We start from the raw sequence: 56,601 nt of genomic DNA, 5'->3' as shown, positions 1-56,601 counted from the left end.
GCCCGTAGAACGCGCCGCCCTGGGCGTGCGGCGCGGCCGCGGCGTAGAGCGCCGGCAGGATGCCCTCGTCGATCTCCTGCCAGAAGAACGGCGTGAAGCGCCAGGACGCCTTGTACAGGCGCTCCATCAGCGAGGGCTTGTCGCGGCCGTGCGAGGGTCCCGCGATCTGCAGGTTGGTCTTGGTCAGGCCCGGATGCGCGGCGTTGGACACGATGCCCCAGCCCGCCGCGCGGCTGCGCCGGTCCAACTCCAGGGCGAACATCAGCACCGCCAGTTTCGACTGGCCGTAGGCCGACATGGCCGCGTAGGACTTCTCGAACTGCGGGTCGTCGAAGTGGATCTTGCCGCTTTGCCGGGCCGCCAGGCTGCTCAGCGAGACGACGCGCGCGGTGCCGGCCGCGCGCAGCAGCGGCAGCAGGTGGCCGGTCAGGGCGAAATGCCCGAGATGGTTGCTGCCGAACTGCAATTCGAACCCGTCGGCGGTGGTGTCGCGCTCCGGCGGGGTCATGACGCCGGCATTGTTGATCAGGATGTCGACGGGGCGGCCTTCGGCGTTGAGTTGCTCACCCAGCGCGGCGACCGCGGCCAGCGACGAGAGGTCCAGCGATTTGATGGTGAGCTTGGCGTCGGGCACCGTCTTGCGGATGTCGGCGATCGCCCGTTCCCCCTTGGCGCGATTGCGGATCGCCATCACGACGTCGGCCCCGGCGGCCGCGAGTCGCCGGGCCAGGCCGAAACCCAGGCCGCTGTTGGCGCCGGTGACGATTGCGAGCTTGCCCGACAGGTCGGGCACCGTGGCGACGAGGTCGTTGGCCATGCGTATCACTCCTTACCGGTGGAACCCGGTCCAGTGTGCGCCTTGGCCCGGCGGCGCGAAGCGCCTCCCCAGTACCGGCGGCGGCGCGGCCTCAGTGCCCGCGGGCCACCCACTCCTCGTAGTGCACGATCTCGTCGCCGATCACGGTGCTGTCGCCGTGGCCGGTGTGCACCACCGTCTCGCCGGGCAGCTTGCCCAGCCGCTCGGAGATGGACCGCAGGATGGTCGGGAAGTCCGAGTACGAGCGGCCGGTTGCGCCCGGGCCGCCGGAGAACAGCGTGTCGCCGCTGAACACGACGCCCAGGTCGTGCGAATACCAGCACACCGAGCCGGGGGAATGGCCCGGGGTGTGCAGCGCCCGCAACTCCGTCCCGCCCACGCTCAGCGTCTCTCCATCGGAGATGGAACGAAAGTCGCTGTCGGGGTGCGTCATCCGCCAGAGCACCTCGTCAGCCGGGTGCAGCAGCACCGGCGCGTCGAGCGTCTTGCCCAGCTCCGGCGCGACCGTCACGTGATCGTTGTGGCCGTGCGTGCACACCACCGCGACCACGTGGCGCCCTGCCACGGCCTCGACGATCGGTGCCGCGTCGTGGGCGGCGTCGAACACCACGACGTTGGAGTTGTCGCCGATCAGCCAGATGTTGTTGTCGACTTCCCAACTGCCGCCGTCGAGTTCGAACGTCCCGTGGGTGACCACCTGCTGAATCTCGACCATCAGAGCATCACCACCGAGCGGAGCACCTTGCCGCCGTGCATCTTGTGGAACGCCTCCTCGACGTCGCCGAGGCCGATGCGTTCGGAGACGAACTGCTCCAGCGGGAGCCGGCCCTGCAGGTACAGGTCGATCAGGGTGGGGAAGTCGCGCTCGGGCAGGCAGTCGCCGTACCACGACGACTTCAGCGACCCGCCGTGGCTGAAGAAGTCGATCAGCGGCATGTCGAGCTTCATGTCGGGCGTCGGAACCCCCACCAGCACAACGGTTCCCGCGAGGTCGCGGGCGTAGAAGGCCTGCTTCCAGGTTTCGGGGCGGCCGACCGCGTCGATCGCGACGTTGACCCCGAAGCCGTCGGTGAGGTCCTGGATCGCCTCGACGACGTCGGCCTGACGGGCGTTGACGGTGTGGGTGGCGCCGAACTTGCGGGCCCAGTCCAACTTGGTGTCGTCGGTGTCGACGGCGATGATGCGCCGGGCGCCGACGAGTGCGGCGCCGGCGATCGCGGCATCGCCGACGCCACCGCAGCCGATCACCGCGACGGTGTCGTCGCGGGTGACGCCGCCGGTGTTGATCGCCGCGCCGATGCCGGCCATCACCCCGCAGCCGAGCAGCCCCGCGACGGCCGGGTCGGCGGCGGGATCGACCTTGGTGCACTGGCCGGCGTGCACCAGCGTCTTGTCGGCGAACGCGCCGATGCCCAGCGCGGGCGTCAGCTCCGTGCCGTCGGTCAGCGTCATCTTCTGGGCGGCGTTGAAGGTGTCGAAACACAGGTGCGGGCGGCCCCGCTTGCAGGCCCGGCATTCGCCGCAGACGGCCCGCCAGTTCAGGATCACGAAGTCGCCCGGCTCGACCGCGGTCACCCCGGGGCCGACCGCCTCGACGCGGCCGGCGGCCTCGTGGCCGAGCAGGAAGGGGTACTCGTCGTTGATGCCGCCCTCGCGGTAGGTCAGGTCCGTGTGGCACACCCCGCAGGCGACGATGTCGACCAGCGCCTCGCCGGGGCCCGGGTCCGGCACGACGATGTCCACCAACTCGACGGGTTCGCCCTTCTTGCGTGAAATCACGCCGCGCACTGTCTGACTCATGGCCCCCAACCTACGGTGTACCGTCGCTGACCATGACGGCACCCGAGACCGCGTCGGAAACCTCGAAGGAATTCGCCGGACGCATCGCCGCGGCCATCGACGGCGCCAGCCTGACGCTGTTGTTGAGCATCGGCCACCAGACCGGCCTGCTCGACACGATGGCCGGACTGGCGCGGGCCACCAGCGCGCAGATCGCCGAAGCGGCCGGCCTCAACGAGCGCTACGTGCGCGAGTGGCTGGCCGGCATGACGACCGGCCGCGTCGTGGACTACGACGCCGAGTCCGGGACCTACTCGCTGCCCGCGCACCGCGCCGGCGTGCTGACCCGGGCGGCCGGGCCGGACAACCTGGCCCTGGTGGCGCTGTTCGTGCCGCAGCTCGCCGAGGTCGAACAAAAGATCATCGGCTGCTTCCGCGACGGCGGCGGGCTGCATTACGGCGAGTTCCCCCGGTTCCACGCGCTGATGGCCGAGCAGAGCGGCGTCGTCTACGACAAGGCTCTGGTCGACACGGTGCTGCCGCTGGTGGACGGGCTCGTCGAACGCCTGCGCTCCGGGGTCGACGTGGCGGATTTCGGGTGCGGCAGCGGCCACGCGATCAACGTGATGGCCCGCGCGTTCCCGGCCAGCCGGTTCACCGGCGTCGACTTCTCCGACGAGGCGATCGCCGTCGGCGCCCGCGAGGCGGCCGAACTGGGCCTGGCGAACGCCACGTTCGAGGCCCGCAACCTGGCGGAGCTGGACCGGCCGGACGCCTACGACGTCATCACCGTGTTCGACGCCATCCACGACCAGGCCCAGCCGGCCCGCGTCCTGGAGAACATTTACCGCGCCCTGCGGCCCGGGGGCGTGCTGCTGATGGCCGACATCAAGGCGTCGAGCCGGCTCGAGGAGAACGTCGGCGTTCCGATGAGCACCTACCTGTACACCACCTCGCTGATGCACTGCATGACGGTGTCGCTGGCGCTGGACGGCGCCGGGCTGGGGGCGGCCTGGGGGGAGCAGCTGGCCACCGCGATGCTGGCCGACGCCGGATTCGACGACGTGCAGGTCGCCGAGATCGAGTCCGACCCGATCAACAACTACTACATCGCCCGGAAGTGATGGCGGCCCTCGACGCCCTGGATGACTGGCCGGTCGGGGCCGCCGCCGCGGCGGCGATCGGACCCGGCGGCGTGCTGGCCGGCCGGGGGGACACCGAGCGGGTGTTCGCGCTGGCTTCGGTGACCAAGCCGCTGGTGGCCCGGGCCGTGCACGTCGCGGTCGAAGAGGGCGTCGTCGACCTGGACACCCCCGCCGGACCGCCGGGCGCCACGGTCCGGCACCTGCTGGCGCACGCGTCGGGGCTGGCGATGCACAACGACCACGTGCTGGCCGCGCCGGGGGCGCGGCGCATCTACTCCAACCACGGCTTCACCGTGCTGGCCCAGACCGTCGAGCGCGAGTCCGGCATCGAATTCGGCCGCTACCTGGCCGAGGCGGTGTTCCAGCCGCTCGGGATGGCTTCCACCAAGCTGGATGGCGGCGCGGCGGCCGCGGGGTTCGGGGCGGTGTCCACGGTCGCCGACCTGGCGAAATTCGCCTCGGAGCTGTTGCGGCCCGCGACGGTGTCGGCTCAGCTGCACGCCGAGGCGACGACCGTGCAATTTCCCGGCCTGGACGGCGTGCTGCCCGGTTACGGCGTCCAGCGGCCCAACGACTGGGGGCTGGGTTTCGAGATCCGGGACGCCAAATCGCCGCACTGGACCGGCGCGTCCAACTCGCCGCGGACGTACGGCCATTTCGGCCAGGCGGGCGGTTTCATCTGGGCCGATCCCGACCGGGACCTGGCGCTGGTGGCCCTCACCGACCGCGATTTCGGGGAGTGGGCGCTGCGGCCGTGGCCGGCCATTTCCGACGCCGTGATAGCCGAATGCGGCTAAGAGAAAATGCACACTAGCGCAACATGGGTATCACAGGGCACAATAGACACGCACGACACACAAAATAGTTAGGCATCCTGCTTGCCAGGTCCCGCCAGGTCGTTGGGGAAGACGTCCCTCGTGGAACCGAAGGAGCAGGAAATGCGTGCGTCGAATCAATTCGCCGACGTGACGACTGGCGTGGTGTACGTGCACGCCTCGCCAGCGGCGGTATGCCCGCATGTCGAGTGGGCGTTGTCGTCGACCCTGGGGTCGAAGGCGAACCTCACGTGGACGCCGCAGCCGGCCATGCCCGGACAGTTGCGCGCGGTCACCAACTGGGTGGGTCCGGTGGGTACCGGGGCCAGGCTGGCCAACGCCCTGCGGTCCTGGTCGGTGCTGCGGTTCGAGGTCACCGAGGACCCCAGCCCCGGAGTGGACGGCCAGCGGTTCAGCCACACCCCGCAGCTCGGCTTGTGGAGCGGGGCGATGAGCGCCAATGGCGACGTGATGGTCGGGGAGATGCGGCTGCGCGCGCTGATGGCGCATGGCGCCGACACCCTGGCCGCCGAGCTGGACACGGTGCTGGGCACGGCGTGGGACGACGCGCTGGAGGCGTACCGCGACGGCGGCGAGGTCGGCGAGGTGAGCTGGCTCAGCCGGGGGGTCGGGTAGCCGCTATTTGTCGCCGGCCCGGCGCAGGATCCGCAGCGCGCCCGGAACCGCCGCGATGTCGGCGGGCAGCGGACAGGCGAAGTCGCCGTCGGCGTAGACGTTGATCCCCGGGCACTCGACGTGGATGGTTCGGGCCCGCGTGGTGCTCACCTCGTCGAGGTCGACGTGGGTGCCCGTCATCACCGTCGGGAACAGGCGGACCAGCTTCGCCCGCGACGCCGAGTGCACCATCGTGATGTCGAGCAGGCCGTCGGTGTGATCGGCGTGCGGGCAGATCAGCAGGCCTCCGCCGTAGCTGCGGGTGTTGCCGAAGGCGGCCAGCGTGATGTCGGCATCGATCTCGCGCGTCCCGTCGAGCACCAGACGGAACGGCAAGAGCCGCAGCTGCGATAGCTCGGCGAGCATCGCGAGGTAGTACCGCAGCCGGCCGTGCGGCCAGCTCATCCGGTTGGCCCGGTCGGTCACCAAGGAGTCGAATCCGGTGGCGGCCACCGTGCCGAACCACTTCTCGGCCCCGCCGGCGTCCCGAATCCGGCCCAAATCGATGGTCTCGACGAAGCCGTCGACGATGATGTCGGCCGCGGCTTCCGGATCCTTTGTGGGCAGCCCGAATTCGCGGGCATGGTCATTGCCCGTGCCCGCCGCGACGATGCCCAGCGGGACGTCGGTGCCGGCGAGCACTTGTAGCGCGTTGGAGACGACGCCGTCGCCGCCGGTGACCATGACCGCGTCGGCGCCCTTCTCGAGCGCCGCGCTCACCAGGTAGCGCGCGTCCTGCGCGTCGTCGCCGATGATCTCGACCACCTCGACCCCGCGATGGTGCAGTCGCGCGATCGCGACCTGCGCCGCCCGGATCGCGGCGCCGTGCCCCGACACCGGATTGGTCAGTGCGATGACCTTCCGAATCTCGCGACGATTCATGGAATCAGCTTGCCGGGGTTGAGGATTCCCGCCGGATCCAGCGTCGCCTTCACCGCGTGCAAGACCCGCACGCCCAGCTCGCCCACCTCGTCGCGCATCCAGGGCCGGTGGTCGGCGCCGACCGCATGGTGGTGGGTGATCGTCCCGCCGGCGCCCATGATCGCGTCGCACGCGGCCTTCTTCGCGGCCCGCCATTGTTCGATGGGATTGCCGCGCTGCCCGGCGACCACGGTGAAGTACAGCGACGCGCCCGTGGGGTAGACGTGCGAGATGTGGCACATCACCAGCGCCGGCGTGCCGCTCGCCGCCAAGGCGTCGGTAAGCGCCTGTGTGACAGCGGATTTCAGCGTGGGGATGTTGGACCAATCGGTGGCGGTCTCGAGCGTCTCGCAGAGCGCGCCGGCCGACAGCAGCGAGTCGCGCAGGTACGGCGCGCCGAACCGGCCGTGCTCCCAGGCCCGCGCCGGCCCTTCGCCCAGCGACGTCCCGCCACGCGCCGCGAGCAGGGCGCTGGTTTCGGCGTGCCGGCTTTCCACGTGTTCCGCGCTGCCCTCGAACACGGTGATGGCCAGGCAGCCGCCGGTGATCTGGCTTTCGCCGATCGCGTCGGTGGTGGCCAGGTTGACGCCCGTCTCGACCTCGTCGGAGAGCCGCAGGACGGTGGCGCCGGTGGCCGTTTGCGTGACGGCGCGCAGGGCTGCGGCGCCGCTCGCGAAGTCGGGGAAGGACCATGCCTCGTAGCGGACGGCTTCCGGAACGCGGTGCACCCGCAGGCGCACGCGGGTGATGACTCCGAAGGTGCCCTCCGAGCCGATGAGCAGCTGGCGCAGGTCGGGGCCCGCGGCGGATTCGGGCGCGCGGCCCAGGTCCAGGGTGCCGACCGGGGTGACCACCCGCAGGCCGCGCACCATGTCGTTGAACCGTCCGTAGCCCGCCGAGTCCTGCCCGGACGAGCGCGTGGCGGCGAACCCCCCGATGGTCGCGTATTCGAAGCTCTGCGGGAAATGACCGAGCGAAAAGCCCTGGGCGCCAAGCAAACGCTCCGCGTCCGGTCCGGTGACGCCGGCTTCGAAGACGGCCTGCCCGGACACCTCGTCGAGGGAGATCAGCCGGTCGAGGCGGCGCAGGTCCAGTGACACCACGGCCGGGAAGTCGCCGCGGAGGGGATCCAGACCGCCGACCACGCTGGTGCCGCCCCCGAAGGGGACGACGCCGATGCGGTGATGGGAGCAATAGCGCAGGATCGTGGCGACGGCGTCCTCGTCGCCGGGCAGCAGGATGGCATCGGGCGCGTCCTGCACCCCGGTGTCCTTGCGGCGCAACAGGTCGAGCGTGGACTTGCCGCCGGCGTGCAGCAACCGATCCCGGTCCGCGGTGCGGCAGTAGGGGGCGCCGACGAGTTCGGCCAGCGCCTCGCGGTGCGCCTGCGACAATGCCGAGGGGCGCAGCCGCACCTGGGCGCGTTCGAGCTCGCCCGCGGTCGAATCCTCCACGCCCACGGCCTGTTTCAGCAACGCCCGGATGCCCTCGGAAAGCGGCTTGGCCGCGGCGGGATCCCCCCAGGCGTTCCATTTCATCGGGGGGAGGAGGCCCTCGGGTTGCGTCATGCGTTACAGTATTACACATGCTGTCAATCAGTAACGATCGTTCGCGGGTAGACACCGCGGAGCGCATCCTCGCGGCAGCAGCCAGCTGTGTGGTCGATTTCGGTGTCGACCGGGTGACCCTCGCCGAGATCGCGCGCCGCGCCGGCGTCAGCAGGCCGACGGTGTACCGGCGCTGGCCGGACACGCAGTCGATCGTGGCGGCGCTGCTGACCCGTCACGTCACCGAGGTGATGCGCGAGGCCCCGCTGCTCGGCGACGACAGGGAATCGCTGGTGCGGCAGATCGTTACGGTGGCCGACCTGCTCCGCCGGGACCGGCTGGTGATGTCGGTGCTGCACTCCGAGCTGGCGCCGATCTACATCACCGAGCGGCTCGGAACCAGCCAGCACATGCTCATCGACGCCCTCGCCGCGCGGCTGCGGGTGGCCCAGCGCAACGGCAGCGTCCGCGCCGGCGACCCCGTCCAGATGGCCACCATGGTGTTGCTGATCGCGCAGTCGACCATCCAGTCGGCGCAGATCGTCGAACCGATCCTGGACGCCGACACGCTGGCCGGCGAACTCGCCCACTCGCTGAACGGATACCTGTCGTGATCGCCGACCCCACCGCGCTGAACGCCGCCCGCCGGGCGGCCGACCTGACGGCGCTCGCCGACGGCGAGCCGCTCGATGTCATGGTGATCGGCGGCGGCATCACCGGCGCGGGGATCGCGCTGGACGCCGCGTCGCGGGGGCTGCGGGTGGCGCTGGTGGACAAGCACGACCTGGCCTTCGGCACCAGCCGGTGGAGCTCGAAGCTGGTCCACGGCGGCCTGCGGTACCTGGCGACCGGCAACGTGGGGATCGCCCGCCGCAGCGCCCTCGAACGCGGAATCCTGATGAGCCGCAACGCCCCTCATCTGGTCCATGCGATGCCGCAGGTGGTTCCGCTGCTGCCGTCCATGGGCCGGGGCAAGCGCGCGCTGGTGCGCGCGGGGTTCCTGGCCGGCGACGCGTTGCGGACGCTGGCGGGGACGCCGTCGTCGATCCTGCCGCGGTCGCGCCGAATCGGGCCGGAGCGCGTGGTGCGGATGGCGCCCACCGTTCGGCGCGACGGCCTGGACGGCGGCCTGCTGGCCTACGACGGGCAGCTCATCGACGACGCCCGGCTGGTCACCGCGGTCGCGCGTACCGCCGCGCAGCACGGCGCCCGGATCCTGACCTACGTGGCGGCGTCGCCCGCCACCGGCACCTCGGTGCGGTTGACCGACCGGCGCGCGGGGCAGTCGTTCGACGTTTCGGCCCGCGCGGTGATCAACGCGGCCGGGGTGTGGGCGGCCGAGATCGACGGCCTGTTGCGGCTGCGGCCCAGCCGCGGCACCCACCTGGTGTTCGACGCCGCCGCGTTCGGCAATCCCACCGCGGCGCTGACGATCCCGATTCCCGGAGAGCTCAACCGCTTCGTCTTCGCCATGCCCGAGCAGCTGGGGCGGGTGTACCTGGGGCTGACCGACGAGGCGGCCCCCGGACCGATCCCGGACGTGCCCGCGCCGTCCGCGGACGAGGTCACGTTCCTGCTGGACACCGTGAACACGGCGTTGGGGGTCGCGCTCGGGCCGGCCGACGTCATCGGCGCCTACGCGGGGCTGCGCCCGCTGATCGACACCGGCGAGGGCCGCACCGCCGACGTCTCGCGCGAACACGCCGTCGTCGAATCGGCGTCGGGGGTGATCAGCGTGATCGGCGGCAAGCTGACCGAATACCGATACATGGCACAGGACGTGCTGGACCGCGCCGTCGGCCTGCGCCGCCTGCGGGCCGCGAAGTGCCGGACCCACAACCTGCCGCTGATCGGCGCGCCCGCCAACCCCGGGGCGGCCGGCGCGGGCTCCGGTGCCGAGTTGCCGGAGTCGCTGGTACAGCGCTACGGCGCCGAGGCGGCCAAGGTCGTCACCACCGCCGCCTGTACGCGGCCGACCGATCCGGTCGCCGAGGGCATCGACGTCACCCGGGCGGAATTCGAGTACGCGATCACCCACGAGGGTGCGCTGGACGTCTCCGACATTCTGGATCGACGAACCCGCATCGGGTTGGTGGAGTCCGATCGCGAGCGGGTGTTGGCGGTGGCGGAGGAGTTCGTGGCGCGGTTCGGCTAGGGCGCCAGGCCGATGTCCTCGTGCCACAGGTCCGGGTGCTCGGCGATGAAGGCCGCCATCATGGTTGCGCAGCGCTCGTCGTCGAGCACCGTGACCCGGACCCCGTTGTCCGCCAGCCAATCGTGCCCGCCGCTGAACGTCCGGCATTCGCCGATGAGGAGCGAACCGATGTTGAACTGGCGGACCAGGCCGCTGCAGTACCAGCACGGCGAGAGCGTGGTCACCATGACGGTGGAGCGGTAGTCGCGCTGCCGGCCGGCCGCGCGGAACGCGTCCACCTCCGCGTGCAACGAGGGGTCGCCGTGTTGCACGCGGCGATTGCGGCCGCGCCCGAGCAGCACGCCGTCCGCGGTGAACAGCGCGGCCCCGATCGGGATGCCGCCCTCCGCCAGGCCGGCCCGTGCCTCCTCGACGGCGACGTCCATCAGCGCCGGCGCGGGGAGGGTCACGAGCCCATCTTCCACTACGGGGCTCCGATGCAGTTCTGACTGTGAATATCGAATGACAGCGACTACCATTTCATGCATGACACTCACCCGCGTTCCCGTCCTCATCGTCGGCGCCGGCGCCGCCGGCCTCGCGACGTCGGCATTGCTGGCGAAACACGGGGTCGGCTCGTTGCTGGTGGAAAGGCGGCGCGAGGTGTTCATCTATCCGAAAGCCCGCAACCTGAGCTTTCGCAGCCTCGAAATCCTGCGGGGTCTGGGTCTGCGCGACGAGGTGCATGCGGTGGCCGACCACGTCTCGGCGATGATGGTCCGGCCGGCGCTCAACAGCCCCGAGGAGCGACTGGCCATCGACGTCAACGCGATCTTCGCGGGCCTGGACGCGCTGAGTCCCGAGCCCGCCGCGCAATACTGCCCGCAGAGCAGGCTCGAGCCCATCCTGCTCGCCGAAACGCGCCGCCGGGGCAGCGAGGTGCGGTACGGGACGGAACTGGCCTCGCTCGAGCAGGATGGGGCGGGTGTCACCGCGGTGGTGCGCGATCGGGACACCGGGGGATCCGAGACCGTCCGCGCCGACTACCTCGTCGGCGCCGACGGTGTGCACAGCCCGATCCGGAATTGGTTGGGCATCACCACGTCCGGCTACGGCGCGCTACCGATCTTCGTCGTCTTCATCTACTTCCGCGCGCCCTGGACGAAGTTCGTCTCGCAGTTGGCCGACGGGGACGCCGTGCAGGTCAAGAACGCCGACGTGGACGGCATCTTCCTGTTGGTCGACGGGGAGTTGGGGATGTTCATCACCACGTACTTTCCCGGCAAGGGCGAGTCGGCCGAGGAGTTCACGCCGCAGCGGTGCCGCGAGATCCTCACCGTCGCGATCGGCGAGCGGATCGACATCGACGTCATCGAGGTCGCGGCGTGGCAGCCCTACGAGCAGGTGGCCGACCAATTCGGCTGCGGCCGAGTCTTTCTCGTCGGCGATGCGGCCCACACCATGCCACCGTTCAAGGCCGGTGGCGCCAACACCGCCATCCAGAGCGCACACAACCTGGCCTGGAAACTGGCCGCCGTGGTGAACGGGACCGCCGGCCCGGCGCTGCTGGACACCTATCACGCCGAGCGCCACCCGGTGGGGAGGTTCGCCGCCCGGCAGTCGCTGACCGGGCCGACGCTGGCCGTGCTTCCCATGAGCGACGACGGCCCGCGGTTGCCGGCCGACGAAGAGTGCTCGATGTTCGAGCTGCTCATCGGCTACCGGTATGGCGCGGATACGTTGCAGCTGGTGGGGGAGTTGCGCGGCCAAACCGGCACCCGGGTCCCGCACGTATGGGTGGGCGACGGCGTGTCGACGCTCGACCTGCTGGATCCGGGGTTCACCGTGCTCACCGGCGACGAACGGTGGTGTGCCGCCGCGGCTTCGGCGTCGGTGGCCGCGCACCGGGTCTATACCGACGAGTGGGCGGCGGCCACCGGGCTCGCCCCCGACGGGGCGCTGTTGGTCCGCCCCGACGACTTCATCGGGTGGCGCGCGGAGGCGTTGCCCGCCGACCCCGAGGCTGAACTCCGCCGGGCGCTTCTGGCGATCCTGGGTCGCTAACGGCCCGCGAGCAGACACAAAATCGCACGCGCGGTACCCGCGCCGTGCGATTTTGTGTCTGCTCGGCGGAGTTAACTAGCCATCAGCGGGCGATTCAGGTGGGTTGCGATGCGGTCGGCGAGGCGGTCGGGTTCCCGCCGCACGTCGTCGACGACTATTGGGATGATCGTCCACCCAAGCTCCTGGATCCTGGCCCACCGCGACTTGTCGCGCAGCATTTCCGTGCGACCAACATGCCAGTCGATGCTCTCGTATTCTGCTGCCAATCGCATGTCCGGCCAGGCGAAGTCGACGCGCCACAACTCGCCATCGCGGCCGACGATCGGATGCTGCAGCTCAGGGAGCGGTAGCCCTCGATCGAGCATGACCAGTCGCGCCTCGCTTTCCATGGCCGATTCCGCACGGCCATCCGCCAATGGCAGCAGTGCGCGCACAGCAACGATGCCTCGACGTCCTCGCTGCTCCTCGACGGCTTGACCAATTTCATTGCGAGTGCACCACATCGAGCGCAATGCCGCGTCGAGCGTCGCCAGTGCCCTCGGCCGGCGCAGCTGCCTTGCGACCTCCACTGCGGTCCATGCCGGTGCCGTCGCTAGACGACCCCCTATTCGTTGGAGCCGGGCTCCGGTGCGTTGGTGAACCATCAGGCCGCCCGTAGGGCGCATGCGTATGCCGGGATCGAGAACGTGAATAGCCATGGTGTTCTCGGTGTCGAACCCGTACAACGCCGCGGCAGTGCCCATGCACGCCACCGCATGCCGACCCATGAAGACATCCAGTGCGGCCAAGCGTCCCAGAAAATTTGGCTGCGCTGCACCGTAAACTCCGTGCCACACGCGGACAAGTCCACCGTTTCGGACTTGAACGTCTAGCTGTTGACGAGTCATGACTGTCAGCAGCTGTGTGGTCGTCGCGAACCCGCCGGTTCTGTACAGGAGGTTGAGCGCTTCATTGTGCACCGCGGAAGCATGCGAAGAGCGGGCTCGAATCCGCCAGTCACCCCTGGGGATTAGCCCACCGAGCAGACGCAAAATCGCACGGCGCGGGTACCGCGCGTGCGATTTTGCGTCTGCTCGCCGTTAAAGGGTGACCTACAGCGGGATGTTCTTGTGGCGACCGCGGCGGGCCGGCGCCTGGGCCAGCGCCTCGGTGAGCTTGCTGCGGGTGTGCGACGGGTCGATCTTCTCGTCGACCACACCGATCTCGATGGCGCTGTCCACACCGCCGGCGATCTTCTCGTGCTCGGCGGCCAGCTCGTCGTGCAGCGCCTCGCGCTCGTGATCGGCCGCGGCGGCCAGCTTCTTCTTGTGCAGGATGCCGACGGCGGCCTTGGCGCCCATCACGGCGACTTCGGCATCCGGCCAGGCGTACACCTTGGTCGCGTTCAGCGACCGGGAGTTCATCGCAATGTAGGCCCCGCCGTAGGTCTTTCGGGTGACCAGGGTGACGCGCGGGACCGTGCACTCGCCGAACGCGTGCAGCAGCTTCGCGCCGCGGCGCACCACGCCGCCCCACTCCTGGTCGACACCGGGCAGGTAGCCCGGCACGTCGACGACCACGACCAGCGGAATCCCGAACGCGTCACACAGCCGCACGAAACGTGCCGCCTTCTCGGCGCTTTCGGAGTTCAGGCAGCCACCCAGCCGCAGCGGGTTGTTCGCCAGCACGCCGACCGTGCGACCCGACAGCCGGCCCAGGCCGATCACCATCGACGGCGCCCAGTTGGCCTGGAACTCGTCGAACGGCGTCTCGTCGTCCAAAATCGCGGTCACGATCGGGCGCACGTCGTAGGCCCGCCGCGCCGACTCCGGCAGCAACGCGTGGATGTCGGTGTCACCGGCCTCCGCCTTGGTGCGGTCGAAATGCCCCTGCTGGCAGAACAATCCGACCAGGCGACGGCCACGCTCGTAGGCGTCGAGCTCGTCGTCGGCGACGATGTGGCACACCCCGGACTTCTTGTGGTGGGTCTCGGGGCCGCCGAGGGACGCCATGTCCACGTCCTCGCCGGTGACACTGCGCACCACGTCGGGCCCGGTGACGAAGACCCGGCTCTCCGGCGCCATCACGATGACATCGGTCAGCGCCGGGCCGTAGGCGGCACCGCCGGCGGCGAAACCGACCACCACCGAGATCTGCGGGACGTAGCCGGACGCGCGGATCATCGCCTCGAACACCGTCCCGACCGCGTGCAGCGCCTTCACGCCCTCGGCCAGGCGCGCGCCGCCGGAGTGCCAGATCCCCACGATCGGGCTCTGTTCCTCGATGGCGGTGTCGTAGGCGTTGACGATGTGCGCGCACCCCTCGACACCCATGGCGCCGCCCATCACGGTGCCGTCGGTGCAGAACGCGATCGTGCGCACGCCGTTCACGGTGCCCGAAGCCGACAGCACACCCGAGCGGTCACGCTCGTGCAGCAGCTCGACGCTGCCCTCGTCGAAGAAGTTGCTCAGACGCAGCAACGGGTCCCTGGGGTCGAGCGACTCGCCGACCGACGCGGGGGCCATGATTGTCATCGCAGGTCTCCTGTTCTCCGGTGTGCTCTCGGTTGAGAAGCGGTGCTCAGTACCGCCCGAACGCGATCGCGACGTTGTGCCCGCCGAATCCGAACGAGTTGTTGATGGCGTACTCGTAGTTGCCCGGCCGCGGCTTGCCCGCCACCACGTCCAGATCGATTTCCGGGTCGAGATTTTCGAGGTTCAGCGTCGGCGGAACGACCTGGTCCCGCAGCGCGAGCACGGTCAGGATCGACTCGACCGCGCCCACGGCGCCCACCGAGTGGCCCAGCGCCGCCTTCGGCGCGAACACGGCGGCATTGCCGCCGTGGGCACCCAACGCGTTGTTGATCGCCTTGGCCTCGGCGACGTCACCCACCGAGGTGCCGGTGGCGTGCGCGTTCACGTGCTGGATGTCGCTCGGGCTCAGGCCGGCCAGCTGAATCGCCCGGCTCATCGCGTGCCCGGCCCGCAGACCGTTGGGGTCCGGCGCAACCATGTGGTAGCCGTCCGAGGTGATGGCGGCCCCCATGATCCGGGCCAGGATGTTGGCCCCGCGGGCCTTCGCGTGCTCCTCGGTCTCGATCACCATGAGCGCGCCCGCCTCGCCGAACACGAAGCCGGTGCGGTCCCGGTCGAATGGGCGGCAGGCGCCCGCCGGGTCGTCGTTCTTGGTGGACATCACGATGCGCATCTGGGCGAACGCCGCGATCGGCACCGCCTCGATCTTGGTCTCGACGCCGCCGCAGATGGCGATGTCGGCCTCACCGAAGACGATGTTGCGCCAGGCCTGCGCCACGCCCTCGGAACCGGACGCGCAGGCTGACACGGGCGTGATCACGCCGGCCTTGGCGTGCCGTTCCAGGCCCACCGCCGCGGCGGCGCCGTTGGGCATGTACTTCTGCACCCCGAGCGGCGAGACGGCCTTCATGCCACGAGCGCGCATGTCGTCGTAGCTGAAGACCATCTCCTCCGACGAGCCCAGGCCGGTGCCGATGGACACCATCAAGCGGTCGGCGTCCACCTCGGGCGAGCCGGCGTTCTCCCAGACCCGGCGGCTCAAGATGGTGGACATCCGCTGCAGGTAACCCGTGCGGCGCAGCTCGACGCGGGTCATCTGGCTGTCGAATTCCTCCAACAGGTGCCCACCGATCTTGACCGGCAGGTCGAACTCCTCGACGAACGGGTCGTCGAGCCTGCGGATACCACTTTGGCTGTCCAACAACAGCTTCCAGGTGGTCTCGGCATCAGTTGCCAGAGCGGTCGTCATGGCAACGCCGGTGACGACCACGTTCGGGAGTGTTTTCCCGGTAACTAGCTCTGTCATGGGTCTTGCGAACGTTCCTTTCGTGCTTAGTGGTGATCGCGAGCCCGGCGAGGCCGGGGGAAGCGCGTCACCACCATCCAGCCTCAGTACCGCCCGAAGGCGAGAGCCACGTTGTGGCCACCGAATCCGAACGAGTTGTTGATGGCGTAACGGAAATCGCCGTAGCGAGGTTCGCCCGCGACAACATCGAGGTCGATCTCGGGATCTGGGGTTTCGTAGTTCAGTGTCGGCGGTATCACGCCGTCCCGAAGGCTCAATACCGTGAGGACAGATTCCAACGCACCGACCGCCCCGATGGAGTGGCCCAGTGCGGATTTCGGTGCGTACACCGCGGCTTGCTCGCAGCCGGCGACGCGGATGGCGTTGGCCTCGGCCGTGTCACCGATCGGCGTCGCCGTCCCGTGGGCGTTGACGTGGTCGATGTCCTTGGGCGACAAGCCGGCCAACTCGAGCGACCGTTGCATCGCCCGGCCGGCGCGCACGCCGTCCGCGGCCGGCGCCACCATGTGGAACGCGTCCGAGGTGATGCCGGCACCCATCAACCGGGCCAGTGGCTTGGCGCCGCGGGCCTTGGCGTGCTCCTCGGTCTCGATGAGCATCATGGCCCCGGCCTCGCCGAACACGAAGCCGTCGCGGTCCTTGTCGAACGGCCGCGACGCGCGCTCGGGCTCGTCGTTGCGCGTGGACATGGCCCGCATCATCGAGAACGCCGCGATGGGCAGCGCCTCGATGGGACCCTCGACGCCACCACAGACGGCGACGTCCGCGTCACCCATGACGATCTGGCGCCACGCGTGCGCGATCGCCTCGGAGCCCGACGAACAGGCCGACACCGGGGTGATCACCCCGGCACGCGCCCCGAGCTGCAGCCCGACCACCGCCGCGGCGCCGTTGGGCATGATCATCTGAACGGCGAGCGGCGACACCTTGCGGGGGCCGCCCTCGTTCATCAGGTCGTAGCTCTCGACGATCCGCTCGGCGCCACCGAGCCCGGTGCCGACCACGACCGAGAACCGGTCGGGGTCGAGCTCCGGGTTGCCGGCGGACTCCCACAGCTGAGTGCTGAGCAGCTTGGCCAACCGCTGGACGTAGGACATCCGGCGCAGGTCGAGCCTGCTCATGTGCTCGTCGATGGGCTCCTTGAGGTGCCCACCGATCTTGACGGGCAGATCCCACTTGGTGATGAACTCGTCTTCGAGGACGTGGATGCCGCTTTCGCCGGCCAACAAACCCTTCCACGTGCTCTCGATGTCCGGCGCGATCGACGTCGTCGCCGTGACGGCGGTCACCACAACGCTGGGGTAACCGCCATTAGCAGTGGAAGGCTTGCTCACTTGTCCGCGTCCATCCTTGCCTTGACGTTCGCCACGGCGTCGGGGTTCTCGGTCTCCAGCTTGGCGCGCAGCGCCTCGGCAGCCTCGGGGTTCTCTTCCTCGAGCTTCTGGATGTAGGACACGACGTCACCGACGGTGCGCAGGCCGGCGAGGTCCTCGTCCGGGATCTTCACGCCGTACTTGTCCTCGGTCTGCACCGCGATCTCAACCATCGACAGCGAGTCGATGTCCAAGTCGTCCACGAAGGACTTCTCCGGGGTGACCTCGGACGGCTCGATACCGGTGACCTCTTCGATGATCTCCGCGATACCGGCGATGATTTCTTCCTGGCTGACGGCCACAGCGTCTTCCCTTCGTGATGTGTTGTGTTGATCGAACAGAGTGTTCTTATAGAGCGTTATGTGGTTGTACTGGATGCGGCTGTCAGAGTTCGGCCAGTGCGTCCAGGTCTGCGGGTGCCTTGACGGCGCGGGTCGCAACCCCCCGAAGTTCGCGTTTGGCGATGCCGGTGAGAGTGCCCGCAGGGGGGAACTCCACCGCCGCCGTGATCTCCCGGTCACGCATGGTCGCCGTGCACAGGTCCCAGCGCACCGGCTGGGTCAGCTGGGCGACCAGCGCGTCCATCGCCGCCGCCGCCGAGGCGACGGGCTGTCCGTCGCGGTTGGACAGCAGCGTGGCGGTGGGCTCGGCGGTCGCGACCGCGGCCGCCGCGGCGGCGTAGCGGTCGAGGGCCGGAGCCATGTACTTGGTGTGGAACGCCCCGGCCACCCCGAGGGCGCGGACGCGGGCCTTGGCCGGCGGGTCCTCGGCCAGCTTCTCCAGCGCGGTCAGCGGGCCCGCGGCGACGATCTGGCCCGCGGCGTTGCGGTTGGCGGGGAACAAATCGAGCTGCTCGAGACGGTTCAGCACCTCGGCCTCGTCACCGCCGAGCACCGCGGACATGCCGGTCGGCTCGATTGCGCACGCCTTGGCCATCTCGGCGCCGCGGGTGGCGGCGAGCGCGACGGCGTCATCGGCGGCCAGCACGCCGGCGATCGCGTAGGCCGCGATCTCGCCGACCGAGTGGCCCGCGACGATCAGGTCGGTGTCCGACAGCAGGCCGCGCTTGGTCATCTCCTGGTGGGCCAGCAGCGTGGCGGCGACGACCAGGGGCTGAGTGACCGCGGTGTCGGTGATCTCTTCGGTGGACGCGGTGGTGCCCAGCCGGACCAGGTCGAGGCCGCTGGCCTTCGACCACAGGTCGAGCTGGTCCGCGGCACCCGGCAGGTCGAGCCACGGCGAGAGCATGCCCTCGGTCTGGGAACCCTGTCCGGGCGCAAGCAAAGCAATCACGTGTTTAAGAGAACACTGTGGAAACGGTTTTGGCGGGTGTAACAGATTATGAACCTGGTCTTAGGTTTTTGTGTAGTCCCCACAAAATAGCTCCGTAAGCTACGTGTTCGATACCGCGCCGCGATCTGTTGCCTGGATCACTATGACGCCGGTTGATCCGCGATAGTGGCCCTGACCGGCAGCGGAACCGGAGGCATCGTGGTGGTGCCGACGCTAGCGGGAGCCGTGGGGTAGTTCAGCTGGCCCACGGTCGCCGCCACGCGCAGGACGTATGCGTCGCGGGGCTGCGTGGGATCGCGTCCGGTGAAGTCGGTGATCCGCTTGAGCCGGTAGCGCACCGTGTTTGGATGAACGAACAACTTTCTGGCACACGCCTCAATCGCGCCGCCACAATCTAAGTAAGCGTCAAGAGTCTCGATCAGCGTGGGCCCCGCGTCGGCCAACGGCCCCATGACGTCGGTGTGCAGCGCCACGATCGCCGACGCGTCGCCCATCAGGGCGCGTTCGGGCAGGAGTTCCCGGGCCAGCACCGGCCGGGGCGCGCCCCGCCAGCCGCCGACGGCGTTCATCCCGGAGATCGCCTCACTCGCGCTGTGGTAGGCCGCGGTCAGCATCGGCGCCGTCGGACCGATGACCACCGGGCCGTCGGAGAACGCCTGCAGCAGGTCGCCGAGGAATTTGTCGGTAGGCGACAGTTGGCCGGACACGATGGCGACCAGCCAGGTGCCGTGCACGTCGGTGAGGGCGGCGCGCCCGTGGCGGGCGGCGATGTCGCGGACGTGCTGGCTGGCCCGCTGGTCGTCGCCCGGCCCGCTCGACCCGTCGCGGCCCGGCGCGGGCACCCCGACCACGACCGTCGCCGGCGCGGTGGTGTCCCAGTTGAGCGCGGCGGCCCGGGACAACAGCTCCGGGCCGGTGTCGCCGCGGACGACCGCGTCGACGACGCTGGCCTCCATCCGGCTGTCCCAGGTGCCCCGCGCCTCGGCCGCGTTGGCGTAGGCCGAGGCGGCCGTGAACGCGAGGTCGCGGCTGTACTTGAGGACGCCCACGGTCAGCGCGGTCAACTGCTCCTCGGAGCGCGCCACCAGGGGCAGCACCTCTTCGAAGAACTCCATGGTGACGCGCACCATGTCCACGCTGTGCCGCAGCGCGATCCGGCGGGCCAGGTCCTGGGGCACCAGCTCGAAGGCCTGCGCGGTGTAGCTGACGTTGCTGTGCGGGTCCTGCATCCACTCGACGAAGTTGTTGATGGCCGTCTGCACCACCAGCGCCACGCTGGCCCGCTGGGAGGCTTCGAGGTCGGCGAAGAACGGCAGCCGGTCCTGCATGACCGACACCGCCTCGGTGGCCAGCCGGCCGGAGTACTGCTTCAGCCGGCGCAGCACCGAGTCCGGCACGGTGTTGAGCATTTCCAACGGCGACCGGGGCTGCTTGGCGAATGGGCCGGCGAACGGATTGTCATTCACCCCTAAAACCTACGCCACATTTTGGATGTATCCGCCAAGGCGGTGGGCCGCTTTAGGCGCCATGGCCCTGCTGGCCGTGCACTCGTGGTGCAGCGCCCGGCTGGCTGGGCGCTGGCGGGGGCGCACGCCCGCTCAGGCCACGCCGGGGTCGGACGTCTGCTCGGGCGCGGCCTGAACGTCGTCGATCTTGTACTGGCGGGCCGCCGCGACCGGCACGGACGGGTCGATCTCGCCGTCGCGCGCCAACGCCTCCAGCACCGCCACCACCTGCGACTCGGCGTCGGTGTTGAAGTAGCGCCGCGCGGCGGGCCGGGTGTCGGAAAAGCCGAACCCGTCGGTGCCCAGCGTGACGAAAGTGCCCGGCACCCACGGCCGGATCTGCTCGGGGACGGCGCGCATCCAGTCAGACACGGCGATCACTGGCCCGCCGACGCCCGACAGGGCCTGCGTCACGTAGGCCGTCCCGGCGGGCCGGTCGGGGTGGCGCAGCTTGGCCCTCTCGACAGATATGCCGTCGCGGTTCAGCTCGCCCCAGCTGGTCACCGACCACACGTCGGCGGCGACGTCCCACTCGGCGGCCAGCATCTCGGCCGCCTGCAGCGCCGACGGCATGGCCACCCCCGAGGCCAGGATCTGCGCCGTGTTCGCGCGCTGTTCGGTGGCGGCGCGGTAGCGGTAGATGCCGCGCAGGACGCCCTCGGGGTCGAAGTTCTCCGGCTCCGGGGGCTGCACGTACGGCTCGTTGTAGACGGTGATGTAGAAGTACACGTTCTCGGGGTCTTCCCCGAACATCCGCGCCAGCCCGCTCTCGACGATGTAGGCGATCTCGTAGGCGAAGGCCGGGTCGTAGGCGACCACGGCGGGGTTGGTGCTGGCCAGCAGCAGCGAGTGGCCGTCGGCGTGCTGCAGGCCCTCTCCGGTCAGCGTGGTGCGCCCCGCGGTGGCCCCGAGCAGGAAGCCGCGGGCCATCTGGTCGGCGGCGGCCCACAGGCCGTCGCCGGTGCGCTGGAACCCGAACATCGAATAGAAGATGTAGATCGGGATCATCGGCTCGTTGTGCGTCGCGTACGACGTGCCGGCCGCGATGAACGAGCCCACCGACCCCGCCTCGTTGATGCCCTCGTGCAGGATCTGGCCGACTTCGCTCTCCTTGTAGGCCAGCATCAGCTCGGCGTCGACGGCGGTGTACAGCTGACCGAGGCGGTTGTAGATCTTCAGCGACGGGAACCACGAGTCCATCCCGAACGTGCGCGCCTCGTCGGGAATGATCGGCACGATCCGTGGGCCAACCTCCTTGTCTCGCAACACTTCCTTGAAGGTGCGCACGGTCGCCATGGTGGTGGCGACCTCCTGGTTGCCCGAGCCCTTCTTCAGCGCCGCATAGATGTCGCGAGCGGGCAGCTTGAGCGCCTTGGCCTTGGTGCGGCGCTCGGGCAGGAAGCCGCCCAGGGTGCGGCGGCGGTCCAGCATGTACCGGATCTCCGGGGCGTCGGGGCCCGGGTGGTAATAGGGCGGCAGATAGGGGTTCTCGTCCAGCTGGGCGTCGCTGATCGGAATCCGCATCGAGTCGCGGAAGTGTTTAAGGTCTTCCAGCGCAAGCTTTTTCATCTGATGGGTGGCGTTGCGGCCCTGGAAGTGAGCGCCCAGCGAGTAGCCCTTGATGGTCTTGGCCAGGATGACCGTCGGCTGGCCCTTGTGGTCGACGGCGGCGCGGTAGGCGGCGTACACCTTCCGGTAGTCGTGGCCGCCGCGCTTGAGGTTCCAGATCTCGGCGTCGGTCATGTTCTCGACGAGCGCCTTGGTGCGCGGGTCGCGGCCGAAGAAGTGGTCGCGCACGTAGGCGCCGTCGTTGGCCTTGTACGTCTGGTAGTCGCCGTCGGGCGTGGTGTTCATCAGGTTGACCAGCGCGCCGTCCCGGTCGGCGTGCAGCAGGGCGTCCCACTCGCGGCCCCACACCACCTTGATCACGTTCCAGCCGGCCCCGCGGAAGAACGACTCCAGCTCCTGGATGATCTTGCCGTTGCCGCGCACCGGGCCGTCGAGGCGCTGCAGGTTGCAGTTGATCACGAAGGTCAGGTTGTCCAGGCCCTCCAGCGCGCCGACGTGCGCCAGCCCGCGGCTCTCCGGCTCGTCCATCTCGCCGTCGCCCAAAAAGCACCACACGTGCTGATCGGAGGTGTCCTTGATGCCCCGGTCGTGCAGGTAGTGGTTGAACCGCGCCTGGTAGATCGCGTTGAGCGGGCCCAGGCCCATCGACACGGTGGGGAACTCCCAGAAGTCGGGCATCAGCCGCGGGTGCGGGTAGGACGGCAGCCCACCGGCGGCGTGGCTGTGCTCCTGCCGGAAGCCGTCGAGCCGGTCCTCGCTGAGCCGGCCCTCGAGGAAGGCGCGCGCATAGATCCCCGGCGACGCGTGGCCCTGGATGAAGATCTGGTCACCGCCGCCGGGATGCGATTTGCCCCGGAAGAAGTGGTTGAAGCCGACCTCGTAGAGCGCCGCCGACGACGCGTAGGTCGAAATGTGCCCGCCCACGCCGACTCCCGGGCGCTGGGCGCGGTGCACCATGATCGCGGCGTTCCACCGGATCCACGCCCGGAAGCGCCGTTCGACGTCCTCGTCGCCGGGGAACCACGGTTCCAGTTCGGTCGGGATCGTGTTGACGTAATCGGTTGATGTGAGCGACGGAATGGCCACGCGCTGCTCGCCGGCCCGTTCCAGCAGCCGCAGCATCAGGTACCGCGCCCGCGCCGGGCCGGAGCGCTCCAGCAGTTCGTCGAACGACTCCAGCCACTCCGAGGTCTCCTCGGGGTCGATGTCGGGCAGGTACGACGCGACGCCTTCGCGGATCACCCGAACGCGGTCGGGTTCGCTTGCGCTGCTAGGGGTTTTGGCCAGATCGTGGCGCGCGAACTCGGTTGTCAACGCACTGCTCCTGTAGTTGGCGGGGCTTGTGCCCTCGGGGTGCTGTGCACCGTCTCCCTCTATCGTGCCGCACCGGCGTTTCGCGGGGCCAGCCGACGTCGGGTAGCCGATACGGGTTCACCCGGCGGACACGAACTCGTGCGTAGCGGAACGGTCGGGGAGGCCACCCGGTAACGTCATGAGCCGTGCTCATCGGATGGCGTGCCGTCCTTGCGGGGAGCTTCCCCAGGCGAGGCGCTCTGGCGCTCGGATGTATCGCGGCCATGCTGATGGGGATCGTGGGGTGTACCACCGTCACCAACGGCACCGCCACGCCCGACACCCAGGTGGCCCCGGCCTACCGGCAGTCGGTGTCCGCGTCGGTGTCCGCGTCGGTGGCGACGTCACGGGTCCGTGAATCCCAGCGGCAACAGTCGCTGACCACCCGGGCGGTGCGCAGCTCCTGCGACACGCTGGCCACGTCCAGCAAGGACGCGATCGACAAGGTGAACGTCTTCGTCGGCGCGTTCAACGCGGGCCGCAACACCGGCCCCACCGAAGGTCCCGCCATCGACGCGCTGAACAGCAGTGCCGACACGGTGGGCAACAGCTTCAACGACGCGCTGTCCCAGCCGCTGAAAGACGCGTTCAACGCGTACATCGACGCGGCCCGCGCGGTGGCCAACGCCATCGGCACCCACGCGGCGACGGGGGAGTTCAATCGGCGGGTGGACCGGCTCAACGACGCCAAGACGAAGGCGCTGAAACTCTGTCTGGCGTCTTTCTGAGGCGCCTCGTGAGGCGCGGGTGTCGACGCGGTTGCGGCTGTGCGACGATAATCCCCATCGCACGGCGCAGATAGCTTGCGGACAAATGCAAGGAGGCTCCACGGTGGTCGCGGCGGATCACGCCTCGAGCTACGCTCGCAAACTGGGCATCCAACGAGACCAAGTCGTCCAGGAATGGGGCTGGGACGAGGACGCCGACGACGAAATCCGCGCTGACGTCGAGGAAGCGTGCGGCGCTGAGTTGCTCGACGAGGACACCGACGAGGTGGTCGACGTCGTGCTGCTGTGGTGGCGCGACGGGGACGGCGACCTGGTGGACACCCTGATGGACGCGATCGGCCCGCTGGCCGAAGACGGCGTGATCTGGGTGCTGACGCCCAAGACCGGCAAGCCCGGCCACGTGCTGCCGGCCGAGATCGCCGAGGCGGCCCCCACCGCCGGCCTGATGCCGACGTCGTCGGTCAATTTGGGCGACTGGAGCGCCAGCCGGTTGGTGCAGCCGAAGTCCCGGACCGGGAAGCGTTGATGCTGCCCGTCGGCGCCACCGCCCCGGACTTCACACTGCGCGACCAGAACCAACAGCGGGTCACCCTGAGCTCCTACCGCGGAACCAAGAACGTCCTGCTGGTGTTCTTTCCGCTGGCCTTCACCGGCATCTGCCAGGGCGAGCTGGATCAGCTGCGCGATCACCTGCCCGATTTCGAGAACGACGAGAGCGCGGCGCTGGCCATCTCGGTGGGGCCGCCGCCCACCCACCGCATCTGGTCGCTGGAGAGCGGGTTCACCTTCCCGGTGCTGTCGGATTTCTGGCCGCACGGCGAGGTCAGCCAGGCCTACGGCGTGTTCAACGACGACGCCGGCTACCCCAACCGCGGCACGTTCGTCATCGACCGGTCCGGCGTCATCCGGTTCGCCGAGTGCAAACAGCCCGGCGAATCCCGCAACCAGCGGCTGTGGGTCGACGCGCTGGCGGCTTTGCGGGGCTGAAATTTTTGGGTACCCGGGCGTTGTGCGTGTAGCCTGCCTCGGGCACGGGCGCGTAGCTCAGTGGTAGAGCTCTGGTTTTACACACCAGCGGTCGGCGGTTCGATACCGTCCGCGCCCACCGACCGATCCCGGGCCTGCGCGAGCGTCACGCCAGCGCGACTCTCGACCCCGATTTTCACGCTGGCGTTACGCTCGCCGGGTGAGCGAGCAACCCGTGGAGCCGTTTCGCATCGACGTCCCCGACGACGTCCTGGAAGACCTGCGGGCGCGATTGGCGCGCACCCGCTGGCCGGAAGCCGAATGCGTGGACGACTGGAGCCAGGGCATGCCGCTGGCCTACACCCGCGAGCTGGCCGGCTACTGGGCCGACGAATACGACTGGCGTTCCCGTGAGGCCGCGCTCAACCGCTTCGACCAGTACGTCACCGAGATCGACGGCCTCGACATCCACCTCATCCACCAGCGCTCGCCGCACGACGACGCCTTCCCGTTGCTGATCACCCACGGCTGGCCCGGCTCGATCGTGGAGTTCCACAAGGTGATCGAGCCGCTGACCAACCCGGCGTCCGGCCGCGCCGAGGACGCCTTCCACGTGGTCTGCCCGTCGCTGCCGGGGTACGGCTTCTCCGGGAAGCCCGCCCGCACGGGCTGGGGTGTGGAGAGGGTCGCGGCGGCCTGGGAGACGCTGATGCTGCGCCTGGGCTACGAGCGCTACGGCGCCCAGGGCGGCGACTGGGGCGCCGCCGTGACCACCCAGATCGGCCGAAACGGGGGCCACTGCGCGGGGATCCACCTCAACATGCCGATCGGGCGGCCCACCCCGGAGTCGCTGCAGAACCCGACGGACGAGGAGCAGCGGGCGATGGCCGCGATGGCCGAGCACCGCAAGTGGGGCACCGGCTATCCCAAGCAGCAGTCCACCCGGCCCCAGACCCTGGGCTACGGGCTGGCCGATTCGCCGGTGGGGCAACTGGCGTGGATCGTCGAGAAGTTCTGGGCGTGGGCCGACTGCGACGGGCATCCGGAGAACGTGTTCACCCGCGACGAGCTGCTGGACAACGTGATGGTCTATTGGGTGACCAACACCGGCGCGTCCTCGGCCCGGCTGTACTGGGAGAGCTTCAGGGTGTGGGGGCAGCTGGACCGGGTCGAAATGCCCACGGGGGTGGCGGCTTTCCCGGGCGAGCTGCTGAAGGCGCCCAGAAGCTGGTGCGAGCCGGTCTACAACATCACCCGCTGGACGCCCATGGAACGCGGCGGGCACTTCGCCGCTTTCGAACAACCCGAGTTGTTCGTCGAGGACGTCCGCGCGTTCTTCGCGACGGTGCGCTAGACGATCCGCCAGCCGCGTCGCGCCCGAAAACGCATGTCCCACAGGTATATCCGATAGCTGAGGATCCAGATTCCGTGTGGGAGGAAGAGGTCGGCCAGCCGCAGCGCGGACAGCAGCCACCCGAACCGGCGTTGTTGGGCCGCCGACCAGTCCAGCCGCATCAGCGCGCGAAACTCCGGCGCCAAAAACCCCGTCGTCGCGAACAGGTTGAACGGCCCGGCCGGCACCTGCAACGGCTTCGGCAGGAACGCCAGCGATGCCACCCCGCGCAGGTGCTCGCGCACCGGCGGGTCGATGCGCAGTTCGTCGAGCGTGCGCTTCCAGTACTCGTCGAACGCCGCCCGGTCCGGCGGCCACATCCCTTCGGGTACCTGCAGCGTGGTGCCCAGCCGCCTGGCGTCCAGGTAGACGGCGTCGGCGGCGGCGCCGTCCAGCGGCCCGTGCAGGAACTCGTGCTGGTCGACGAAATAGCGGTACAGGCACGCGGCCACCCACAGCTGCAGCTTGGGGTCGAAGGCGTTGTAGGACATCGGGCTTGACGACGTGGACCGGACCTGCCGGTGGACGGCGTCCACGGCGCCGCGGATCAGCGCGCGGTCGGACTCGGTCCCGATGGTGGCGACCGCGAGGTAGGTGCCGGTGGTGCGCGCCCGCTTGAAGGGATGCTTGTAGACGTTGCCGCTGTCCACCGGGCTTTCCAGCACGCCATACCCGACGCCGGGCAGGGACAGCTGCATGATCACGTTCGCGGCCGGGAGCAACAGTGCCGCCGGGTTCAGCAGGTCGGCGACCCGGGTCGCGGGGCGCTTCATCGCGGACGACGCCATGTCGTCGAGTGAACCACGTGTGAGACGCTGCCGGGGTGGTGGCGACGCGGACCCGGCTCGCCGGCGTGCTGGCCGGCTACCTGGCCGACGTCGTGCTGGGCGACCCGGTGCGGGGACATCCGGTCGCGGCGTTCGGCCGGGCCGCTGCCGCCGTCGAACGCGTGACCTACCGCGACAGCAGGGCTGCGGGGGTCGTGCACGTCGCCGTGCTGGTCGGGGCCTTGAGCTTGCTCGGGTCCGCGCTGCAACGCACCGCCGACCGCGGCGGGTGGCCGTGGTCGATCGCGACCACGGCGGGGGCCACCTGGGTGTCGGTGGGCGGAACCTCGTTGGTAAGCACCGGCTTGGAGATGGCGGAACTGTTGGAGGGCGGCGACGTCGAGGCCGCGCGCCGGCTGCTGCCTTCACTGTGCGGGCGCGACCCGGCCTGGCTGGACGGCGCCGGCCTGGCGCGCGCGTCGCTGGAATCGGTCGCGGAAAACACGTCCGACGCCGAGGTGGCGCCGCTGTTGTGCGCCGCCGTGGGCGGGGCGCCCGGGGTGCTGGCCTACCGCGCGATCAACACGCTGGACTCGATGATCGGCTACCGCTCCGAGCGCTATGCCCGATTCGGTTGGGCAGCGGCGAGATTGGACGACGCGGCGAACTACGGGGCGGCGCGGGTGACGGCGGCGCTGGTGGTGCTGTGCGCGCCGTTGGTCAGCGGGTCACCCGCGGGTGCGCTGCGCGCCTGGCGCCGTGACGCCACCCGCCACCCCAGCCCCAACGCCGGCGTGGTGGAGGCGGCCTTCGCCGGGGCGCTGGGGGTGCGGCTCGGCGGGCCCACCCAATACCGGCACGAGTTGCAGATCCGGCCCACGCTGGGCGACGGTCACGAGCCGACGGTGACCGACCTGCGCCGCGCCGTCGCCCTGTCGCGCACCGTGCAGGCGGGGACGGCGGTGCTGGCGGGGCTGGTGGCCTACCGGTGGCGGCCGTAGCGGTCGGCGAGTTTGGCCTCCACGGTCTTCGGGCGCTCCGGCGCTTCCGGGGTGGCGGCGGTCCCGGCCTGCTGCTCCTTCTCCCGGCGGCGGGCGCGGATCTCGGAATACACGAAGTAGCCCAGGCCCAGCGGGGCGACGATGCCGAAGGAAATCCATTGGATGCCGTACGACAGGAACGGCCCGGCGTCCAGGTGCGGCACGCCGATGACGCCGAGCCCGCCGGGCTGGTCCTCGGTCAACTGCAGATACGACCCGGCGAGCGGGACCTTGGTGAGCGCCGACACCTGACCGGTGTTGATCGAATACACCTGCAGCGCGCCATCTTCGGTGAGGGGGGCCCTGCCCGTGGCGACGGCCTCGGAATCGCGCAGCCGCGCGGTGACGGTGACGGTGTCCCCGGGCGGGCGGGGGATCGGCGGGACGTGGGAGCCCTGCTCGGGCCGGACGTACCCCCGGTCGACCAGGACGGTGGGCCCGCCGTCGACGACGAAGGGTGCCAGCACCTCGAACGCCGGCTTGCCCTCGATCACCCGCAGCCGGGCCAGCACCTGAACATCCGGCAGGTAATGCCCGCTGGCCGTGACGCGGCGCCACTGCGCATCCGGGGCCGAGGAATCCTGCTGCGGCAACAAAGATTTCAGTGGTACCGGCGCGGTGTTGAGGGAGTACTCGATCTGCCGGTTCTCCCGCGACGTCCGGTTGTGCTTGCCCAGCTGCCAGGGCGCCAGCACCGTGAAGCACAGGTAGGTGAAGGCGACGACCACCAGGCCCAGGGCTATCCAGCCGGGCCGCAGCAGAAACGCCAGCCGACGCATGTCAACCGGATCCGTTCCGGCCGAGCCGATCGTCGACCCAGTCGTGCAGGCCGGGCAGCGAGGCCTCGATGACGGTGAAGACGTCCTCGAAGTCCCGCGCGTCGCCGTAGTAGGGGTCCTCGACGTCGAGGGCGTGGGCGCCCGAACGCGGGTCGAAGGACCGCAACATCCGCACCCGCTCCTCGTCGACCCCAAGCTGGCGCAGCATCCGAAGATGGTTGCGGCCCAACGCCACCACCAGGTCGGCCGCCAGGTGGTCGGCGTCGACCTGCGCGGCGCGGTGTTCGGTGGAGTAGCCGTGGGCGCGCAGGACGTCGGTCGCCCGGTCGTCGGCGCATTGGCCGACGTGCCAGTTGCCGGTGCCGGCGCTGCTCACCCGCACGGCGTCGGCCAGGCCGCGGCGCCGGAGCTGGTCGGCGAACATCTTCTCGGCCATCACCGACCGGCAGATGTTCCCCGTGCAGACGAACGTGATGTGCAACTGCTCCCGCTCAGGCACCGAGCACCGCCCGCAGTTCGTCGACGGTCGCGGCGTGCGTCACCGCCGTGGTCCCGGCGGCCGTCGCGCCGTCGGGGAAGTCGGCCCGCCCGTAACCCCAGCCCACCACCACGGTGTCGATGCCGTGGGCGGCCGCGCCGTGCACGTCGTGGCTGCGGTCGCCGACCATGAGCACCCGCTCGGGCAGCGGCCGCAACTGTTCCAGCGCGTGCGCCAGCACCTCGACCTTGGTCTTGCGCGAGCCGTCGGGGCTGGCGCCGGCGATCACCTCGAAATGCCGGTCGAGCCCGAAATGGGCGAGGATGCGCCGCGCCGTCGGCTCCAGCTTCGAGGTGGCGACGGCCAGCCGCACGCCCGCGGCCTCCAGGTCGGAAAGCAGCGGCTCGATGCCGTCGAACAGCGTGTTCATCGCCCAGCCCCGGCTGCCGTATTCGGCGCGGAAGGCCGCGATCGCCTGCTCGGCGCCGTCGCTGCCCAGCATGGTGCGGAAGGTGTCGTCCATCGGCGGGCCGACGATCTGGGCCACCAAATCACCGTCGGGCACCGCGACGCCGACGTGCTCGAGCGCGTGCAGGAAGCTGGCCACGATCCCCTCCGCGGAGTCGGTGAGCGTGCCGTCGAGGTCGAAGATCACCAGCTGCGCCGTGGTGCGCGACGATGCCGTTTCGGCGCCGGAGGCCGGGCGATCCGCCGAGGTTGTGCCTGTCACCTCACCATTGTCCTCGATGGGGCCCCGGGCGGGTGGGACGGTGTCGCTGTCACGCCCCGAAGTCGCCCACTAGTGTTTCTCGGATGGCGAGTCTGAACCTGAGCCCGCCTGCGGTGCGCTATCACGGCGATCAGGCCGTCGCACCCGGGATGCTGGATTTCGCCGTCAACGTCCGGCACGCGCAACCGACCGAGTGGCTGGTGGGGCGGCTGGCCGCGCGGCTGCCGGATTTGGCGCACTACCCGAGCGTCGGGGACGTGCGCGCGGCGCAGGACGCCGTCGGGGCGCGGCACGGCCGGCCCCGCGACGAGGTGCTGCCCCTGGCCGGGGCCGCCGAGGGGTTCGCCCTGCTGAGCAACCTGCGCCCCGCAAAGGCGGCGGTCGTCGCGCCGTCGTTCACCGAGCCGGCGGACGCGCTGACCGCCGCCGGGGTGCCCGTGCACCAGGTCGTCCTCGAACCGCCGTTCGGCCTGGACGGGGTGGCCGTTCCCGACGACGCCGACCTGGTCGTGGTCGGCAACCCGACCAATCCCACCGCGGTGGTGCACACCCGCGATCAGCTCCTCGCGCTGCGCCGCCCCGGCCGGATCCTGGTGGTCGACGAGGCGTTCGCCGATTCGATTCCGGGCGAACCGGACTCGCTGGCCGGTGATTCGCTGCCCGACGTGCTGGTGCTGCGCAGCCTGACCAAGACGTGGGCGCTGGCGGGATTGCGGGTGGGTTATGCCCTGGGCTCGCCGGAGGTGCTGGCCCGGCTGACCGCCCAGCGGGCCCATTGGCCGGTGGGCACGCTGCAGCTGACCGCCATCGCGGCGTGCTGCGGCCGGCAGGCCGTCGCCGAGGCTGCGGCCGGTGCGGTGCGGCTGGCGGAGTTGCGCGCCGAGATGGCCGCCGGCCTGACGTCGGTGGGCGCCGAGGTGGTCGACGGCCGGGCCCCGTTCGTGCTGTTCCGCATGCCGGATGCCGAGTCGATCCGAACCGCCCTGCAAGACAAGGGGATTGCCATCCGCCGCTGTGATACCTTCGTCGGCCTGGACGAGCGCTACCTGCGGGCCGCGGTCCGCCGGGAGTGGCCGTTGTTGGTGCAGGCTATTGCGGAGGTGCGCCGGTGAGCGTGCGACTGGCCGACGTCGTCGGCGCGCTGGATGAGGCCTACCCGCCGCGGCTGGCCGAATCGTGGGACTCGGTGGGCCTGGTCTGCGGTGACCCCGACGACGCGCTCGAGTCGGTGACCGTCGCGGTCGACGCGACGCCGGCGGTCGTCGACGAAGTCCCCGCCGGCGGTCTGCTGCTGGCCCATCACCCGTTGCTGTTGCGCGGGGTCGACACGGTGGCGGCCAGCACGCCCAAGGGTGCGCTGGTGCACCGGCTGATCCGAACGGGCCGTTCGTTGTTCACCGCGCACACCAACGCCGACTCGGCGTCGCCCGGTGTGTCGGACGCGCTCGCACACGCGCTCGGCCTCACCGTCGAGGCCGCCCTCGAGCCGCGGACGGTCGCGCCCGACCTGGACAAATGGGTGGTCTACGTGCCGCGCGAGAACGCGGAAGCGGTGCAGGCGGCCGTGTTCGAGGCCGGCGCCGGGCACATCGGCGACTATTCGCACTGCAGCTGGAGCGTCAGCGGCATCGGGCAGTTCCTCCCGCATGAAGGGGCGACGCCCGCGGTGGGCAGCGTCGGGACCGTCGAGAAGGTCGCCGAGGACCGGTTCGAGGTCATCGCGCCCGCGCGGATCCGGGCCGCCGTGCTGGCTGCGCTGCGCGCGGCCCATCCCTACGAGGAGCCCGCGTTCGACATCCTGCGGCTGTTGCCCGCGCCCGGTGACACCGGGCTGGGACGCGTCGGCGCCCTGACGCGGCCGGAACCGCTGCGCGACTTCGTGTCCCGCGTCGACGCCGCCCTGCCGCGGACGGCGTGGGGCGTCCGCGCGTCGGGCGACCCCGACATGGCGGTGTCCCGGGTCGCCGTCTGCGGCGGCGCCGGGGACTCGCTGCTGACGACGGTGGCCGGCGCGGACGTGCAGGCCTACGTGACGGCGGACCTGCGGCACCACCCGGCCGACGAGCATCGCCGGGCCTCCGGGGTGGCGCTGGTGGACGTGGCGCACTGGGCGAGCGAGTTTCCCTGGTGCGAGCAGGCCGCCGACCTGCTGCGGTCCCGCTTCGGTGCGGCGCTGCCGGTGCGGGTGTGCACGATTCGCACCGACCCGTGGAATGTGGGCACGTGCGGCGACGAGACCGGGGGTGAGGCGCGATGAAGGCCGAGGTCGCTCAGCAGCGTTCGCTGCTGGAGCTGTCGAAACTGGATGCGGAGCTGTCCCGCATCACGCACCGGGCCGGCCACCTGGCCGAGCAACAGGCCTACGAGCGGGTGCGGGACGAACTCGCCGCCGCGGCCGACCGCGTGGGCGCCGTCCGGATCGCGTTGGAGGACATCGACGGTCAGGTGTCGCGGCTCGAGTCCGAGGTCGAGGCGGTGCGCCAGCGCGAGGACCGCGACCGGTCCCTGCTGCAGTCCGGCGCCGCCGACGCCAAGCAGCTCTCGGATCTGCAGCACGAGCTGGAGACCCTGATGCGGCGCCAGGCCTCCCTGGAGGATTCGCTGCTGGACGTGATGGAGCGCCGTGAGGAGCTGCAGTCCCAGCTGGATGACGCGCAGGGCAAGGTCGAGGCGCTGGAGGCCGAATCGGCCGGCGCCAGGCGGGCTCTCGACGACGCGCTCGCCGAGATCAGCGAGGCCCGCCAGGCCCATTCCCTGCGGCGCGAAACGCTGAGCGCGGCGCTGGACCCCGCGCTGTCCGCGCTGTACGAACGGCAACGGGCCGGGGGAGGGCCGGGCGCGGGGCCGCTGCTGGGGCGCCGGTGCGGCGCCTGCCGCCTCGAGATCGACCGCGGTGAAATGTCGCGCATCTCCGCCGCCGCCGAGGACGACGTGGTGCGGTGCCCGGAGTGTGGTGCGATCCTGTTGCGGGTCAAGGGGTTCGATCAGTGAAAGTGGTGATCGAGGCCGACGGCGGGTCGCGCGGCAACCCGGGCCCGGCCGGGTACGGCGCGGTGGTGTGGACCGAGGACCGATCGACGGCGCTGGCGGAGTCCAAGCAGGCCATCGGCCACGCCACCAACAACGTGGCCGAATACCGGGGCCTGCTGGCAGGTTTGGACGACGCCCTGCGGGTCGGCGCGACCGAGGCTGCGGTATTCCTGGATTCCAAGCTGTTGGTGGAGCAGATGTCGGGGCGGTGGAAGGTCAAGCACCCCGACCTGGTGGAGCTGCACGGGCAGGCCCGGAAGCTGGCGGCGCGGTTCGACCGGATCAGCTACACGTGGATTCCGCGGGACCGCAACTCCTACGCCGACCGGTTGGCCAACGAGGCGATGGACGCCGCCGCGGCCGGCGACCCGGTGCAGTCCGAGCGCCCCGCGGAGGCCGCCGCGGCGCCTTCGCCGCAGGCGCCCGGCTGGACCGGCGCGCGCGGCACCCCGACCAGGCTGCTGTTGCTCCGGCACGGGCAGACCGAGCTGTCGGTGCAGCGCCGCTATTCGGGCCGTGGCAACCCGGCGCTCACCGAGGTGGGGCGCCGGCAGGCCGACGCCGCGGCGCGTTATCTGGCGGAGCGTGGGGGGATCTCGGCGGTCTTCGCCTCGCCACTGCAGCGGGCCTACGACACCGCCGCCAGGGCTGCCAAGGCGCTCGGGCTGGACGTGACCGTCGACGACGACCTGATCGAAACCGATTTCGGCGCCTGGGAGGGGCTGACTTTCGGCGAGGCCGCCGAGCGGGACCCGGAGCTGCACGGTCGCTGGCTGCGCGACACCGGCACCACCCCGCCGGGCGGGGAAAGCTTCGACGACGTGCTCGATCGCGTCGTGTCGGCCCGCGAACGGATCGTCGCCGCCCACCAGGGCACGACCGTGCTGGTGGTCTCGCATGTGACGCCGATCAAGATGCTGCTCCGGCTGGCGCTGGAGGCGGGACCGGGCATCCTCTACCGCCTGCACCTCGACCTGGCGTCATTGAGCATCGCCGAGTTCTATTCCGACGGAGCGTCTTCCGTGCGGCTGGTGAACCAGACCGGATACCTATAGCCGGTGTAAGGAGACGTCGATGGAGCCGTCTGATCCGATCCGTGAATCCGTGCCCGCGGAGGTCCGGGCGCGGGTGATGCCGGCGGTGCTCGACGAGCTGACCCGTTGGGGTGTGGAGCGGTTCAGCATCGAGGCTCTGGCCGAGCGTCACCACCTCGACGCGGCGATGGTCTACCGGTACTGGGGAGATCGGCGTCGCCTCATCGTCGATGCCGTGCTTGCCGACGTCGAGAAGGTGAGCTCGGGAACCGACACTGGGTCGTTGCGCGGCGACCTCATGGCCTTGGCCAGCAACGTGACCAACCAGATCAACGGCGAAGTCGGCCGCTCTCTGCTGCGCGCGCTGGTGATGGACCGCCGCGGGGGACACGACGAAGCCACCCGAGTGAGGTTCTGGCGGTTGCATTTTGCCGCGATGCGCGCGGTGGTGGACCGGGCCAGGGATCGGGGCGAATTGCGCGAGGGCGTCAACACCCTGGCCGCGGTGCAGATCCTGCTGGCGCCGCTCAACATTCGCGCCCTGTATTCGGACGTTCCCGTCGACGACGACTATTGCGCGGCCATCGTCGACCTGGCATGGCATGCGCTGGCCCGCAGATGACGGTGGTCGCGTCGGCCGCGTAGCATCCCCGTATGAGAAGGACATCCGTCGCCACCTGCGCCTTCGGGGTGATACTCGCGTTGTTCGGTTTGATCTGGGCGCTTCAGGGATTCGGAGTGCTTGGTGGTAGCCCGATGAGCAACACAACGACCTGGTCCGTCATTGGCCCGATCACGGTGGTGATCGGCGCCGTGATGGCGGTGGTCAGCTGGCGGAAACTCTCGTCGAAGTAGCGGGAAAAGGGTGCGTCACGACCCGGCCACGGTGAAGTCGACCGTGTGCCAGCCGGTGGCACCGTCGGGGACGGGGGCGACCCGGTCCGCGGTCTGAGTGGCTCCGGCGTTGTCGGTGGCGCGCACGGTGATGGTGTGTCTCCCAGGGCTTTTCGCCTGCCACGGAAAGCTCCACAGCCGCCACGTCTCGTTGGAGTAGCTCGCGCCCTCTTCGGCGGGCTGCCACCCGCCGTCGTCGATGCGAACTTCCACGGCCCGCACCCCACGATTCTGTGCCCACGCGACCCCGCCGAACACCACGGGGCCGATCGGCACCCGCTGACCATCCTTGGGCACGTCGATCCGCGACTCGGTCTTGATGGGTGCGCGCGGTGCCCAACCCTGCCGCGTCCAGTACGCCTCTGCTTTGTCGAAGCGGGTCAGCTCCAGATCGACCACCCACTTGGTGGCCGACACGTATCCGTAAAGCCCTGGCACGACCAGCCGGGCCGGATAGCCATGATCGATCGGAAGGGGCTGTCCGTTAAGGGCGACCGCCAGCAGTGCGTCGCGGCCATCGGTGAGCGCATCCACGGGGGTGCCGGCGGTGAACCCGTCGACCGACGTCGAGAGCAACATGTCGGCGTCGGGGTGCACACCGGCGGCGGTCAACAGATCGGCCACCCGGTAGCCCGTCCAGACCCCGGTCGAAATAAGGTTGCCGCCAACGGGATTGGATACGCAGGTCAGCGTCGCCACATTCTCGACGACGTCGAACCCGGCTAGGTCGGCGAAGCTGTATGTCGCTTCGCGGTTCACCATGCCGTGGATACGCAACCGCCACTCGTCGTGACCGAGTTGAGGAACGATCAGCGCGGTGTCCACCCGGTAGAAGTCCGCGCTGGGGGTGACAAAGCTCGGTAGCGCAACACCTTTCGGTTGCACATCGGCTGGTATTGGTGGCGCCGCTATGCGCGCCCGGGGAAGGGGGAAGCGGTTGCGGTCAGCGGCCACCGAATGCACCAAGCGCGTGATGACCCCACCCGCCACTCCACTGACCACGCCGAACCCGAGCACTCCCAGCGCCACCAACCTGCGCCTTCCGGCGTCCGGTTCATCGTGATCGGCCGCCTCGTCGGGGTGTGACGGGCCTGTCCGGAACCGGCGGGTGAGCAGGCGTAGGGCCGTCACCCCGCAGGCCGTGCCCGCGATGGTGGGAATCGTGTCGAGTGGGGTCGCGCCCTGCCGCGACAGCACGGCGACGCACCCGAGCGCGCCGGCGGCGGCGATCGCGGCGCTGCCGAGCGGACGGCGCCGGGTCTCGAGGGTCCCGGCGATTGCGGCGATCGCGGCGATCACCACGAGCACGGCTACGGCAAGGAAGAGTTTGTCCAGAGAACCCAGGGTTTGAATCGCCCACTCTTTGATGGGGCCCGGCGTCAAGTCGACGACCGCTGAGCCGATCGCGGCACGGGCATCAGCCCTGGCGCCGAACGGGATGCCCACCAGCTGGGCTACTCCCAGCGCGAGGGAGGCGGCGGCGACCCCAGCGATCATCCGCTCGTTCGACGGCGCTGCGGCCACCGGAGCTACTGTACTCGCGTTCGGCGTTGTCGACCGCTAACGCTTTGCGGTGCAGGCGAACCGTCGCGGCGATCGTCCGCCGCCCCGGGCGATTCCGGTGTGCGTCAGCGCGACAGCGTGATGGCGCTCTCGGGACAGTTCCGCTCGGCGGTGACGGCCTGCGCCTCGAGGTCACCGGAGACGTCGGCGACGAGCACGACGGAGTGGCCGACCTCGTCGGCGTCGAAGACGTCGGGCGCAAGGGTGTAGCAGCGCCCGTGCCCGGTGCAGCGGTCGGCGTCGACGGCTACTTCAGTCATGGCGCCGCTCTCCCCCGCAAGCGGGAGGTGCCCCCACCTCATCGCTGCACTCTGCATCGTCGCCGGCGCGGGTCATGGCGCCGCGAAGACCAGCGGCAGCGACTCCACCGACCGCAGCGCGGCGGTGTAGGTCAGCTGGGTGCCGGGCTTGATCTCGTAATCCGGTATGCGCCGGTGGAATTCGCGCAACGCCACCCGTAGCTCCATGCGGGCCAGGTGCGAGCCGAGGCAGCGGTGCGGGCCGCCGCCGAACGCGCGGTGCCGGTTCGGGTTGCGGGTGAAGTCCACCAGCTCGGGGTCGGCGAACTCGGCCGGGTCGGTGTTGGCCGCGCCCAGCAACGGGCTGACCCGCTCACCCTTGCTGATCGGGCACCCGCCCACCTCGACATCTTGGATGGCGACGCGGGCGACGCCGGGCACCGGTGTCTCCCACCGCAACAACTCTTCGACCGCGCTCGGCAGCACCTCGGGCTGCTCGACCAGCTGATGACGGTGGTCGGGGTGGCGCGCCAGGTACACGAAGAAGCAGTCGAGCGAGTCGGTGACGGTGTCCAGCCCGGCGATGAGAAATAGGAAGCAGATGTCGAGCAGCTCTTCGCGCGACAGCGGCTGCCCGGCGATGTCGGCCGCGATCATCGCCGACAGCACGTCGTCGCGCGGGCCGGCGATGTGCTCGTCGATCGCGCGGTCGAAGTAGTCGTAGATCTCTTGCGCCACCGCGGCGGAACTCTCGTGCCGGCGGTCGAAGCCGGAGTCGCCCTCCGGCCGGATTACGCCGTCCTTCCATTCGAGAAACCGGTCGAGGTCTTCCAGCGGCAACCCGAGCAACTGCAGAAAGACGGTGCACGGCAACGGCACCGCGAACTCCGCATGGAAGTCGCACTCGCCCCGATCGGCGAAGCGGTCGATCATCTCGTTCACCAGCCCGGTGACGCCGGGTTCGCGCCTGGCCATCTCCCTCGGAGTGAACAACGGGTCGAGGATGCGGCGGTACTTCGCATGCTCGGGCGGGTCGATCTGCAGGGGGATCAGGGGCCGCACGTTGCCCAGATCGACCGCGTCCATGTTCGACGAGAACAGCTCGGTGTGCTTGAGCGCCATCTCGATGTCGGCCAGGCGACTGAGAACGACCGCCTGGGGCGACCGGAACACCGGGCTCGTTTCCCGCAGCGCCTTGTACATCGGCTGCGGCTCCGCGAGGCCGGTCACCGTTTGGTCGACGAACCCTTCGGTATCTGTCATCTGGTCAGACTGGCACCAACGCCACCGCCGGGCAATGGTCAATGCTAAGCGGTCGCCCAGTCGGCCCCGGACGGTCAACTGTGCAGGTGAAGCCGCTCGCCGTGCGTCCCGAAGATCATGATGGCCTCCACCGGGTCGTCGACCACCCCGAACCAGTGCGGAGTCCAGGTGGAGAACTCGACCGCCTCGCCCGGCGCGATGGTGAAGTCGCGGTCGCCCAGCACGAGCCGCATCCGCCCGGACAGGACGTACATCCAGTCCTGGCCCTCGTGCACCGGCAGCTCCGCCGGCGGGGTGCGGCGCCGGGCGCTGACCCGGACCTTGAACGCATGCAGGCCGCCGGCCGGGCCCTGGCGCGTCAACGGCCAATACGTGACCCCGTGGTGGGTGCGCGCGGCGCCGCGCACCCGCGGATCGTTCGTCTCGGCGGGCTGCAACAACTCGTCGGTGCTGACGGACAGCGCCCGCGCGAGCCGCGGCAGGTGATCCAGCGCCAGCCGGCGCTTTCCGGACTCGAGGCGGGAAAGCGTCGAGATGTCGATCCCGGCACGCGCGCCCACCTCCTGCAACGTCATGCCGCGCTGCATGCGCAGTTCCCGCAGCCGCCGGCGCACCTGCAGATCGATATCGGGAACGGTCTTTGCCTGCATGGCAAATAAGCTTGGCAATGCGGGCGCGGTTGGGCAAGCTCGCGGGCATGGATACTTCTTGCCAATCCGATGACGCCCGGCGGTTCTGGGAAGACCGCTACGGCTCGACCGAACGGGTGTGGAGCGGACGGGTCAACCCGCGCCTCGCCGAGGTGGCCGCCGACCTGCCCGCGGGCCGGGCCCTCGACCTCGGCTGTGGCGAGGGCGCCGACGCCGTGTGGCTCGCCGAGCGCGGTTGGCGCGTGGTGGCGGTCGACGTCTCGGCCACCGCGCTGCGACGGGCCGCCGATGCCGCCTCGGAACGGAACCTGCTCGCGCAGATCGACTTTCAGTGCCACGACCTCAACGAGAGCTTCCCCGACGGGATGTTCGACCTGGTGTCGGCCCAGTACCTGCACTCGCCGGCCCGGCTCGAGCGCGAGGACGTGTTGCGGCGGGCGGCCGAGCGCGTGAATCCCGGTGGTGTACTGCTGATCGTGGACCACGCGGCGTCCCCACCCTGGGCGGAGCACCACGACCACTCCTTCCCAGGCATCGACGAGGTGCTCGCGTCGTTGCGGCTGGACAGCGCCTGGACTCCGGTGCGGACCGAGACGGCGGAACGGGAGACGGTAGGGCCCGACGGTCAAGCCGCGACTCTGCAGGACAACGTGATCGTCCTGCGGCGAGGCGAATAACGCTCAGGCCGCGTCGTGAAAGATCAGGCCCATCGCATAGCGCTCGCCGGAACGCACCACCGACACACCGTGGCGCACCGGTGCGGCCGACCAGCCCCGGCTCGAGGGCACCGGCCGCTCCCGCGTGGTGAACACGAATCCGTGCCCCTGCGGCAATTGCGTTGCGGTGCCGCGGGACTGCGCACGGGGCCGCTGTTCGACGAGCAGGAATTCGCCGCCGGTGTAGTCGGCGTCGGGGTCGCTCAGGTTGATTACCACCTGCAGCGGAAAAACCAAGTCCCCGTACAGGTCCCGGTGCAGCGCGTTCCAGTCGCCCGGGCCGTACCTGAGCATGAGCGCGGTGGACCTGGTCTGGCCGGCCGCATGGCAGGTTGCCAGCCAATCGTCGAGGCTGTCCGGCCACGGCGCGTCGCGGCCCAGCTTGCACCACCAGTCGCGGGCGATGGGCAACAGCCGGGGATACAGCGCCTGTTTGAGCTCTTCGATCGGGTCGGGATACGGCGCCTGGAAGTAGCGATACTGTCCGGCGCCGTACCGGCGGGGTTCCATGTCGACGGTCGAGCGGAACAGGCCGTCGACGCCGTAGAGGTTGCGCAGGCGGGCCGCCTCGCCGCCAGTGACGAGGCGCGGCAGCAGCGCCCCGCCGTACGCGTCGACCGCGGCGGCGACGCCGTCCCAGTCGCCGGAGTCGACGCGCTTCTTCCAGCGGGACATCTGCGCCCTTCCGTGTGCGTGCGTGCGAGGTGCCGGGGTGCGAAGTCCACGATAGAGCCGCACCGGGGGAGGCCGGCAATGGTTGCTGGCCCCCGCATCGCGCAGGTAGTACCGTGGATCGTCGCGGACGAGTTGGCCGGGCGGCCGCGGACCGTCGCGAGGCGGTTCGAGGAAAGTCCGGACTTCACAGAGCAGGGTGATTGCTAACGGCAATCCGAGGTGACTCGCGGGACAGTGCCACAGAAAGCAGACCGCCACCCTCGCGGTGGTAAGGGTGAAACGGTGCGGTAAGAGCGCACCAGCGCCCCGGGTGACCGGGGCGGCTAGGCAAACCCCACCCGAAGCAAGGCCAAGAAGGCCGCACCGAAGGGTGCGGCCGCGCAGGCGTCCGAGGGTTGCTCGCCCGAGCCTGCGGGTAGGCCGCTCGAGGCACCCGGTGACGGTGTGTCCAGATGGATGGTCGCCGCTGTGCGTCTCCGGTCTCCGGGGGCGCGCAGAACAGAATCCGGCTTACAGGCCAACTCGCCCGCCCCGCCCCACACCTCCGCGAAACCGTATTCCGCGACGCGTTCGCCGAGTAAACGCGTCGCCAGTTACAGTCTCGCGGGGCTCAGCCGGCCTTGCGTACCGCCTTCGCCAGTTTGCGCAACGCGTCGTCGAGCTGCTGCTCGCACCGCTCGGCCAAGTCGGCCTCCTGTTGGTACAGCAGGCCATAGGTGAAGGTGTCCTCGCCGGCCGCGTACGCGGCCTCGGATTCGTGCCGCAGGTGTTCGCGGCTGACCACGCTGTCCTGGTGGTCACCGAGCAGCGACTGGACGGCCTTTGCCTGCTCGGACACCTTGTCCGCGCCGGTGGCGGCCGCGGTGTAGCGAAGTCGCTTGGCCCGCTTGCGGATCCGGTGTATCGCCTCGTCGCGCTCGTGCGGATGGTCCGGGTGTTGCGGGTCGACCTCGGCGGCGGCTTTGGCGGCCTTGCGCACCTTCTTGTAGGCGGCGTCGATGGTGACCGGCGCGTGTTCCTCGCCTTCTTCGCCCGCGGCGCTGCCGGGGGGCTGCGCGGCGATCGCCTCGAGAGCGTCGAGCAGCCGGAAGTAGCGCTGCGACCGCATCGCGATCAGCGAGCGGCGCAGCCCGGTCTGGTAGCGGCGCTGGGCGCCGCCGACCAGCCGCTCGTGCACCGGGCCCCGCACCAAATCCGGTGCCAGCCCGTCCAAATCGCGCTCGTAGCGCTCGGCAAGCACCTCGGCGTCGCGCGCGATGCCCAGGATGCCGGCCAACTCACGCAGTTCGTCGAGGACCCACCCGTCGTCGGGCAATCCGAACGCTTCCTGGTAATCGCGCAGCAGGCTGCGCAGCTTGCGGGTGGTGACCCGCATCTGGTGAACGGAATCGAAGGCGTCGGCCCGCACGGCCCGATCCCACACCAGCAATTCGCGAATCTGCTCGGCCACCGCGCGCTGCAGCGGGTGCCCGGCGGGTTGGCTGCCGTTGGGCGGTGGCGCCGTGCCCAGCACCCGCGCCAGCTTGGAGGCGTGACCGGCGGGCGCGGCGCCGGCGTCGAGCAGCCGATTGCCCAACCGGTTCAGCAGGTCGGTGTCGGGGGTACCGTCCGTTGCCTCACCCGTCTCGATGAGTTCGAGCTCCCATTCGCGCCACTCCTGCTGGGTGGGCTCCACGTCGGCGTCGTCGGTGCTATGGGCCGACCACGCGGTGACGTGGTCGTTGCAGAACTCCGCCAGCGGTGTGCCGTCGGCGGCGTACAACACCTGGGTCTCGCGCCGGGTGGTGATGCGCGCGACCGGTTCCAGCGGGCGGTCGCGGACGATCGCCAGCACGACGTCCACCAGCTCCTGCGGCACGGTGTCGGGCCCGGACGCGTCCAGCGGCACCCGAATCTCGGTGCGGACTTCCGGCCCGGCCGGGAGCTTCAGGTGCCACCCAGCGTCGGAGCCACCGGTGCGGCGGCGCAGCGTGATCTTGTTGCGGGCGAGGTCCTGTGTCGAGGTGTCGAAGTACGTCGCGTCCAGCGTCTGAGTCGGCGATTTGTCGACGTGCGCCACCGCGGCGATGCCTTCGAACGAAGGTGACACGGTGGACTCGCCGACGTCGAACTTGCGCTCCACCTCGCGATGGCGCGAGGTTTGCGGCGCTTTTGCAGGCATTTTCGGCTCCGTTGAGGGCGCGTGGCCGCGGCCTTGAACGTCGTGACGGTAGTGATGGGCTCCCATAGCCTGCCATACCGCGGTCGCGCGAAGGGCGGCGACGGCCTCGGTGTTAAGGCGGCGGGGGAGGAGGCGTGCTGTCCTCCGGCAGCGGCGCGTACGCGGCCGGCGGCGGGACGTAGCGGGCGATCGTGTCGCCGATGTCGGTGCAGCCGCTCACCGAGATGCGCCGGCCGGCGCCCACGCACACGGTCGCCTCCGCCCGGTCGGCGGAATGCGTGGCGACGAGGATTCCCGGAACCGACGCCATCGCCGCCGACACCAGCACGATCCAGCGGCGCGCAGTCATCCCCGAACTGCTTCCTGCCACCGTGCACCCCCTCGAGTCATCGCACTGGGCGAATGAAGAATTGGAGTATATCGACGCCCCCATCGGAGGCGGTCGGAATTGATGCCGGGCCCCGCAATTCTTCCGCGCATTGTTCCGCGCCGGAATGCCGCATGCGCGGCCCGAAAACCACTTATGGTTTTGCCGTACGGGTCGGCTTTCGGATGCGGAGATGAAGGAGCGCTCCATGGTGTCTTTTGCCCGTGGCAGGACGCGAGTATTTGCCGGCGCAATGGCGGCGGGCGCGGCCGCTGTGGCAGTGCTTTTCACCGGCGCCGGCCCGGCCGGTGCGGATGGGGGAACGGACGCGCCCGAGCCGGCCCCCGCGCCCTCGTCGGCGCCCAACTGCACGGCGGCCGACCTCGCCCGGGTATCGGCGGGTGTCGCCGCCGCGACGTCGGCGTACCTGTTCACCCACCCGGACGTGAACGCCTACTTCACCAGCCTGCGCGGCCAGCCCCGGGCCGATGCCCGCGACCAGCTCAAGCAGTACATGGACGCCAACCCGCAGACGCACGCCGACCTGGAGGGCATTCGCCAGCCGCTGACCGATTTTCACAATCGGTGTCAGTAGCTCAGCTGGGCGGCGGGTCCTCGCGGAGATGCATCGCGAGCCCGCCCAGCTGGCGGATGGTCTGAATCTCGGGATCGCGGAACGGCCGTCCGTCGGGCGCGAGCAGGTCGTGGAACCACTCGGTGGGCATCGCCGTGTACGGGTGCTCCCATGAATCCCAGGGGAAGAACGTTTGGGTCTTCCCGGCGACCAGCCCCCAGTTGAACGCGCCGACGTTGTGGCGCTTGGCGACGGGCAGCACATCCGGCACCGTGCTGCCCAACGGGCGGGCCATGTATTCGGTGCACAGGATCGGGCGCCCCTGCGGCGTGAGCTCGGCGATGCGGCTCTCGAATTCCGCCGGCCCGGCGTAGGAGTGGAACGTGATCACGTCGGAGTTGTCCAGCTGGATGCCGCTGATCTCGCTGCGGCTCCCGGCGTCGGCCCACTCGCCGTCCCACACGCCGCTCGTCAGCGGTTGGCACGGATCGACGGAACGGGCCCAGCCGAACACCTGCGGGAGGAGATCGGCGACCAGGTCCAGCTTGTCGTCCCGCTCGACCGAGCGGTAGTACTTCGACGGATTGTCGGGCTCGTTCCACAGGTCCCAGCCCAAGACGCGGTCGTCGGAGCGGAATTGGGTCAGCACCCCGGTCACGTAGCTGCGCAGGGTCTGCAGGTAACCGCGGTCACCCAGGCGTTGCGCACCCGGGCTTTGCACCCAACCGGAGTTGTGCACGCCGGGCGTCGGCGCGCGCTGCGGGCCGGCCTCCGGGTGCGGATCCCAACAGGAGTCGAACAAGACGAACAGCGGCCTGATGTCGTGGCGCGCCGCGATGTCGACGAACTGGGCGAGCCGGATCTGCAGGCCCCGGGGGTCCTGCGCCCACAGCAGGTCGTGCAGGAAGACCCGCACCGCGTTGAGGCCGGTGGCCCGGGCCCAGCCCAGTTCGGTGTCGATGCGCCGGGCGTCGAACGTCTCGCGCTGAAACATCTCCAGCTGGTTGATCGCGTTCGACGTGATGAAGTTCGCCCCGACCGGCCAGCCCTGCGCCTCGTACCACCGGTTCGCGCGCTCGGGAGACCAGCGGCTTGCCTGCGGCGAGGTGCCAGGCGCGGGTTTCGCGACCGCGCGAGGTGCTCGGACCAGTGCAGCGCCTCCTGCCAACAACAGCGGTAGCTTCAGCACCGTTCGGCGGTGCACGAAGTCACCACGAATCCCCCGGTCGATGTGTTCACCCTTGCTCTCGAAGTCGAGACCCTATCTAAGAGCAATCGTACAGACTTGGCTCACAACGAGTTTCGCTTTTCGTCACGAACCGGCAAGAGCGGGCCGGGCGCGGGGGTCAGAAGCAGTGTTCGTCGGCGGGGAAGGTCCCCTCGACCACCTCTTGCGCATATTGCATTGCGGCCCGGCGCAATTCCGCGCCGACGTCGGCGAACCGCTTGACGAACCGGGCGGCCTTGCCGCTGCTGACGCCGGCCATGTCCTGCCAGACCAGGACCTGACCGTCGCAGTTGGGGCCGGCCCCGATTCCGACGGTCGGGATGGTCAGCTTGCCGGTGATCTGGGTGGCCAGCTCGGCGGGCACCATCTCCATGACGACGGAGAACGCCCCGGCTTCCGCGACGGCGATCGCGTCGGCGACCGTCTGCTCGGCGGCATCCCCGCGGCCCTGCACCCGGAAGCCACCCAGGCTGTTCACGCTTTGCGGCGTGAAGCCGATGTGGGCCATCACGGGAATGCCCGCCGCGGTGAGGCAGGCGATCTGCTCGGCCACCCGCTCGCCGCCCTCGAGCTTGACGGCGTGTGCGCCGCCCTCCTTCATGAATCGGGTGGCCGACGCCAGCGCCGCGGCCGGTCCCGCCTCGTAGCTGCCGAACGGCAGGTCCGCGACGACCAGCGCGTGCCGGGCGCCGCGCACGACGCCGCGGACCAGCGGAATCATTTCGTCGATCGACACGGGCACCGTGGTGTCGTAGCCGTACACCACGTTGGCGGCCGAGTCGCCGACCAGCAGCACCGGAATGCCGGCCTCGTCGAAAATGCGGGCGGTCGAATAGTCGTAGGCCGTGAGCATGGCCCACTTGTGCCCCTCGGCCTTCATCTTCTGCAGGTGGTGGGTGCGGATCTTGGTGAGCGGCTGTGCCTGCTCGGACGCGCCCGCACCATAAATGTTCTGCTCAGACATCATTGTCCCTAGTGGTGGTCGGTTCGATCCTCGTGGCCCTCAGGTAAAGAGTTCCTGGGCGGGTCCCCGGGTTCGGCTGACGGTGCCATTCTGCCATCTCCGCTGCGCGGTTGCACCGCCCGTGTGATGTGAGACATACCATGCAGGGCATGCAGCGGCTCAGCGGACTCGACGCCAGCTTCCTCTACCTGGAGACGTCGTCGCAGCCGATGCACGTGTGCTCGATCATGGAGCTGGACGCCTCGACGATGCCCGGCGGGTACACCTTCGACCGGCTGCGCGACGCGCTGTCGCTCCGGATCAAGGCGATCCCGGAATTCCGCGAGAAGCTGGCCAACAGCCCGCTCAACCTCGACCATCCGGTCTGGGTGGATGACGACAACTTCGCCCTCGACCGCCATCTGCACCGCATCGCGCTGCCCGCACCGGGCGGTCGGGCCGAGCTCGCGGAGATCTGCGGTCACATCGCGGAGTCGCCGCTGGACCGGCGACGACCGCTGTGGGAGATGTGGGTCATCGAGGGCGTGGCGGGCACCCGCGCCGACGACCCGCAAGCGCGGCTGGCGGTGATGACCAAGGTGCACCACGCCGGCGTCGACGGGGTGACCGGCGCCAACCTGATGTCGCAGCTGTGCGGCACCGAAGCCGACGCCCCGGCGCCGGAGCCGGCCGGCGGGGTGGGCGGCGCCAGCGGATGGCAGATCGCCGCCGGCGGGCTGGTCCGGTTCGCCGCTCGGCCACTGCAGCTGGCCAACGTCGTGCCCGGCACCGTTTCCTCGGCGTTGGCGACGCTGCGCCGGGCGCGCGACGGCCAGGCCATGGCGCGGCCGTTCGCCGCGCCGGCCACCGTCTTCAACGCCCGGATCACGGACCGCCGGAACATCGCCTTCGCGGAATTGGATCTCGACGACGTCAAGCGGGTGAAGAACCGATTCGAGGGCGTCAAAGTCAACGACGTGGTGATGGCGTTGGTTTCCGGTGTGCTACGCCAATATCTGGCCGACCGGAACGCTTTGCCGGGCTCGTCACTGGTGGCGTCGGTGCCGGTTTCCGTGCACGGCAAATCCGACCGCCCCGGCCGCAATCAGGTGTCGGCGATGTTTTCCTGCCTGCATACCCAGATAGCCGATCCCGCGGAGCGGCTCAAGGCCATCGCGCAGGCGAATTCGGTTGCCAAGGAGCACAGTTCTGCGATCGGCGCCTCGCTGTTACAGGATTGGACGCAATTCGCCGCGCCGGCCGTTTTCGGCATCGCGATGCGGCTCTATGCCAGGACGCGGTTCACCGACAGCATGCCGGTGCACAACCTGGTGGTGTCCAACGTGCCGGGCCCGCAGGACCCGCTGTACATGCTGGGCTGCGAGGTCAAGGCGATGTACCCGCTGGGGCCCATCTTCCACGGGTCGGGACTCAACATCACCGCGATGTCGCTGCAGGGCAAGCTCGACATCGGGCTGATCTCGTGCCCCGACCTGTTGCCCGACCTGTGGGAGATGGCCGACGAGTTCGCGGCGGTGATGGAGGAGCTGCTCGCGGCCACCCGGTAGCCGGCCGGCGGTGCCGCTCACGATGATCTCAGGTTTCCTCTGGCAGCATATGTTGGCATGGGTCTGTCTCGCCGCGTCACGTTCGCGCGCACGCTGCTGGTCTGGACGGCGTTCGCGGCCGTGGCGCTCCTGCTCGCGGGCTGCGTGCGCGTCGTCGGGGGGCGCGCCCTGCTGGCCGAACCCAAGCTGGGGCAGGCGGTGGAGTGGACACCGTGCCGGTCGTCCAACCCGAAGGCCAAGATTCCCGCCGGCGCGCTGTGCGGCAAGCTCGCGGTGCCGGTCGACTACGACCACCTCGACGGGGACGTGGCGACGCTGACCATGATTCGCTTTCCCGCCACCGGGGACAAGATCGGCTCGTTGGTGATCAACCCCGGGGGTCCCGGCGAGTCCGGTATCGAAGCCGCCCTGGGTGTGGTTCAGTCGCTGCCGAAGCGGGTCCGCGAACGGTTCGATCTGGTCGGCTTCGACCCGCGCGGGGTGGGATCGTCGCGACCGTCCATCTGGTGCAACTCCGACGCCGACAACGACCGCCTGCGTACTGAGCCCAACGTCGACTACACCCCGGCCGGCGTGGCCCACATCGAAGACGAAACCAAGGAGTTCGTCGGTCGCTGCGTCGACAAGATGGGCAAGAACTTCCTGGCCAATGTCGGCACGGTCAACGTGGCCAGGGACCTGGACGCGATCCGCGCGGCCCTGGGCGACGACAAGCTGACCTACCTCGGCTACTCCTACGGCACCCGGATCGGCTCTGCCTACGCCGAGGCCTACCCCGACAAGGTGCGGGCGATGATCCTCGACGGCGCGGTCGACCCCAACGCCGACCCCATCGAGGCGGACCTGCGCCAGGCCAAGGGTTTTCAGGACGCGTTCAACGACTACGCCGCCGACTGCGCGAAGCAACCGACCTGCCCCCTAGGCACCGACCCGGCCAAGGCCGTCGACGTCTACCACAGCCTGGTGGATCCGCTGGTCGACCCGAACAACCCGATGGTCGGCCGGCCGGTGCCGACGAGCGACCCACGGGGACTGAGCTATAGCGACGCCATCGTCGGCACGATCATGGCGCTGTACTCGCCGACGTTGTGGCACCACCTGACCGACGGGCTGAGCGAACTGGTCAACCACCGCGGTGACACCCTGCTGGCCCTGGCCGACATGTACATGCGCCGCGACGCGCACGGCCACTACACCAACGCCACCGACGCGCGGGTCGCGATCAACTGCGTCGATCAGCCGCCGATCACCGACCGCGCCAAGGTGATTGACGAAGATCGGCGCTCCCGCGAGATCGCGCCGTTCATGAGCTACGGCAGCTTCACGGGCGACGCCCCGCTGGGCACCTGCGCGTTCTGGCCGGTGCCGCCGACGAGCAAGCCGCACACCATCTCCGCGCCCGGACTGGCGCCGACCGTGGTGGTGTCGACCACCCACGACCCGGCGACCCCCTACAAGGCCGGGGTCGATCTGGCCAATCAGCTGCGCAGCTCGCTGCTCACCTACGACGGAACCCAGCACACGGTGGTGTTCCAGGGCGACAGTTGCATCGACAACTACGTGACGGCCTATCTGGTCGGCGGCGCCACGCCGCCCAGCGGCGCAAAATGCTAGTGCCCGTACGGGTCTGAGGCCGAACGCAAACTAGCGCGTCGGGCGGGCCCAGACGAGACCAAGGCGTAACCGTTTCGCGCCGCTTCGGGTACCCGCGGCTGACACGATGACTGCCATGTCGCGCCGGAGAACCTTTAGCTCGGCGCTGCTGTCATTCGGGTTGCTGGCCGCCAACTCGGCGATCGGAATGCCGGTCGCGGGCGCCACCCCGGAACCCGGCGCCGGGCAGACGCCCGCCCCGAGGCCGTCGGCCGCGTTGCCGCAGACGTGGGGAAGCTGCGGCCAATTCGGCACGGACACAAGCGAAATCCCCACCGCGCAGTGCACCACCGTCTCGGTGCCGGTGGACTACGACAATCCGGCGGCGGGGCAGGCCAAGCTGGCGGTGATCCGGGTGCCGGCCACCGGTCAACGGATCGGCTCGCTGCTGGTCAATCCCGGCGGTCCCGGCGGGTCCGCGGTCGACATGGTGGCCGGGATGGCGCCGGACCTGGACGCCACGCCGATCCGGCGCAACTTCGACCTGGTCGGCTTCGACCCGCGCGGGGTGGGCCACTCCACCCCGGCCCTGCGCTGCCGCTCGGACGCCGAGTTCGACGCCTACCGGCGCGAGCCGATGGTCGACTACAGCCCGGCCGGCGTGGCGCACATCGAACAGCTCTACGACCAGCTGGCCCGGCAGTGCGTGAGCCGGATGGGGACGGCGTTTCTGGCCAACGTCGGCACCGCGTCGGTGGCCCGCGACATGGACATGGTCCGCCAGGCGCTGGGCGACGATCAGATCAACTACCTCGGCTACAGCTACGGCACCGAGCTGGGCACCGCCTACCTGGAGCGCTTCGGCGCCCACGTCCGGACGATGGTGCTCGACGGCGCGATCGACCCGACCGTCGGCCCGGTCGACGAGAACGTCCGGCAGATGGCGGGATTCCAAACCGCTTTCAACGACTACGCCGCCGACTGCGCCCGCTCGGCGGGCTGCCCCCTGGGCACCGACCCGGCCCAGTTCGTCAACCGGTACCACGCGCTGGTCGACCCGCTGGTCGCCAAGCCGGGTCGCACGGCGGACCCGCGCGGCCTGAGCTACGCCGACGCGACCACCGGCACCATCAACGCGCTCTACACCCCGGCGCACTGGAAGTACCTGACCAGTGGCCTGCTCGGGCTGCAGCGCGGCACCGACGCGGGCGACCTGCTGCTGCTCGCCGACGACTACGAGGGCCGGGACCGCGGCGGGCACTACACCAACGATCAGGACGCGTTCAACGCGATCCGCTGTGTCGACGCGCCCACACCGAAAGACTCGGCGAGCTGGGTCTCCGCCGATCAGCGCATCCGCCAGGCGGCCCCGTTCCTGAGCTACGGGCAGTTCACCGGCGACGCCCCCCGGGACCTGTGCGCGCTGTGGCCGGTGCCGGCGACGTCGACGCCGCACGTCGCGTCGCCCGCGGCGCCGGGCAAGGTCGTCGTCGTCTCCACCACCCACGACCCGGCCACGCCGTATCAAGCGGGAGTCAACCTCGCCCGCCAGCTCGGCGCCCCACTGATCACCTACGACGCGACCCAGCACACCGCGGTGTTCAACGGGGACCAGTGTGTGGACACCGCCGTCATGCGTTACCTGGTTGCGGGCGTGTTGCCACCCCCGTCCTACCGGTGCCAGTCCTGACCGCACTGAGCAGCCTGTTTGCAATGTTCGCAACGGTTCCGATCGCGAGTCGGTAACACAGATTTAACAGCCGTTGCCTACTGTTCGGGATATGGATCGCCAGAAGGAGTTCGTCCTCCGCACCCTGGAGGAACGGGATATCCGCTTCGTTCGGCTGTGGTTCACCGATGTGCTCGGTTTCCTCAAGTCCGTCGCCATCGCCCCGGCCGAACTCGAAGGTGCCTTCGAAGAGGGGATCGGGTTCGACGGTTCGTCGATCGAGGGCTTCTCCCGGGTCTCGGAATCCGACACCGTCGCCAACCCGGACCCGTCGACCTTCCAGGTGCTGCCGTGGGCCTCCGGTGGCCACCACCACTCGGCGCGAATGTTCTGCGACATCACCATGCCCGACGGCTCGCCGTCGTGGGCCGACCCGCGGCACGTGCTGCGCCGCCAGCTGCAGAAGGCCAACGACCTCGGCTTCTCGTGCTACGTCCACCCCGAAATCGAATTCTTCTTGCTCAAGCCCGGCCCCAACGACGGGTCGGTGCCGGTCCCGGTGGACAACGCGGGCTACTTCGACCAGGCGGTGCACGACTCCGCCTCGAACTTCCGCCGGCACGCGATCGAGGCCCTCGAATTCATGGGCATCTCGGTGGAATTCAGCCACCACGAGGGCGCGCCCGGCCAGCAGGAGATCGACCTGCGCTTCGCCGACGCCCTGTCGATGGCCGACAACGTGATGACGTTCCGCTACGTCATCAAGGAGATCGCCATCGAGAACGGCGCCCGGGCGTCGTTCATGCCCAAGCCGTTCGGGCAGCATCCCGGCTCGGCGATGCACACCCACATGAGCCTGTTCGAGGGCGACGTGAACGCCTTCCACAGCCCCGACGACCCGCTGCAGCTGTCCGATGTCGGCAAGTCGTTCATCGCCGGCATCCTCGAGCACGCCTCGGAGATCAGCGCCGTCACCAACCAGTGGGTCAACTCCTACAAGCGGCTGGTGCAGGGCGGGGAGGCGCCCACCGCGGCGTCGTGGGGGGCCGCCAACCGCTCGGCGCTGGTGCGGGTGCCGATGTACACGCCGCACAAGACGTCGTCGCGGCGCATCGAGGTGCGCAGCCCCGACTCGGCCTGCAACCCCTACCTGGCGTTCGCCGTGCTGCTGGCCGCCGGGCTGCGCGGGGTGGAGAAGGGCTACGTGCTGGGGCCCCAGGCCGAGGACAACGTCTGGGACCTGACGCCCGAGGAGCGGATCGCGATGGGTTACCGCGAACTGCCGAGCAGCCTGGACAGCGCGCTGCGCGCCATGGAGTCTTCCGAGCTCGTCGCGGAGACCCTGGGCGAGCACGTCTTTGACTTCTTCCTGCGCAACAAGCGCACCGAATGGGCCAACTACCGCAGCCACGTCACCCCCTACGAGCTGAGCACCTACCTGTCGCTGTAGCCGGCGCCGGCACCGACGGGCAGCCCGCCTTGCCGCCGCAGGCCAGGGGGTTGAGATACGGTCGTGGGCGTGACCAAACCCGCGACGCAGCGCCCCCGGCTGCCCAGCGTGGGCCGGCTCGGCCTGGTCGACCCCACCGCGGGCGAGCGCCTGACCCAACTGGGTTGGTCTGACCACGACGACCAAGCCCACGTCGACCTGCTGTGGTCGCTCTCGCGCGCACCCGACCCCGACGCCGCGCTGCGCGCGCTGATCCGGTTGGCGGAAAACCCCGACACCGACTGGGACGAGCTCAACGCCGCCCTGCTCACCGAACGGCCCTTGCGCGGGCGGCTGTTCGCCGTGCTCGGCTCGTCGCTGGCGCTGGGGGACCACCTGGCCGCCCATCCAGAATCGTGGAAACTGTTGCGCGGCAAGGCCAAATTGCCGACGCACGAGGAGCTGCAGGCGGCATTCACCGAGTGCGTCGACGAGGCGCTGCAGGCGCCCGGCTCGGCGGTGGCGCGCCTGCAGACCCTGTACCGCGATCAGCTGCTGGTGCTCGCCGCGCTCGACCTGGCCGCGACGGTGGAAGACGAACCGGTGCTGCCGTTCACGGTGGTCGGCGCCCAGCTGTCGGACTTGGCGGACGCCGCGCTGGCGGCCGCGCTGCGGGTGGCCGAGGCCGGCGTGTGCGGCGACCGCACGCCGCCGCGACTGGCGGTGATCGCGATGGGCAAATGCGGTGCCCGCGAACTGAACTACGTCAGCGACGTCGACGTCATCTTCGTGAGCGAGCGCGCCGACCCGCTCACCACCCGGCTGGCCGGCGAGATGATGCGGGTCGCCTCGGAGGCCTTCTTCCAGGTCGACGCCGGGCTGCGGCCGGAGGGCCGCAGCGGCGAGCTGGTTCGCACCGTCGAATCGCACGTCGCCTACTACCAGCGCTGGGCCAAGACGTGGGAGTTCCAGGCGCTGCTGAAAGCCCGTGCGGCCGTGGGGGATCGGGAGCTCGCCGAGCGGTATCTGACCGCGCTGATGCCGATGGTGTGGGTCGCCTGCGAGCGGGAGGATTTCGTCGCCGAGGTGCAGGCGATGCGCCGCCGGGTCGAGCAGCTGGTGCCCGCCGACGTCCGCGGCCGCGAGATCAAACTGGGCAGCGGCGGGTTGCGGGACGTGGAGTTCGCGGTGCAGCTGCTGCAGCTGGTGCACGGCCGCAGCGACGATTCGCTGCACGTGGCTTCGACGGTGGACGCGCTGGACGCGCTGGGCCAGGGCGGCTACATCGGACGAGAGGACGCGGCGAACCTGACCGCCTCCTACGAGTTCCTCCGGCTGCTCGAGCACCGGCTGCAGCTGCAGCGGCTCAAGCGCACCCACCTGTTGCCCGAGGCCGACGACGAGGAGGCGGTGCGCTGGCTGGCGCGCGCCGCTCATATCCGGCCCGACGGGCGCAACGACGCCGCCGGCGTGCTGCGCGAAGAGCTGCGGCACCAGAACCTGCGGGTGTCGCAGCTGCACGCCAAGCTCTTCTACCAGCCGCTGCTGGAGTCGATCGGCCCGGCGGGGCTCGAGATCGGGCACGGCATGACGGCGGAGGCGGCCGAACGCCAGCTGGCCGCGCTCGGTTATGAGGGGCCGCAGACGGCGTTGAAACACATGTCGGCGCTGGTCAACCAGAGCGGCAGGCGCGGTCGCGTGCAGTCGGTGCTGCTGCCACGGCTGCTGCACTGGATGTCGTACGCGCCCGACCCCGACGGCGGGCTGTTGGCCTACCGCCGGCTGTCCGAGGCGCTGGGCGGGGAGAACTGGTATCTGTCGACGCTGCGCGACAAGCCCGCGGTGGCCAAGCGGCTCATGCACGTGCTGGGCACCTCCGCCTACGTGCCGGACCTGCTGTTGCGGGCGCCCAGGGTGATTCAGGACTACAGCGACGGCGTGGCGGGGCCCAAACTGCTCGAGTCGGACCCGGCCGCGGTGGCGCGGGCGTTGGTCGCCTCGGCCAGCCGCCATCCCGACGCGGTGCGCGCGATCGCGGCCGCCCGCACGCTGCGCCGCCGCGAGCTGGCCCGCATCGGCTCCGCCGACCTGCTCGGCTTTTTGGAGGTCACCGACGTGTGCCGGGGGCTCACCTCGGTGTGGGTGGCCGTGCTGCAGGCCGCGTTGGACGCGATCGTCCGCGCCAACCTGCCCAAGGACGGCTCCGACAAAGGAAAAGCGCCGGCGGCCATCGCGGTGATCGGCATGGGCAGGCTGGGCGGTGCCGAGCTGGGCTACGGGTCCGACGCCGACGTGATGTTCGTCTGCGAGGCCGCCGCCGGCGTCGAGGACTCGGCGGCGATCCGGTGGTCGACGACCGTCGCCGAGCAGGTGCGCACGCTGCTGGGCACGCCCAGCGTCGACCCGCCGCTGGAGGTGGACGCCAACCTGCGGCCCGAGGGCCGGCAGGGTCCGCTGGTGCGCACGCTGGGCGCCTACGCCGCCTACTACGAGCAGTGGGCGCAGCCGTGGGAGATCCAGGCCCTGTTGCGCGCGCACGCCGTCGCCGGCGACGCGGAGCTCGGCCAGCGGTTCATGTTGATGGCCGACAAGACGCGATACCCGCGCGATGGGGTGTCCGCCGAGGCGGTCCGCGAGATCCGCCGCATCAAGGCCCGCGTCGAGTCGGAGCGGCTGCCGCGCGGCGCCGACCCCAACACGCACACCAAGCTGGGCCGCGGGGGGCTGGCCGACATCGAATGGACCGTGCAGCTGATGCAGCTGCGGTACGCGCACGAGATTCCGGCCCTGCACAACACCTCGACACTGCAGTGCCTGGACGCGATCGCCGCGGCGGGCCTGGTGGACGCCGAAGAGGTCGACCTGCTGCGGCAGGCGTGGCTGACCGCCACCCGGGCCCGCAACGCGCTGGTGCTGGTCCGCGGCAAGCCGACCGACCAGCTGCCCGGGCCCGGACGCCAGCTCAACGCGGTCGCCGTGGCGGCCGGCTGGCCGAGCGACGACGGCGGGGAATTCCTGGACAACTATCTGCGGGTCACGCGACGCGCAAAAGCAGTGGTACGGAAGGTGTTTGGAAGTTGAGTCAAGAGGCCGGCGCGTTGGACGCCATATTCGAGGTGCTCGACGCGGCGGAGGCCGAGCGGGTGACAGCCCTGTACGCCCCGTTGGCCGACGCCGTCCGTGAACTGGTCGACGCCACCATCCGGACCGAGGTCGACGACGGCGTCGTCGACCAGGCGCGCTCCGCGATCGAGGCCGTCACCGAGTCGTTGCGGCAACGGACCCGGCCGGTCGGGGTGAGCTACCGCGTCGACGGCCGCCCGTTGCCGTTGGGCAACGCCGCGATCGGCGTGTGCAACCCGATCGCGCCGCCCATCGTCGTCCACCACGACGGTGGTGGGCGCTGCTGGAGCGAGTTCGTCCTCGGGTCGGCCTACGAGGGCCCGCCCAAGCTGGTGCACGGCGGCGTCAGCGCCCTGGTGCTCGACCACATGCTCGGTGAGGCGGCCAGCGAAGGGCTGTCCAAGGCGCGTTTCACCGGCACGATCACCGTGAAGTACCTGCGCGGAACCCCGCTGGGCCCGCTCCGCTGCGAGGCATGGGTCGACGGCAAGGAGGGCCGCAAAGTCTTTGCGCGCGGCACTATTTCGGACGCCGCGGGCGTCACCGTGGAGGCCGAGGGCATCTTCATCGAACCGGCGTGGGCGCGGGAAGGCCAATGAAGTTCTACATCAGCAGCGCATTCCTGAACACCCGGGAGATCATCGAGCTCGCCAGGGCCGCAGACGAACTCGGCTATGACGGCATAGGGATTCCCGACCACGTCGTCAACCTGGAAACCCTGGACACGCCGTACCCCTACACCAAGGACGGCGAGCGGCGCTGGCGGCCGTTCACCGACTGGCCCGATCCATGGGTCCTGGCCGGCGCGCTGGCTCAGGTCACCACGCGGCTGCGGTTCGTCACTACCGTCTACATCCCGGCGATGCGAAACCCGTATTCGGCCGCCAAAGCTATTGGCACCGCCGCTGTTCTGGCGTCGGGCCGCGTGGAGCTCGGCATCGGCGTCGGCTGGTGTCGGGAGGAATTCGCGTTGATGGGCGAACGGTTCGAGGCGCGCGGCAAGCGGACCGACGAGATCATCGACCTGATGCGGGCGCTGTGGCGGCCGGGCTGGACGGAGTTCGACGGCGCGTTCTACCGGGCGCCGCGGCTGGAGATGGAGCCGACGCCGCCGCCGATCCCGGTGTACGTCGGCGGGCTCAGCGACATCGCGCTGCGCCGCGCCGCCCGCAACGACGGCTGGATCGGCGACCTGATCAACACCGAACGCGCCATCGAGGCGGTTGGCCGGCTGCGGGATTTGCGGGCCGAAAACGGTTTGTCGATGGACGATTTCACCATCCTCACGCCGCTGACCGACGCCTTCACCACGGCCGACTACCAGCGCGCCGCCGACGCCGGCATTACGGGCATCATCACCATGCCGTGGATGTTCTACACCGGTCCCGACGCGTCGCTGGACGACAAGATCGACGGCATGCAGCGTTTCCGCAAGGACTTGGCGCTCGACACATAACTCGCGGCCGCCGCGACGCATAACTCTCGGCCGCCGCGACGCATAATTCTCGGCCGCCGCGACACATAACCTATTGCGACGACACGCCGCGGGCGTTCGCAAAGGTTTATGACTCGACGTTGGCCGAATCACTTGCACGCCTGGAAGAATGCCGGGCATGTCGGCGAGTACCGGCGGAGTGCGCCCGGCGTCCACAGAGGATGCCGCGGCGTGCCTTGCGATCTATCGCCCGTATGTCGAGGACACGACCGTCAGCTGGGAAATCGACGCGCCGAGCGTGGAGGAGATGGCCGCCCGCATCGCGGCCGCCCGTGAGTCGCACGAATGGCTTGTCCTCGAACGCGACGGCCGGGTGGCCGGTTTCGCCTATGCGCACGCGCTGCGGCGCCTGCCCAGCTTCCAGTGGTCGGTCGAGACCGGAATCTACGTCGGCCCCGACCATCACCGCACCGGTGGCGGCCGCCAGCTCTATACGCGATTGCTGAGCAGGCTCACGGAGCGCGGGTATCGGACCGCTTTCGCCGGCATCACTCAACCCAATGCGGCCAGCGACGGCTTTCACCGCTCATTCGGCTTTCACGACGCCGGCCTCTATCGGCGTGTCGAATGGAAACACGGCCGCTGGCACGACGTCGCGTGGATGCAACTCGAGTTGGCCGGCGCAGCCGACCCGGACGAGCCGCCTAGCCCGATCGTCTGATCGGTCAGCAGCCCCCGCCGCCACCGCCGACGAGGC

At 69.8% G+C, this 56,601-nt stretch carries 54 protein-coding genes, 1 tRNA gene, 1 other RNA gene and 1 pseudogene (1 of these 57 only partly in view); 29 read left to right on the top strand and 28 right to left on the bottom strand.

Annotated elements, in window-relative coordinates:
* The 3 genes from BST44_RS20795 to BST44_RS20785 all read right to left on the bottom strand — a co-directional run.
* Positions 1–817: the 5' portion of an SDR family oxidoreductase gene (locus BST44_RS20795; RefSeq protein ID WP_083178977.1), read on the bottom strand. The gene continues 140 nt to the left of window position 1, outside the view; 817 of the gene's 957 nt are visible here — the first part of the coding sequence; it begins with the start codon at positions 815–817; its stop codon lies beyond the left edge, outside the window.
* A gap of 91 nt (positions 818–908) precedes the next feature.
* Positions 909–1,532: an MBL fold metallo-hydrolase gene (locus tag BST44_RS20790; RefSeq protein WP_083178976.1), complete on the bottom strand. Its 624-nt coding sequence runs from the start codon at positions 1,530–1,532 to the stop codon at positions 909–911.
* Positions 1,532–2,617, bottom strand: a complete 1,086-nt coding sequence (locus BST44_RS20785) for an S-(hydroxymethyl)mycothiol dehydrogenase (RefSeq protein ID WP_083178975.1) — start codon at positions 2,615–2,617, stop codon at positions 1,532–1,534. Before BST44_RS20785 ends, BST44_RS20790 begins: the two co-directional genes overlap by 1 nt.
* A 32-nt stretch (positions 2,618–2,649) precedes the next feature.
* Between BST44_RS20785 and BST44_RS20780 the strand changes: the two genes are divergently transcribed.
* From BST44_RS20780 to BST44_RS20770, 3 genes are all read left to right on the top strand, one after another.
* Complete coding sequence (locus BST44_RS20780; protein WP_083178974.1) at positions 2,650–3,720, top strand: class I SAM-dependent methyltransferase; 1,071 nt, start codon at positions 2,650–2,652, stop codon at positions 3,718–3,720.
* On the top strand, positions 3,720–4,538 hold the full coding sequence (locus BST44_RS20775; RefSeq protein WP_083178973.1) for a serine hydrolase domain-containing protein: 819 nt from the start codon (positions 3,720–3,722) through the stop codon (positions 4,536–4,538). The genes BST44_RS20780 and BST44_RS20775 overlap by 1 nt, the downstream gene beginning before the upstream one ends.
* 141 nt (positions 4,539–4,679) lie before the next feature.
* Positions 4,680–5,192, top strand: coding sequence for a DUF3145 domain-containing protein (locus BST44_RS20770; protein WP_040623631.1), 513 nt, complete (start codon positions 4,680–4,682; stop codon positions 5,190–5,192).
* A 3-nt stretch (positions 5,193–5,195) separates the two neighbouring features.
* Here BST44_RS20770 and BST44_RS20765 read toward each other — a convergent pair whose 3' ends face one another.
* Positions 5,196–6,113, bottom strand: coding sequence for a diacylglycerol kinase (locus BST44_RS20765; protein WP_083178972.1), 918 nt, complete (start codon positions 6,111–6,113; stop codon positions 5,196–5,198).
* Positions 6,110–7,690, bottom strand: a complete 1,581-nt coding sequence (locus BST44_RS20760; protein WP_142274612.1) for an FAD-linked oxidase C-terminal domain-containing protein — start codon at positions 7,688–7,690, stop codon at positions 6,110–6,112. Before BST44_RS20760 ends, BST44_RS20765 begins: the two co-directional genes overlap by 4 nt.
* A 47-nt stretch (positions 7,691–7,737) precedes the next feature.
* Between BST44_RS20760 and BST44_RS20755 the strand changes: the two genes are divergently transcribed.
* Positions 7,738–8,313, top strand: a complete 576-nt coding sequence (locus tag BST44_RS20755) for a TetR/AcrR family transcriptional regulator (protein ID WP_083178970.1) — start codon at positions 7,738–7,740, stop codon at positions 8,311–8,313.
* Complete coding sequence (locus tag BST44_RS20750; RefSeq protein ID WP_083178969.1) at positions 8,310–9,854, top strand: glycerol-3-phosphate dehydrogenase/oxidase; 1,545 nt, start codon at positions 8,310–8,312, stop codon at positions 9,852–9,854. The genes BST44_RS20755 and BST44_RS20750 overlap by 4 nt, the downstream gene beginning before the upstream one ends.
* On the opposite strand, the gene BST44_RS20745 is transcribed toward BST44_RS20750, so the two are convergent.
* Positions 9,851–10,282: a nucleoside deaminase gene (locus BST44_RS20745; protein ID WP_083178989.1), complete on the bottom strand. Its 432-nt coding sequence runs from the start codon at positions 10,280–10,282 to the stop codon at positions 9,851–9,853. The genes BST44_RS20750 and BST44_RS20745 overlap by 4 nt on opposite strands.
* Before the next feature lie 97 nt (positions 10,283–10,379).
* On the opposite strand from BST44_RS20745, the gene BST44_RS20740 reads away from it, so the two are divergent.
* On the top strand, positions 10,380–11,897 hold the full coding sequence (locus BST44_RS20740; RefSeq protein WP_083178968.1) for an FAD-dependent monooxygenase: 1,518 nt from the start codon (positions 10,380–10,382) through the stop codon (positions 11,895–11,897).
* A gap of 71 nt (positions 11,898–11,968) precedes the next feature.
* On the opposite strand, the gene BST44_RS20735 is transcribed toward BST44_RS20740, so the two are convergent.
* From BST44_RS20735 to aceE, 8 genes are all read right to left on the bottom strand, one after another.
* The gene (locus tag BST44_RS20735; RefSeq protein WP_083178967.1) at positions 11,969–12,856 is read right to left on the bottom strand and encodes a type IV toxin-antitoxin system AbiEi family antitoxin; all 888 of its coding nucleotides are present in this window, start codon (positions 12,854–12,856) and stop codon (positions 11,969–11,971) included.
* Positions 12,857–12,988: 132 nt separating this feature from the next.
* Positions 12,989–14,410: an acyl-CoA carboxylase subunit beta gene (locus BST44_RS20730; protein WP_068092637.1), complete on the bottom strand. Its 1,422-nt coding sequence runs from the start codon at positions 14,408–14,410 to the stop codon at positions 12,989–12,991.
* A gap of 46 nt (positions 14,411–14,456) precedes the next feature.
* Positions 14,457–15,716 (bottom strand): 3-oxoacyl-ACP synthase KasB, encoded by a 1,260-nt coding sequence (kasB, locus tag BST44_RS20725; RefSeq protein ID WP_083178966.1) that lies wholly within the window; start codon positions 15,714–15,716, stop codon positions 14,457–14,459.
* 83 nt (positions 15,717–15,799) lie between these two features.
* The gene (kasA, locus tag BST44_RS20715) at positions 15,800–17,050 is read right to left on the bottom strand and encodes a 3-oxoacyl-ACP synthase KasA (RefSeq protein ID WP_083178964.1); all 1,251 of its coding nucleotides are present in this window, start codon (positions 17,048–17,050) and stop codon (positions 15,800–15,802) included.
* Positions 17,047–17,391, bottom strand: coding sequence for a meromycolate extension acyl carrier protein AcpM (gene acpM, locus BST44_RS20710; protein ID WP_067917886.1), 345 nt, complete (start codon positions 17,389–17,391; stop codon positions 17,047–17,049). Before acpM ends, kasA begins: the two co-directional genes overlap by 4 nt.
* Positions 17,392–17,473: 82 nt before the next feature.
* Complete coding sequence (locus BST44_RS20705; RefSeq protein ID WP_083178963.1) at positions 17,474–18,382, bottom strand: ACP S-malonyltransferase; 909 nt, start codon at positions 18,380–18,382, stop codon at positions 17,474–17,476.
* A 140-nt stretch (positions 18,383–18,522) separates the two neighbouring features.
* Positions 18,523–19,848, bottom strand: coding sequence for a PucR family transcriptional regulator (locus BST44_RS20700; protein WP_083178962.1), 1,326 nt, complete (start codon positions 19,846–19,848; stop codon positions 18,523–18,525).
* Positions 19,849–19,980: 132 nt separating this feature from the next.
* Positions 19,981–22,770: a pyruvate dehydrogenase (acetyl-transferring), homodimeric type gene (gene aceE / locus BST44_RS20695; protein WP_083178961.1), complete on the bottom strand. Its 2,790-nt coding sequence runs from the start codon at positions 22,768–22,770 to the stop codon at positions 19,981–19,983.
* Positions 22,771–22,955: 185 nt separating this feature from the next.
* On the opposite strand from aceE, the gene BST44_RS20690 reads away from it, so the two are divergent.
* From BST44_RS20690 to BST44_RS20670, 5 genes are all read left to right on the top strand, one after another.
* Positions 22,956–23,537 (top strand): Rv2240c family protein, encoded by a 582-nt coding sequence (locus BST44_RS20690; protein WP_083178960.1) that lies wholly within the window; start codon positions 22,956–22,958, stop codon positions 23,535–23,537.
* A 103-nt stretch (positions 23,538–23,640) separates the two neighbouring features.
* The gene (locus BST44_RS20685) at positions 23,641–24,063 is read left to right on the top strand and encodes a DUF3052 domain-containing protein (RefSeq protein ID WP_083178988.1); all 423 of its coding nucleotides are present in this window, start codon (positions 23,641–23,643) and stop codon (positions 24,061–24,063) included.
* A complete protein-coding gene (locus BST44_RS20680) occupies positions 24,063–24,524 on the top strand; it encodes a peroxiredoxin (RefSeq protein WP_083178959.1) in 462 nt (153 codons plus the stop codon). The genes BST44_RS20685 and BST44_RS20680 overlap by 1 nt, the downstream gene beginning before the upstream one ends.
* A 46-nt stretch (positions 24,525–24,570) precedes the next feature.
* A tRNA-Val gene (locus tag BST44_RS20675) sits at positions 24,571–24,642 on the top strand.
* 96 nt (positions 24,643–24,738) lie between these two features.
* On the top strand, positions 24,739–25,857 hold the full coding sequence (locus tag BST44_RS20670) for an epoxide hydrolase family protein (RefSeq protein WP_083178987.1): 1,119 nt from the start codon (positions 24,739–24,741) through the stop codon (positions 25,855–25,857).
* On the opposite strand, the gene BST44_RS20665 is transcribed toward BST44_RS20670, so the two are convergent.
* Positions 25,854–26,669: an oxygenase MpaB family protein gene (locus BST44_RS20665; RefSeq protein WP_083178986.1), complete on the bottom strand. Its 816-nt coding sequence runs from the start codon at positions 26,667–26,669 to the stop codon at positions 25,854–25,856. The genes BST44_RS20670 and BST44_RS20665 overlap by 4 nt on opposite strands.
* A gap of 50 nt (positions 26,670–26,719) precedes the next feature.
* Here BST44_RS20665 and BST44_RS20660 point away from each other — a divergent pair, with 50 nt between their 5' ends.
* Positions 26,720–27,664, top strand: coding sequence for a cobalamin biosynthesis protein (locus BST44_RS20660; RefSeq protein ID WP_083178958.1), 945 nt, complete (start codon positions 26,720–26,722; stop codon positions 27,662–27,664).
* Here BST44_RS20660 and BST44_RS20655 read toward each other — a convergent pair.
* From BST44_RS20655 to BST44_RS20645, 3 genes are read right to left on the bottom strand one after another with little or no spacing between them, the layout of a single operon-like run.
* Positions 27,646–28,482, bottom strand: coding sequence for an SURF1 family cytochrome oxidase biogenesis protein (locus tag BST44_RS20655; protein WP_083178957.1), 837 nt, complete (start codon positions 28,480–28,482; stop codon positions 27,646–27,648). The two genes, BST44_RS20660 and BST44_RS20655, sit on opposite strands and share 19 nt — an antisense overlap.
* 1 nt (position 28,483) lies before the next feature.
* Positions 28,484–28,981 (bottom strand): low molecular weight protein-tyrosine-phosphatase, encoded by a 498-nt coding sequence (locus BST44_RS20650; RefSeq protein WP_083178956.1) that lies wholly within the window; start codon positions 28,979–28,981, stop codon positions 28,484–28,486.
* A complete protein-coding gene (locus tag BST44_RS20645; RefSeq protein WP_208619852.1) occupies positions 28,974–29,690 on the bottom strand; it encodes an HAD-IA family hydrolase in 717 nt (238 codons plus the stop codon). The genes BST44_RS20650 and BST44_RS20645 overlap by 8 nt, the downstream gene beginning before the upstream one ends.
* Positions 29,691–29,773: 83 nt before the next feature.
* On the opposite strand from BST44_RS20645, the gene cobC reads away from it, so the two are divergent.
* Genes cobC through BST44_RS20615 form a run of 6 tightly spaced genes read left to right on the top strand, consistent with a single transcriptional unit; the run spans position 29,774 to position 34,609 of the window.
* Positions 29,774–30,802, top strand: coding sequence for an Rv2231c family histidinol phosphate aminotransferase CobC (gene cobC, locus BST44_RS20640; protein ID WP_083178955.1), 1,029 nt, complete (start codon positions 29,774–29,776; stop codon positions 30,800–30,802).
* Positions 30,799–31,947, top strand: coding sequence for a Nif3-like dinuclear metal center hexameric protein (locus tag BST44_RS20635; protein WP_083178954.1), 1,149 nt, complete (start codon positions 30,799–30,801; stop codon positions 31,945–31,947). The genes cobC and BST44_RS20635 overlap by 4 nt, the downstream gene beginning before the upstream one ends.
* Positions 31,944–32,681, top strand: a complete 738-nt coding sequence (locus tag BST44_RS20630; RefSeq protein ID WP_083178953.1) for a zinc ribbon domain-containing protein — start codon at positions 31,944–31,946, stop codon at positions 32,679–32,681. Before BST44_RS20635 ends, BST44_RS20630 begins: the two co-directional genes overlap by 4 nt.
* Positions 32,678–33,775, top strand: a complete 1,098-nt coding sequence (locus BST44_RS20625; RefSeq protein WP_083178952.1) for a bifunctional RNase H/acid phosphatase — start codon at positions 32,678–32,680, stop codon at positions 33,773–33,775. Before BST44_RS20630 ends, BST44_RS20625 begins: the two co-directional genes overlap by 4 nt.
* Positions 33,776–33,794: 19 nt before the next feature.
* Entirely contained in the window at positions 33,795–34,376 is a 582-nt protein-coding gene (locus BST44_RS20620; protein WP_083178951.1) for a TetR-like C-terminal domain-containing protein, read from the top strand.
* Between the two features lie 32 nt (positions 34,377–34,408).
* Positions 34,409–34,609 carry a hypothetical protein gene (locus tag BST44_RS20615; protein WP_083178950.1) on the top strand — a complete coding sequence of 67 codons (201 nt, stop codon included), beginning with the start codon at positions 34,409–34,411 and terminating at the stop codon, positions 34,607–34,609.
* A gap of 15 nt (positions 34,610–34,624) precedes the next feature.
* On the opposite strand, the gene BST44_RS20610 is transcribed toward BST44_RS20615, so the two are convergent.
* The 5 genes and pseudogenes from BST44_RS20610 to BST44_RS20595 all read right to left on the bottom strand — a co-directional run bounded on the left by BST44_RS20610 (position 34,625) and on the right by BST44_RS20595 (position 38,363).
* A complete protein-coding gene (locus tag BST44_RS20610; protein WP_083178984.1) occupies positions 34,625–36,145 on the bottom strand; it encodes a molybdopterin-dependent oxidoreductase in 1,521 nt (506 codons plus the stop codon).
* Positions 36,146–36,276: 131 nt separating this feature from the next.
* On the bottom strand, positions 36,277–36,471 hold the full coding sequence (locus BST44_RS20605; RefSeq protein WP_065444334.1) for a ferredoxin: 195 nt from the start codon (positions 36,469–36,471) through the stop codon (positions 36,277–36,279).
* Positions 36,471–36,537, bottom strand: a pseudogene (locus BST44_RS31720) (hypothetical protein); the annotation flags it as partial. The gene BST44_RS20605 and the pseudogene BST44_RS31720, both read right to left, overlap by 1 nt.
* A gap of 6 nt (positions 36,538–36,543) precedes the next feature.
* On the bottom strand, positions 36,544–37,713 hold the full coding sequence (locus tag BST44_RS20600; RefSeq protein WP_083178949.1) for a cytochrome P450: 1,170 nt from the start codon (positions 37,711–37,713) through the stop codon (positions 36,544–36,546).
* 74 nt (positions 37,714–37,787) lie between these two features.
* Entirely contained in the window at positions 37,788–38,363 is a 576-nt protein-coding gene (locus tag BST44_RS20595) for a helix-turn-helix domain-containing protein (protein WP_083178948.1), read from the bottom strand.
* A 47-nt stretch (positions 38,364–38,410) separates the two neighbouring features.
* On the opposite strand from BST44_RS20595, the gene BST44_RS20590 reads away from it, so the two are divergent.
* Positions 38,411–39,040: a class I SAM-dependent methyltransferase gene (locus BST44_RS20590; protein WP_083178983.1), complete on the top strand. Its 630-nt coding sequence runs from the start codon at positions 38,411–38,413 to the stop codon at positions 39,038–39,040.
* 3 nt (positions 39,041–39,043) lie between these two features.
* Here BST44_RS20590 and BST44_RS20585 read toward each other — a convergent pair whose 3' ends face one another.
* Positions 39,044–39,754 (bottom strand): 2OG-Fe(II) oxygenase, encoded by a 711-nt coding sequence (locus tag BST44_RS20585; protein ID WP_208619851.1) that lies wholly within the window; start codon positions 39,752–39,754, stop codon positions 39,044–39,046.
* Between the two features lie 128 nt (positions 39,755–39,882).
* Between BST44_RS20585 and rnpB the strand changes: the two genes are divergently transcribed.
* Positions 39,883–40,283, top strand: an RNA gene (rnpB, locus tag BST44_RS20580) — RNase P RNA component class A.
* Between the two features lie 81 nt (positions 40,284–40,364).
* On the opposite strand, the gene BST44_RS20575 is transcribed toward rnpB, so the two are convergent.
* Positions 40,365–41,915 (bottom strand): CYTH and CHAD domain-containing protein, encoded by a 1,551-nt coding sequence (locus BST44_RS20575; RefSeq protein ID WP_083178947.1) that lies wholly within the window; start codon positions 41,913–41,915, stop codon positions 40,365–40,367.
* 112 nt (positions 41,916–42,027) lie between these two features.
* Positions 42,028–42,264 (bottom strand): hypothetical protein, encoded by a 237-nt coding sequence (locus BST44_RS20570; protein ID WP_083178946.1) that lies wholly within the window; start codon positions 42,262–42,264, stop codon positions 42,028–42,030.
* Between the two features lie 226 nt (positions 42,265–42,490).
* On the opposite strand from BST44_RS20570, the gene BST44_RS20565 reads away from it, so the two are divergent.
* Positions 42,491–42,877 carry a heme-binding protein gene (locus BST44_RS20565; RefSeq protein ID WP_208619853.1) on the top strand — a complete coding sequence of 129 codons (387 nt, stop codon included), beginning with the start codon at positions 42,491–42,493 and terminating at the stop codon, positions 42,875–42,877.
* 1 nt (position 42,878) lies between these two features.
* Here BST44_RS20565 and BST44_RS20560 read toward each other — a convergent pair whose 3' ends face one another.
* Together BST44_RS20560 and panB are read right to left on the bottom strand one after the other, a co-directional pair.
* Positions 42,879–44,060: a glycoside hydrolase 5 family protein gene (locus BST44_RS20560; RefSeq protein WP_083178944.1), complete on the bottom strand. Its 1,182-nt coding sequence runs from the start codon at positions 44,058–44,060 to the stop codon at positions 42,879–42,881.
* 142 nt (positions 44,061–44,202) lie between these two features.
* Positions 44,203–45,048 (bottom strand): 3-methyl-2-oxobutanoate hydroxymethyltransferase, encoded by an 846-nt coding sequence (panB, locus tag BST44_RS20555; RefSeq protein ID WP_083178982.1) that lies wholly within the window; start codon positions 45,046–45,048, stop codon positions 44,203–44,205.
* Positions 45,049–45,197: 149 nt separating this feature from the next.
* Here panB and BST44_RS20550 point away from each other — a divergent pair, with 149 nt between their 5' ends.
* From BST44_RS20550 to BST44_RS20515, 8 genes are all read left to right on the top strand, one after another.
* Positions 45,198–46,595 carry a WS/DGAT/MGAT family O-acyltransferase gene (locus tag BST44_RS20550; RefSeq protein ID WP_083178981.1) on the top strand — a complete coding sequence of 466 codons (1,398 nt, stop codon included), beginning with the start codon at positions 45,198–45,200 and terminating at the stop codon, positions 46,593–46,595.
* Between the two features lie 57 nt (positions 46,596–46,652).
* Positions 46,653–48,209 carry an alpha/beta hydrolase gene (locus BST44_RS20545; protein ID WP_083178943.1) on the top strand — a complete coding sequence of 519 codons (1,557 nt, stop codon included), beginning with the start codon at positions 46,653–46,655 and terminating at the stop codon, positions 48,207–48,209.
* A 106-nt stretch (positions 48,210–48,315) separates the two neighbouring features.
* Positions 48,316–49,878, top strand: a complete 1,563-nt coding sequence (locus BST44_RS20540; RefSeq protein WP_142274606.1) for an alpha/beta hydrolase — start codon at positions 48,316–48,318, stop codon at positions 49,876–49,878.
* Positions 49,879–49,969: 91 nt separating this feature from the next.
* Positions 49,970–51,307 (top strand): glutamine synthetase family protein, encoded by a 1,338-nt coding sequence (locus BST44_RS20535; RefSeq protein WP_083178941.1) that lies wholly within the window; start codon positions 49,970–49,972, stop codon positions 51,305–51,307.
* A gap of 63 nt (positions 51,308–51,370) precedes the next feature.
* On the top strand, positions 51,371–54,367 hold the full coding sequence (locus tag BST44_RS20530) for a bifunctional [glutamine synthetase] adenylyltransferase/[glutamine synthetase]-adenylyl-L-tyrosine phosphorylase (protein ID WP_083178940.1): 2,997 nt from the start codon (positions 51,371–51,373) through the stop codon (positions 54,365–54,367).
* Positions 54,364–55,008, top strand: a complete 645-nt coding sequence (locus BST44_RS20525) for a PaaI family thioesterase (RefSeq protein WP_083178939.1) — start codon at positions 54,364–54,366, stop codon at positions 55,006–55,008. Before BST44_RS20530 ends, BST44_RS20525 begins: the two co-directional genes overlap by 4 nt.
* A complete protein-coding gene (locus tag BST44_RS20520; protein ID WP_083178938.1) occupies positions 55,005–55,865 on the top strand; it encodes a TIGR03619 family F420-dependent LLM class oxidoreductase in 861 nt (286 codons plus the stop codon). The genes BST44_RS20525 and BST44_RS20520 overlap by 4 nt, the downstream gene beginning before the upstream one ends.
* 157 nt (positions 55,866–56,022) lie before the next feature.
* Positions 56,023–56,565, top strand: coding sequence for a GNAT family N-acetyltransferase (locus tag BST44_RS20515; RefSeq protein WP_083178980.1), 543 nt, complete (start codon positions 56,023–56,025; stop codon positions 56,563–56,565).
* The last annotated feature ends 36 nt before the right edge of the window (positions 56,566–56,601 follow it).

Source organism: Mycobacterium scrofulaceum, assembly GCF_002086735.1.
GTDB lineage: Bacteria > Actinomycetota > Actinomycetes > Mycobacteriales > Mycobacteriaceae > Mycobacterium > Mycobacterium scrofulaceum.
The sequence above is the reverse complement of the archived record's forward strand: the minus strand, read 5'-3'. Positions and strand labels throughout refer to the sequence as shown.

Coding starts and splice junctions, on each gene's coding strand:
- BST44_RS20790 (WP_083178976.1), bottom strand. CDS start 1,532: ATGGTCGAGATTCAGCAGGTGGTCACCCACGGGACGTTCGAACTCGAC.
- BST44_RS20785 (WP_083178975.1), bottom strand. CDS start 2,617: ATGAGTCAGACAGTGCGCGGCGTGATTTCACGCAAGAAGGGCGAACCC.
- BST44_RS20780 (WP_083178974.1), top strand. CDS start 2,650: ATGACGGCACCCGAGACCGCGTCGGAAACCTCGAAGGAATTCGCCGGA.
- BST44_RS20775 (WP_083178973.1), top strand. CDS start 3,720: ATGGCGGCCCTCGACGCCCTGGATGACTGGCCGGTCGGGGCCGCCGCC.
- BST44_RS20770 (WP_040623631.1), top strand. CDS start 4,680: ATGCGTGCGTCGAATCAATTCGCCGACGTGACGACTGGCGTGGTGTAC.
- BST44_RS20765 (WP_083178972.1), bottom strand. CDS start 6,113: ATGAATCGTCGCGAGATTCGGAAGGTCATCGCACTGACCAATCCGGTG.
- BST44_RS20760 (WP_142274612.1), bottom strand. CDS start 7,690: ATGAAATGGAACGCCTGGGGGGATCCCGCCGCGGCCAAGCCGCTTTCC.
- BST44_RS20755 (WP_083178970.1), top strand. CDS start 7,738: ATGCTGTCAATCAGTAACGATCGTTCGCGGGTAGACACCGCGGAGCGC.
- BST44_RS20740 (WP_083178968.1), top strand. CDS start 10,380: ATGACACTCACCCGCGTTCCCGTCCTCATCGTCGGCGCCGGCGCCGCC.
- BST44_RS20730 (WP_068092637.1), bottom strand. CDS start 14,410: ATGACAATCATGGCCCCCGCGTCGGTCGGCGAGTCGCTCGACCCCAGG.
- kasB (WP_083178966.1), bottom strand. CDS start 15,716: ATGACAGAGCTAGTTACCGGGAAAACACTCCCGAACGTGGTCGTCACC.
- BST44_RS20680 (WP_083178959.1), top strand. CDS start 24,063: ATGCTGCCCGTCGGCGCCACCGCCCCGGACTTCACACTGCGCGACCAG.
- BST44_RS20665 (WP_083178986.1), bottom strand. CDS start 26,669: ATGAAGCGCCCCGCGACCCGGGTCGCCGACCTGCTGAACCCGGCGGCA.
- BST44_RS20655 (WP_083178957.1), bottom strand. CDS start 28,482: ATGCGTCGGCTGGCGTTTCTGCTGCGGCCCGGCTGGATAGCCCTGGGC.
- cobC (WP_083178955.1), top strand. CDS start 29,774: ATGGCGAGTCTGAACCTGAGCCCGCCTGCGGTGCGCTATCACGGCGAT.
- BST44_RS20630 (WP_083178953.1), top strand. CDS start 31,944: ATGAAGGCCGAGGTCGCTCAGCAGCGTTCGCTGCTGGAGCTGTCGAAA.
- BST44_RS20620 (WP_083178951.1), top strand. CDS start 33,795: ATGGAGCCGTCTGATCCGATCCGTGAATCCGTGCCCGCGGAGGTCCGG.
- BST44_RS20615 (WP_083178950.1), top strand. CDS start 34,409: ATGAGAAGGACATCCGTCGCCACCTGCGCCTTCGGGGTGATACTCGCG.
- BST44_RS20610 (WP_083178984.1), bottom strand. CDS start 36,145: ATGATCGCTGGGGTCGCCGCCGCCTCCCTCGCGCTGGGAGTAGCCCAG.
- BST44_RS20605 (WP_065444334.1), bottom strand. CDS start 36,471: ATGACTGAAGTAGCCGTCGACGCCGACCGCTGCACCGGGCACGGGCGC.
- BST44_RS20600 (WP_083178949.1), bottom strand. CDS start 37,713: ATGACAGATACCGAAGGGTTCGTCGACCAAACGGTGACCGGCCTCGCG.
- BST44_RS20595 (WP_083178948.1), bottom strand. CDS start 38,363: ATGCAGGCAAAGACCGTTCCCGATATCGATCTGCAGGTGCGCCGGCGG.
- BST44_RS20590 (WP_083178983.1), top strand. CDS start 38,411: ATGGATACTTCTTGCCAATCCGATGACGCCCGGCGGTTCTGGGAAGAC.
- BST44_RS20585 (WP_208619851.1), bottom strand. CDS start 39,754: ATGTCCCGCTGGAAGAAGCGCGTCGACTCCGGCGACTGGGACGGCGTC.
- BST44_RS20575 (WP_083178947.1), bottom strand. CDS start 41,915: ATGCCTGCAAAAGCGCCGCAAACCTCGCGCCATCGCGAGGTGGAGCGC.
- BST44_RS20570 (WP_083178946.1), bottom strand. CDS start 42,264: ATGACTGCGCGCCGCTGGATCGTGCTGGTGTCGGCGGCGATGGCGTCG.
- BST44_RS20565 (WP_208619853.1), top strand. CDS start 42,491: ATGGTGTCTTTTGCCCGTGGCAGGACGCGAGTATTTGCCGGCGCAATG.
- panB (WP_083178982.1), bottom strand. CDS start 45,048: ATGTCTGAGCAGAACATTTATGGTGCGGGCGCGTCCGAGCAGGCACAG.
- BST44_RS20550 (WP_083178981.1), top strand. CDS start 45,198: ATGCAGCGGCTCAGCGGACTCGACGCCAGCTTCCTCTACCTGGAGACG.
- BST44_RS20545 (WP_083178943.1), top strand. CDS start 46,653: ATGGGTCTGTCTCGCCGCGTCACGTTCGCGCGCACGCTGCTGGTCTGG.
- BST44_RS20540 (WP_142274606.1), top strand. CDS start 48,316: ATGACTGCCATGTCGCGCCGGAGAACCTTTAGCTCGGCGCTGCTGTCA.
- BST44_RS20535 (WP_083178941.1), top strand. CDS start 49,970: ATGGATCGCCAGAAGGAGTTCGTCCTCCGCACCCTGGAGGAACGGGAT.
- BST44_RS20520 (WP_083178938.1), top strand. CDS start 55,005: ATGAAGTTCTACATCAGCAGCGCATTCCTGAACACCCGGGAGATCATC.
- BST44_RS20515 (WP_083178980.1), top strand. CDS start 56,023: ATGTCGGCGAGTACCGGCGGAGTGCGCCCGGCGTCCACAGAGGATGCC.